The following is a 57,671-nucleotide window of genomic DNA, read 5'->3' on the forward strand; positions in this document are numbered from 1 at the left end:
GCACGTTTGCTGATGCAAGTATAATGTGGGCAAGTAAGTGGTACCTGGGCTAGTTGAAATACCGAATTAATAAAGCCTTGCAGCGCTCGCAGTGGCATAGCGAAAACACGTTTAACCATCAGCGCTGTGGTAATGGCTAAGTCGCTAAATACGCGAGGGCGACCTTTTCCAAGTTGCTCGGCCTTGGCTTTCCACTGGGCGATAGCGTCCTCATCAATCCAGAAGGTCAGCGAGCCACGATTGATTAGGGCTTGGTTGTATTGCTTCCAGTTAGTTATTTTATAGCGAAGTTTTGGCACGGTTAAGGGGTTAGTTGATAGGTTATGCCGATCAGATCAGCGGCTACCGTTTTAGTTCAACCGATTTAGGAAACAAAGCCGATTTTGCCCTTGGCTGTGCCCATGATGCGACCTGATTGTAAGCTTTCACGATCAGATCGCAGATGAACAAAATGGTTCAATTCGATTTAGGCAACAACGCCATTAGGTATCCTGAGGTAAAAAAATGATTATTTCGGATGAAAAAGAGACAGTAATTGTTGAAGATTTGTTAACGAAGATTAAAAATGAATACTTTCCAGAAGATGTTCATCCATTTCCTGAATTCCCATTAAAAGATGGAATGTGTGCGCTCATATGGCATGAAAATGAAGAATACGAATTTGGTAGGAATTCTTGGATAGATAAGAATACATTTTTAGCACTAAAAGAGGTCATCGAAAATTGGTCAAACACAAGTGATATATATATTGCTTGGGCTTTTAGAGAATTGAATGAACTTGGTCAACCCTTACCAAGGGTTGTTATTAAGCTTCCTCTTAATTGGCCGGAGCTATCCAATTATGAATCAAAAATTGATTATTCAATTAGCCAATTTTATGTCTTTGATGAATGCTTAGATTGGTTTATATATGTTGACGACTCAGTAATGTTAGCTGGCTGGAACAAACTAATATTGGAATTAGAAACCAGATTAGATGGTAGTAATACTGCCATTCAAATGTTTGATGAATATTTGAATGGCGTTAACTCTGAAGACACTAAAACTTGGGTCGCTCGAATCAAGAATCGATACGAGAAAGCAAAATTAAACCCGTAAAAGTGTATGGTCCGCCTCGTTGTTGCAAGAATAAAATTCAATAACGAGGTGGGTCTGAGCTAGTACAGCAGAGAGTGCTTACAACGCCGGAGGACTGGCTGCATAAACGATATGGTAAAAATTCCATTAAACGGCACCCAACGGAGCAATTTATTGAAAAGTTTTTGAGATGTTTACTTGAAGGATAAAAATGGAGGCGCGACCCGGAGTCGAACCGAGGTCCACGGATTTGCAATCCGCTGCATAGCCACTCTGCCATCGCGCCTTTTCTTACTGCCAATATCGTGCTGATGCAAGATATTGGAGCGACATACCGGGTTCGAACCGGTGACCTATACCTTGGCAAGGTATCGCTCTACCAACTGAGCTAATGTCGCCTTGATTTTGATGGAAGCCTTGCGTTTCCACGGGTTGGCATTCTACTGATTTACCCCGGGCTGTCAACGCAGAAATCAATGATAACAGCCTGCTTGCCCACTAATTAGGCTTGTTGGCGCTGTTTCGTGCAGCACCTCACATCAACCCGCAGTCAAATCACTCCAGGCAGCCTTGATGTAATTGATCATCGACCAAAATGTCAGCAAGGCGGCAATATATAACAGCACGTAAGCTGACATGATCATGATGGGGCCGGTTTGCCAAATCAAGCCAATGATGGCCACCATTTGAGCGGCGGTTTTGTATTTGCCAATCCATGACACGGCCACTATGCCGCGTTTACCGATTTCAGCCATCCATTCCCGCAGCGCGGAAATCACTATCTCACGGCCAATCATGAACAGTGCCGGCAATGTGAGCCAAGGGCTGTTATATTGCTCCACCAGTAACACCAGTGCGGTGGTTACCATTAATTTATCGGCTACCGGGTCAAGAAAAGCTCCAAATCGCGTTGATTGTTGTAGTTTTCTGGCGGCATAACCATCCAGTGCGTCCGTAATGGCCGCCAGCCAAAACACAAATGCCGCTAAAAAATGGGTCCAGCTATAAGGAAGATAAAAAACCAATACGAATACTGGTAACAGGAACAACCTGAACCAGGTCAAGGCGATGGGGAGATTGAAAGGCATGATAAAACCACGTTATTGTCTGCACCGACAATCTTGCCCTATTTTGTTTAGTCTCGCAACGCATCATGAATTGTTTGCGCCATTTCTGGGCTGATCCCCGGCACCTTGGCCAATTCACTGATACTGGCACCTTTCACTTCCTGCAAGCCCCCCAAATACTGCAATAATGCTTTACGGCGCTTGGGCCCGATGCCGGGAATGGCTTCCAGGGTTGAGGTATTGCGCGTTTTCTGCCGACGGTTTCTATGCCCGGTAATCGCAAAGCGGTGGGATTCATCACGAATATGCTGAATAAGGTGCAAAGCCTCTGAATCATCCGGCAGATTAAAACTGGTTTCCGAGTCTGCCAGGATCAGGGTTTCCAACCCCGGTTTACGGCTCTCCCCTTTTGCCACCCCAATCAATAAGGGCTTGTTGCCGCGGAGCTTGAATTTACGATTGACCACCGCTTGTGCCATGCGCAACTGCCCCAGCCCGCCATCAATAAACACGATATCCGGGATTTTGGCATCGTCGGTAATTTTATCAAAGCGCCGCGCCAGTGCCTGCTCCATGGCGGCATAATCATCCCCGGGGGTGATCCCTTTGATATTGAAATGACGATACTCGGATTTCTGTGGGCCTTCCCGGTTAAACACAACGCAGGATGCCACGGTGCTTTCGCCCATGGTGTGGCTGATATCAAAACATTCCATACGCTGTACCAGTGTGGATAGCGCCAGGGTTTCTTCCAGTAACAAAAAGCGTTGCTCCACCGTATTGCGGTGGCTCAATCTGGTCAGCACCGCATTATGGGCGTTGGTTTGTGCCAGCCGCAGATACCCGGCTCGCTCGCCCCGGACATTGGTCTTGATGGTGACTTTTTTGGCCAGGGCCTCAAACAATACGGTAGTGAGCTCTTCCAGCGCCTCAAAATGTTCACTGATAAGGATCTCCTGGGGCAGGATGCGGTGCACATCGGTATTCAAGTAAAACTGCAGCATGAAAGCCCGTAACACTTCGGTAAGCTCAGTGGCAGCAGGAACAGCGGGATAATAACTGCGGCTGCCAAAGATTTTGCCTTCGCGAATGAACAACAGGTGAAAGCAGGCAATACCAGAGGCGTAATGCACCCCTATCACATCCATGTTCCCCCGAGAGGAAGACACCTGCTGCTGCTCTGCCACCCGCCGTAACGCCATGATCTGATCGCGAAATTGTGCAGCCATCTCATAGTGTTGTGTGGCTGCGGCCTGTTCCATCTTGCCTACCAGGCTGGCAATCACCTGTTGATCTTTCCCTTTGAGGAACAATGTCGCCAGTTTTACCTGTTCCTGATAAGCCTCATCGGAAATTTTATTCACGCACGGCGCACTGCAACGCTTGAGTTGATATTGCAGGCACGGACGGGAGCGAGCCTTGTAGTACACGTCATCACATTGGCGGATGGGAAACAGCTTTTGCATCAGATGCAGGCTTTCCCTGACCGCACCGCCATTGGGATAAGGGCCGAAATATTGGCCTTTTTCCCGCTGAGGCCCCCGATGGTACGCCAGCCGGGGGTGTCGGTGCTGGCTCAGTAAAATGTAGGGGTAGGATTTATCATCCCGTAGCAGCACGTTATAACGTGGCTGATAGCGCTTGATATAGTCGTTTTCCAGGATCAGCGCTTCAGCTTCGCTGTGGGTTAACGTCACGTCAATTTGGGCAATATGGGATACCAGTGCCTGAGTCTTGATATTAGGTAAATGCTTACGGAAATAAGAGGAAACCCTTTTTTTGAGGTCTTTGGCCTTACCCACATAAATCACCGTGCCCTGGCTATCATACATGCGATAAACCCCTGGCTCGGAAGTCAGATTTTTCAAGAATGTTGCGGCATTAAACGACTGAGACATGACTAGGCTTTAGCGCACCACCTCGGCTGGATGAGGCTCGCCATTGGCGGCGACCCCATCGGAATATAACGGATGTGAGATTAAAACTGCCCCGCATCAAGCACTTTGTAACGAATGGCCAATTTGGTCAACTCCACGTCACCATTAATGCCCAATTTGGCAAACAGGCGGTAACGGTAAGAGTTGACGGTTTTGGGACTGAGACTCAACTGCTCTGAAATGTCATTGACCTTCTCCCCATTGGTAATCATCAGCATGATCTGCAGTTCACGCTCAGACAACGCCTTGAAGGGATTTTCATCGGTTTGGGTCACTTGGCTGAGCGCCATTTGCTGGGCAATCTCAGGAGATAAATAACGCTGCCCGGCGGCCACTTGACGAATGGCCTGCAACATTTCTGGCGGCCGGGCACTTTTGGTCAGGTACCCGCAAGCACCAGCCTGCATCACCTTTGTCGGGAACGGATCTTCAGAGTGAATGGTCAGCACAATGATCCGCGCTTGCGGCTGGTAGCGCAAAATCTTTTTGGTGGCTTCCAGTCCACCGATACCCGGCATATTCATGTCCATCAATATGACATCGGCTTCATTTTGTCGGCACCACTGCACGGCATTTTCGCCATCACTGGCCTCACCGACCACCCTGATCCCTTTTTCATCCTCCAAAATTCTGCGGATCCCGGTTCTAACCAGCTCATGGTCATCTACCAAGTACACTGAAATCAACGTTAACCCACCTTGTTGTTTTTGGCCGTGGGGGAATACCCGGCCGGATACAGTCAAGAGTAATTTAGCTGATATTGCAAACGAAAGAAAGTTAAAGTTAAGCTTATGATTAATAACGAATGTTAATCTTGTCCGCGCTGAAATATCTTTACCGCTACAACATAATATCTGTTGATGAGAGGGCAACGAAAAAGGATAAACTGGATAACTTGCAGAAAAACGGAATGAAAATGAGAAAAGCCCGCTGAATTATCAGCGGGCTCTCAAATATGGCGGAGGAGCAGGGATTTGAACCCTGGATGGGCTATAAACCCATGCCGGTTTTCAAGACCGGTGCATTCAACCACTCTGCCACCCCTCCGGAACGGAGCGAATATTATAAGCTCCCTATTCCCTTGTAAACCTTTATTTTTAGATATTATGTGTTCTCGCTCAAAAGCTGCGCAACTGCGGCAAAATTGCATGTTTTTCACCCCTAAATGAGCACCGGGGAACGGATTATCGCTGCTGCTAAAATTGACTCTGTGATAAAATTGCACCATTAATCATCCGTCCGGCCAACCGAAGTCCGACAATAATGAATCCAAGTTTGATCAACGCTAACCAATTAGCCCCGGTGTTTGAAAATCCCCAATTGCCCACCATTAGTGACGGTAGCGACCTGTTATTGCAGCAGCAACGCCTGCTTGATGCATTTACCCTGTTGCAGGATAAACACCACCAAGCCATGTATCTTGCCGATTTCCCTGGCATCCACCGTCCCGGCCTGCTTCAGGCCCTCACCCGGCAGAGCGGCTTGCCAAGCCATTACCTGCAAGGCCGCATTCTGCGGGCCCAGCTGTTCGGTCATGACAAACATCCCGGCGAATTGGCCAAGCCCCAATTGTTGTATCTATGCATTGAATCGCTGTTAAAACGCGATAATTTATGGGACTTGCTGCTGGATGCCTTGGCGCAGCGCGGGTTTAGCCATCAAGAACAATGGCAGCCGCTGCAGGCAAAAGTGGTGTTAATCGGCCCTGCCGCCTATTATGGCGACTTAATTAGCAGCGAGCGTTCCTTTGCCGACAATGTCCCTTTATATGGTGAAGTGGCCTTTGAGGTGGACCGGCAACAGGTGCCGTTAGCGGATTATCTTAAATGGTTACAACAAGTGGCCGCACTGTGCCAGCTGTCTTTACAACCGGACAGCCTGCAGCCACTGCTTACCTACGCCAGCAAACTGACAGAACACCAACAGCGGCTATCGCTGGCCTCCAAGGACATCAGCCAGCTGCTCACGGAAGCGGCCCATTATGCCGGTTCAGCGGCCATCAGCGGATGCAGTATTGCCCAGGCGTTACAGCAACGGAAATTACGCCATAACAGCCAGGAAGTGATGTCTTTCCAGAACGTGGATGACAAGTTCATTTACCTGCCCACCGACGGTGAAATGATAGGACAGATAAATGGCCTGACCGTTATCGACTCCGGTGACTATTGCTATGGCGAACCTGCACGCATTACCGCCTCCGTGCATTATGGCGATGGTGAGGTGGCCGATATTGAACGCAAATCGGAGCTGGGCGGCAACATCCACGCCAAAGGCATGATGATCCTCTCAGGATGCCTGTACCGGGTGTTCGGCCGGGATGAACCCTTGCACCTGAATGCCAATATCGTGTTTGAACAGTCCTACCAGGAAATTGATGGCGACAGTGCCTCACTGGCAGAGTATTGCAGCTTGATTTCCGCCATTGCCGAGCAGCCCATTGCCCAGGGACTGGCTGTCACCGGTGCGCTGGATCAATTCGGGAATGTGCAGGCCATTGGTGGCGTAAATGAAAAAATTGAAGGTTTTTTCAATCTTTGTGCCCGCCGCAAACTGACAGGTCACCAAGGTGTCATCATGCCGCGCTCTAATATACAGCAATTGAACCTGCCGTCAGAGATCATCGAGGCGGTGGCCGCCGGGCAGTTCCATCTTTATGAAATCACCCATGTGGATCAGGCCGTGACGTTGCTGATGGGAAAAACCGCCGGCAGTGCGGACAAGGAAGGTGATTTCCCCGCCGATACACTTTACGCCATGGTGCAGCAACGACTGGATCGTTTGGCCGGCAATACGGAAGATCGGCCAGGAATTTTCACCCGTTTGCTCGGCAAACTACTATTTATGCGGAATTAAGCGCTGATCGGAGTTGTTTAGCTTACAACTGTTCGCTAATCTGGCTGCACTTGTATGAGATGTGGTTACAACAATGACAAAATCGAACAGTTACAGCAAAGATGAACTCGTTTCCTGCGGTTATGGTGAAATCTTCGGGAAAGATGCCCCACGCCTTCCGGTAAATAACATGCTGATGGTTGATCGGGTGCTGACGATCAACGACGATGGTGGCCGTTACGGTAAAGGCGAAATTATCGCTGAACTGGATATCAACCCTGATTTATGGTTTTTCGGCTGCCACTTTGTCGATGATCCCGTCATGCCAGGTTGTCTGGGGCTGGATGCAATGTGGCAGTTGGTGGGCTTTTTCCTAGCTTGGCAGGGTTCCAAAGGTAAAGGCCGGGCACTGGGCGTGGGTGAAGTGAAATTTACCGGACAAATTTTGCCAAGTGCCAAAAAAGTCACTTATCACCTGCATTTGAAACGTACCATTAACCGCAAATTGGTCATGGGCATTGCCGATGCCTCACTGTTTGTGGATGGGCGTGAAATCTACGTGGCAAATGATCTGAAAGTGGGCGTGTTCAGCGATACCTCAACCTTCTGAAGCCCACTGACGGCATGATGTCCATGTGTCGCAACAACGCTTAATCTTGTCACCAACGGCTTGCAACACAAAACAGTTGTGAGCCGAGCTGTGTTCTAGCCTTCAACCATGTCGTTATGCGTTGTATGGTACAGCCTTTTCGCTGACCGGGTTATCCCCATAAAAATGCCCTCATCCGAGGGCAATTGGCTCATTATTTATTGAACAGACCCTTCAAGCGGCCATCAACTCCCTCACGCCAGCCTCCAAGCCACTGGGAACGGGAGTCAAGATTCGAGTACGGACAAACATCTTTGGAGCGACCCCCAACACCAGCTTGGAATCCTTTGGAAAAGGCGCGATCTAAGCGATCCCGTTTTTGTCTCTTCATGCAAGTATCCTCTGTTCTATTCCATACAAAAGCCAACGGCTCCTGTACATGAATAGAACTTTTCTGCTCACAAATCAATCAAAAAATTTTTGATTATAGCCTCTTAATTATTAAACAATTGAGAACATTTGAAAAAAAATGACACCCGAAGGTGCCATTTTTGCCATTCAATTCAACGCCTATTTACGCCGGCGCAACCACAGCAACGGCAGCAGGAATATCCAGCCCCACAGCGCAGCACCTTGGCGCGAGTAAGGTGCATTACTGCTGTCTGAATCATCCGTTGCATCACAGCTCACTCCAGAATTGGTGGGTTTCAGCACCACCATGCGCGGCAAATAACTGGTCACCGGATTACCGGCACCATCGAGCTTGAAGGTGGGATTACCGTTGTCATCCAGCAGCAAATTACCACTGGTGTCCGTTTGGTATACCGGTTTTCTCACAAATGCCGTGGCCGCAATGCTGCCTTCTTCATTAATCTTGTTAGCTTCCACAACCCGGATATCCGCAGTATAGGTAAGCGTGTTGCCGGTGGCATCGGTTACGGTAAATTGATGCTTTTTCCAGTTGCCATCAGTGTCTTTTTCATAACCTTTTGATGGGCATGTCAGCAAGTTGTTCAAATCATTAAACTCGCTGGTGTTGACATCATACAGGAAGGCATCTTTGGGCCGTGGCAACTGTTTCTCTTCCGACACTTCAATGTAACCTACAACCTGCCCTTGGTTGTTGATGTCTTTGGCACGGCTGGATAAATCCGATCTGTAAGCATAAAAATCATTAGGGGTTACCGGCTTGCTGTCCGGGGTATTGCTGTCATAAACAAAGAACTTGTCCCGCTGGTAGCCATCAATATATTTTTTGTAACTGCCCACAATAATCCCGGCGTTATTGACGCCATAAGCAATTGAGCTTAGTACGTCATTATCCACCACCGGCACCCAATGATATTCATAGGCACCATCTTCGTTGGCGCGCCAGAAGGCTGCATCGTAATAGAGATTGTCCGAATCCCCATAACGGTATACGTGGGAGCGCCCTACCACCACACCGGCGTCATTAATGCCCAATCCCTGAGCGGTAAAGGTATCACTGGAGTCTCCTGCATTCAGCCCCAGCGGTAGCTCGGTTGGCGTTACCGAGCCATCGGCATTGTACTGCCACACCATGGCCCGGGTTTTATATTGGATGTAACTGCTGCCGGTGCTGGTGCTTGGGAACTGATTGGCCTGAACGCAAATGTCCATTGGGCTGGTATCACTGTCATTGTTGATACAGCCACTGACCAAACTTTCACCATAAGAGCTCAGGGCAATGCTGCCATAACCGCTGATAAGGTTATTCTGGTTAATGGCAGTGGCCAGTGACATGCCACCCACATTGACCGTCTTGCCATCACTGTTGGTGTATTGGGTATAAACGGGCACCAATGCGATTTCCGTTGCATCCGCCCCCGCTTTCACAAACCCGCGTTGCTCATAATCCCGGTAATACCAGTAGTCGATGCCTGCAACACTGCCACCATAAGGCATGGTTTTTTGTGGCGCACTCATGGCACCGACACGAACGCCGTTATCGTTGATATCAAAAAAGTAGCTATCAATGCTGTTATGCTGATCGTCTGTGACATCCGCTGGGGCAATACTGCCATTGACACTTTCAAAGGTAGGCTGCCAAGGGGTGGATGCATCGTTTTCCAGTGCATGAAAACTGAAGCTGTTACCGGTGATTTCCGTGGTGGTTGAATAGGTAATGCTCTGATCGGTACCAATCGCGTCTTCCAGGTCAATCACGCTTTCATCACCGGTGATGTCGCCGGTATTGAGATTGGTTCGTCCGCGGGAAACGCCCACTAACGCGTTGTTGGCATTAATACTCTGACCATAACCATTAGCGGTACCGACTAAAGTGCCGTTCACATCCGCATCATCGATGTTAACGATTTCATAAACAGGGGCAGCAGAGGCAACCTGCAAAACACTGACAACGCTTAGTGCAACTAATGACAGCGTACTATTCAACTTCATGCAATTTATTCCCGTGTTGTTATTCTGGCTTATTTCATTGACTCGAGTTCTTCCCAGCGACCGAAGCACTGCTCCAACTGTTGTTCTTTATCTGCCAACAGTTGCAACTGCTCGGCAACCACACTCTGCGCCTGAGCATAAAAATCCGGCTCATTGGCCTGCTGCTGCAATGTGGTGATGTCCTGCTCCAGTTGTTCCATCAATCCGGGCAGTGCGTCCAGCTCCCGCTGCAGTTTGTAGGACAACTTTTTCACCTGGGGTTTTTCCTGGGCAGGCTTTACCGACGGCGTGTTTTGTTGGACAGGTGCCAAGGTGTCTGGTTCCGTCACTTCCCGATAGAATCTTGCGCCCTGAGCCACCGCATCCTGGTAGCCTCCCACATATTCGCTCCAGCGACCATTGCCTGCATACCACCAGGAGCTGGTGACTGTGTTATCAATAAAGGCACGGTCGTGACTGACCAGCAATAAGGTTCCCTGATACTCTATGAGCAGAGACTCTAACAATTCAAGTGTCTCAATATCAAGATCATTTGTGGGTTCGTCCAGAATGATGAGATTGGCCGGCCGCAGCAGCAAACGTGCCAGCAACAAACGGTTTTTCTCACCACCGCTCAATGCCTTAACGGGCGTTCTGGCTCGGGCGGGTGAAAATAAAAAGTCCTGCAGATAACTGAGGATATGCCGATCCTTACCGTTCACCGTGACGGTGCTTTTGCCCTCGCCCACGTTTTCTTCAACGGTTTTTTCTTCATCCAGGGCTTCGCGGTACTGATCAAAATAAGCGATTTCCAGCTTGGTTCCGACCCTCACGCTGCCGCTTTGCGGTGTGAGCTTATCAATCAGCAGTTTGATTAACGTGGACTTGCCGCAACCATTAGGGCCAATCAGGGCGATACGATCGCCACGCATCACCCGGGTACTGAAGTCCCTGACCAAATCCTTGTCGGCCCAACGGTAGTTGAGCTCGTTCACTTCAAAGACCAGTTTGCCGCTGCGATCTGCATCACTGACATTCATGCTGGCATTGCCCTGGCGCTCAATCCGCGCCCGCCGTTCCATGCGCAAGGCCTTCAGTGCCCGCACCCGCCCTTCATTACGGGTGCGGCGGGCTTTAATGCCCTGACGGATCCAGGTTTCCTCTTCCGCCAGTTTTTTATCAAATTGGGCGTTCTTTTCTTCCTCAACCCGTAACCATTCCTGTTTGCCCGCCAGATACTGCTGGTAATTGCCAGGCCAGGAGGTCACAACGCCCCTATCCAGATCCACAATCCGGGTGGCCATGCGCTGGATAAAGCCACGGTCATGGCTGATAAACGCAATGGCACCTTTAAAGCCCAGCAGAAAATTTTCGAGCCATTCAATGGTGTCAATATCCAGATGGTTGGTCGGTTCATCCAGCAGTAACAAATCTGGCTCACAGACCAAGGCCCGGGCCAGTGCCACCTTGCGTTGCCAGCCACCGGACAGTTCCGCCAAACGGGTCTTGTCATCCAGCCCCAGCATCTTGCAGGTTTGCAAAATGCGCGAGTCCAGGGTCCAGCCATCTTGCTGATCCAGCTGCTCTTGCAACCTTGCCAGGCGGCTAAGCCCCTGTTGCAATGCGTCCCCGGTCATTGAAGCGATGTTGACGGACAATTCATGGTATTGCTCTAACAACTCACCCACATCCGCCAAACCACCGGCAATGTAACGGTAAACCGTGCCATTTTCCGCTTTGGGAGGGTCTTGCTGCAGGCGGCTGACTTTTACATCAGCGGCAATATTGAATTCGCCATCATCCAGGATCACATCGCCACTAATCACTTTGAGCAGGCTGGATTTCCCGGCGCCATTACGACCCACAATACACACCCGCTCGCCGGGCTCAATGGTGAAATCCCCATGTTCCAGTAACGGAATATACCCATAGGCCAACGAGCCATTATTAATACGAACCAGACTCAAAACATACTCCTGTTTTACTGCTTGGCTTGTCCGGGCCAGGCGAAATCTTGCGATACTGGCGCGGCATTACTGTGCAGCAGCCAGGTATTGTGGATATGGGGATTACGGCGAAAATCCTGTGGCAACATGCGCTCATCCAGGTTTTCCACGCAAAGGCCCGCCGCTTGCAGCGCGTCCATATCCATCTTGAATTTGCGTTTGTTGTTGGAAAAGACAATCTCGCCGCCCGGATTGAGCAAACGGGATAACGACAGTAGCAACTGCACATGATCCCGCTGCACGTCAAAGGAATCTTCCATGCGCTTGGAGTTGGAAAAAGTGGGCGGGTCGATGAAAATCAGATCGTATTTCTGCCGGCAATCACGGATCCATTGCAGGCAGTCGCCCTGCTCAAAACGGTACTGGCGCCCGGTCAGCCCATTGAGGGTGAAATTGTCTTTTGCCCATCCCAGATAGGTGTTGGACATGTCCACGGTGGTCACGGACTTGGCGCCGCCCAGCCCGGCATGCACCGAGGCGGTGCCGGTATAGGCAAACAAATTCAGCACGTCCCGGTTTTTGGCTTTGCTGCCCACCAGTTTGCGGATCAAGCGGTGATCAAGAAACAGGCCGGTATCCAGATAATCCGTCAGGTTCAGCTTGAAACGGGCGCCATATTCGTTGCCAATCAGCTCCAGGCGTTCTCCATCCATTTTCTGATATTGATTGCTGCCCTTTTGCCGCTCACGGGTTTTGAGGATGATATTGTCCGCCGGGATCCCGGCAGCACCAGGCAGCGACAACAAAATATCCGTCAGGCGCCGCTTGCTTACCGCCTCCGGAATGGAGGCCGGGGCGGCATATTCCTGGATGACCAGATAATCCTGATATTTGTCCACCGCCACATTGTATTCGGGAATGTCCGCATCATAGAGGCGATAACAGTCAATGCCTTCTTTCTTGGCCCATTTTTCCAGCTGTTTCAGGTTTTTCTTGATGCGATTGGCAAACGATGCGGCAATGTCGCTCAGGGCCTCACCGGAATGCTGTGCCAACACGGCGGCCCGCTGTGGGGTTTTTACGTGCAAGGTATAAAGGTTGAACGCGCATTCCAGCGCACCATTGTACATTTTCAGCTGCTTGTCGGCTTTAAGCTTCAATGCCGACAACAGCTCGGGCTCGCTGCATAACAAGGCCACCTGCCAACCGCCAAAAGCCTGTTTGAGGTGTTCACCAAACTGGAAATACAGTTGCAGTAACGAGGTTACATTGCCAAGACGTTCGCCATAAGGGGGGTTGGCAATCAGCAAGCCTTGCGCAGCCGGCGGCGCCACATCCACCGCATTGGCCACATTAAGCTCAAGCAACTCGGCAACCCCGGCATTCTGGGCATTGCGCTTTGCCAGCGCCACCATGCGGGAATCAATATCCGAGCCATAAAAACGGACTTCACACCGCCGTTTGCCCAGGGCCGCACGGGCGTGGGCTTCATCCAGCACCTGTTGCCACAAGGCTTCATCGTGTTGCTGCCAGGCTTCAAAGCCAAAGCGTTGCCGCTGTAACCCCGGCGCCATGTCTGCCGCCATCATGGCCGATTCAATCAGCAAAGTGCCGCTGCCGCAAAAAGGGTCCACCACGGGAGTTTGCTTGTCCCATTGGGCCCGCATCAGCATATTGGCAGCCAGGTTTTCCTTGAGCGGCGCCTCGCCTGTCTGTTGCCGGTATCCCCGTTGGTGCAACGCCGGCCCCGACACATTCAAGGCGATGGTGATCTGGTTATTGCGGTAATGGGCATCAATCCGGATATCGGCCTGGTGCCGCTCCACATCCGGGCGATTAAGCCCCGCATTGCGGAAACGGTCGGCCACTGCATCCTTGACTTTCAGCGCCCCGAACTGGGTGTTGTTGATAAAGCCGCCCATGCCATGAAAATCGATACTGAAAGTATGGCGATTACTGAAATGAGACGGCCAGTCAATGGCATACGCTGCAGCATATAGTTGCTCAGCGGTTTCGCAACCGGTTTGCTGCAACAGCACCAGTACCCGGCTGGCAAGGCGGCTCCACAACACAATGCGGTACACCTGTTCCAATGAAGCAGAGAAATACACCCCTGCCTGGGACTCTTTAACATCGGTTGCACCAAGAGCCAGCATCTCTTGTGCCAGCGTATATTCAAACCCTTTAGGCGCGGCGGCAAAACAATTCAACATGCAATCAACCAAGCGATTTCGATAAGGGCGACATTATACCTTGTCAACGCCATAAAAGATAAGTGGATACCACTTGGATGCGCAGCTGCTCAGGATACAGGCAATCAGGAACACCCGGATAACATTTGCCTAAAAGACCAACGGCTTCGGTATCAAATTTGTACACTTGTACTTTTTTTCCCAAGCTGTCCTTGCAATGCCTGCATCAGAGGGATATAGTGCGCCCCACTTAGACGGACGCGGGATGGAGCAGTCTGGTAGCTCGTCGGGCTCATAACCCGAAGGTCGTTGGTTCAAATCCAGCTCCCGCAACCAAATATGTCTAAGCGTAATATCATTACAGTCGCGGGATGGAGCAGTCTGGTAGCTCGTCGGGCTCATAACCCGAAGGTCGTTGGTTCAAATCCAGCTCCCGCAACCAATGATATTACATTACCCAAGCAGTCGCGGGATGGAGCAGTCTGGTAGCTCGTCGGGCTCATAACCCGAAGGTCGTTGGTTCAAATCCAGCTCCCGCAACCACTTCACCTTATGTTGTAAATTCCCCATTTTCATTTTATTGGCATGATGCCAGCGTTCCATATTCAACATGCTTTCAGTAATGCAGCAAGTTGTGGCCTCACCGCCCTCCTCGGCATCTTCATCAATTCATCCAGTGCCCGTTACGATGACTTAGCCTTTCTCAGCAAAAGCACGCGGTTGTTGCCTAAAGAAATCGTGCATCTGCCGTTGGCAGCGTTGCTGCGGTGTTGGCTAACCCCCCATCATGGTTACCAAACCGCACCCATAAAAAAAGCCGACTTATTGTCGGCTTTTGGCATTCGTTCAAGGCACGTTTGCATGATCCAATACATGAGGCTAATACATGAGCCTGATACATGATGGTCGGCACTGCTGCTGTGCACATGGTCTTCACTGCATATTACAGGCCTGTTCCATGGCATTTCAGCGATTGGCATCACGCCGACGGCTGCTACCGCCGGCGGATGCGTTAATCACTTATTAGCAGCTTCTACACGACTTTTCAGTTTCTGGCCAGGACGGAAGGTGACCACTCGCCGGGCTGAAATCGGAATATCTTCACCGGTTTTAGGATTACGCCCAGGTCTTTGGTTTTTATCCCGCAGATCAAAATTGCCAAAGCCGGACAATTTCACCTGTTCGCCATTTTCAAGCGCTAACCGGATCTCCTCGAAAAACGCTTCGACCATGTCTTTGGCGACACGTTTATTGATTCCGAGAGTTTCGAAAAGATGCTCTGCCATTTCGGCCTTGGTAAGTGCCATACTTTAATCCCTCAACGATGCGTTGAACTCGGACTCAAGGACAGAAACCACAGACTCAACGGTCGCGTTGATCTCTTTTTCCTCAAGGGTACGAGCGTTATCTTGTAACGTAAGTGCTATCGCCAGACTTTTCTTGCCAGACTCAACACCTTTGCCTCGGTATACATCAAACAAGTTTATGCCAACCAACTGATTTCCGCCAACTTTTTTTATTGTTGACAGGATATCACCCACAGTGACCGCCTCATCCACAACCACGGCGATATCACGTCGGTTAGCCGGATATTTGGAAACGGCTTGTGCCTGAGGTACCGAGCCGGCCAACAAGGCATCCAGCTGCACTTCAAACACGATGGTTTTACCGTTTAATCCGAAGGTTTTTTCCAGCGCCGGATGCACAGCGCCGATAACCCCAATAACCTGATCATTTCTTAGAATTTCAGCACATTGCCCTGGATGCAGGGCTGAATGTGTTGCGCTTCTAAAGCTAAATTCCGCGTCCGATGCTGTCAAGCCGATAATAGCTTCCAAATCCCCTTTAAGATCAAAAAAGTCTACGGTTTTTGATTCTACTGACCAATGTTCGTCGCTTTGAGGCCCGGCAATCACCGCTGCCAGCACTTGTTGCTGCAAAACACCCATTTCGGCTGTTTGATCAGGCACAAAGCGCAAACCTGTTTCAAATAAACGCACCCGCCCCTGTTGCCGAGCCTGGTTGTAACCCACAGCGCCCAACAAACCAGTGAACAATGACAGGCGCATGGCTGACATTTCACTGGAAATCGGGTTAGGCAAAATCAGTGCTTGTTGTTGTGGATGCACCTGCTGTTGCAATTTGGGGTCCACAAAGCTGTAGGTAATGGCTTCTTGAAAACCGCGGGCAGTGAGCAAGTCACGCACTTTTCCCAGGGAGATGCTGGCTTCCCGGTGCTGGGTCATCTTCAGTCGTGCCAACGGCGCAACATCCGGAATGCTGTTATAGCCGTAGATACGGGCAACCTCTTCAATCAGGTCTTCTTCGATTGCCATATCAAAACGGTAAGTGGCGGTAGAAACCTGCCAGCCGGCATCCGTGATGTTCACGTTGAAGCCAAGGCGGGTGAGGATTTCGGCCACATCCGCATCCGGTACGTGGTGCCCCAACAATTTATCCAGTTTGCTGCGGCGCAAGCTGATATCGGCCGCTTTTGGCAGGAACGCTTCGCTTTTGGCTTCAATCACCGCACCGGCATCACCGCCACAGATATCCAAAATCAAGCGACTGGCCCGATCCATGACCTTGTGCTGCAACTGGGGATCAACGCCCCGCTCAAAACGGTGGCTGGCATCAGTATGCAGCCCCAGGTTACGGGCTTTCCCCATAATGGCCAAAGGCGCGAAGAAGGCGCATTCAAGCACAATATCGCAAGTGGCGCTCGACACCCCGGAGTGCTGGCCCCCAAAAATGCCGGCCAATGCCAGTGCTTTGCTGTTATCCGCAATCACCAAAGTGTCTGCCGGCACGGTAATTTCGTTGCCATCAAGCAGGGTCAGCCGCTCTTTGCCGTCGGCAAAGCGAACGGTTAGGCCGCCGTCTATCTGCGCCAAGTCAAACGCATGCATTGGCTGGCCATATTCCACCAACACATAGTTGGTAATGTCCACAATCGGGTCGATGGAGCGAATGCCGCTGCGACGCAGTTTTTCCACCATCCATGCAGGGGTTGTAGCGCCCACATTGACGTTTTTCACCACCCGGCTCAAATAGCGGGGGCAAGCTTCCTTGGCAACCACGTTTACCGCCACGCTGGCATCGGTAGTGGCCGTAACGGCTTGCCAGCTGGGCTCGGTAACCTCTTGGCGGTTAAGCACGCCAACTTCGCGGGCAATCCCCACCATGCCCAGGCAATCGGCACGGTTGGCGGTCAAATCCACATCGATTACCGCATCATCCAGATCCAGGTATTCCCGCACATTGGTGCCGATAGGCGCATCCAGCGGCAGTTCAATAATGCCGTCGCTTTCAATATCAATGCCCAGTTCACTATAAGAGCAAAGCATGCCGTGGGAAGGCTGTCCCCGGAGTTTGGCTTTTTTAATCTTGAAATTGCCGGGCAATACGGCGCCAACAGTGGCCACACACACTTTAAGGCCCAAGCGGCAGTTGGGGGCGCCACAGACAATATCCAACAGCTCTTCGCCACCCACATTCACCTGGGTCACACGCAATTTGTCCGCATCCGGATGCTGGGCACAGGCAACCACTTCCCCGACAACCACGCCGGTAAATTCGCCGGCAACCGGAGCGATTTCATCCACTTCCAACCCGGCCATGGTGATTTGCTGGGCTAACTGTTCACGGCTGATGGCGGGATTTACCCATTCCCGAAGCCAAGATTCACTGAATTTCATAATCGTTAAACTCCGTTATTTGAATTGCTTAAGAAAACGCAGGTCGTTTTCGAAGAAGGCACGCAAATCAGTTACGCCATAGCGCAACATGGTTAAGCGCTCAACGCCCATACCAAAAGCAAAACCGGAGTATTTTTCAGGGTCGATGCCTACGCCGCGCAGCACATTGGGATGCACCATGCCGCAGCCAAGCACTTCAAGCCAGCCATTTTTGCCTTTTACGTCCACTTCGGCTGAAGGTTCTGTAAAGGGGAAGTAGGATGGACGGAAACGGATCTCCAAATCCTCTTCAAAGAAGTTACGCAAAAAGTCGTGCAAAATGCCTTTCAACTGGGTGAAGCTGACATTCTCGTCCACCATCAGCCCTTCAACCTGATGGAACATCGGTGTGTGCGTCATATCGTAGTCGTTACGATAAACACGCCCCGGGGAGATGATGCGCAATGGCGGTTTTTCCACTTCCATGGTGCGAATTTGCACACCGGAGGTTTGGGTACGCAGCACCACTTCAGGGTTGAAGTAAAAGGTGTCGTGATCGGCACGTGCCGGGTGATGTGGCGGAATATTCAACGCATCAAAGTTATGATAACCGTCTTCCACCTCTGGCCCTTGCACCACGCTAAAGCCCAATTCACCGAAAAAGGCTTCGATACGTTCAATGGTACGCGTTACCGGATGCAAACCGCCGTTGCCCAGTGTGCGCCCTGGCAAGGTAACATCGATGGTTTCAGCACTCAGTTTGGCTTCCAGCTCGGCGGCCTTGAGCTTATCAAGACGGGCAGACAAATACTGTTGTACTTGTTGTTTGGCCTGGTTCACTTGTTGGCCAAATGCCGGTTTTTCTGCCGGACTCAATGTGGCCATCAATTTCATCATGTCGGTGATCTTGCCTTTTTTGCCAAGATAATCGACACGGATTTCATCAAGAATTTTCAGATCATCGGCCCCATCGATGGCGGCTAAGGCCTGCTGTACGATCTCTGTTAACTGCTGCATCTTTCCTTCCAGTGCATGCCAGCCTTTACAGGCTGTGTAAGGTATCTTCGTTAATCATATAAAAAAGAGGTAAATTTTACTTTAATCATATGGATTTCACCAGCAAAGTGGCCATTTTATCAAAGCAAAAAACTGTCGGAAGCAACTGAGTCATAAAAGTTTGTTAAATTTTGCCCGAAGAATCGGGAGACATCGGTCAGTTTGGGGCAATATGGTATGCTGTGATCATTTCTCAGTCATTTGAATGTCACATGTCCAAGGATGATTTCCTGCAGTTACGGGATTATCAACAACAAGCGGTGGATGCCGCTGTCAGTTACTTTCGTCACCAGCATTCCAGCGCCGTTATCGTCTTGCCCACCGGTGCGGGCAAAAGCATCGTGATTGCCGAACTGGCCCGCATTGCTCATGGCCGGGTATTGATTTTGACCCATGTCAAAGAGCTGGTGGCACAAAATGCCGATAAAGCAGCCCTATTGACCGACAACATCAGCATCTATTCTGCCGGGCTCAAGCAAAAACTCAGTACCGGCAAAACAGTGGTTGCGGGGATTCAGTCTGCCGCCCGTCACCCACAGGCGTTTGACCAGCCCTTCTCTTTGGTGATTATCGATGAATGCCACAGGATTGGCCTGGACAATCAAAGCCAGTACCAACAACTGTTGCAACATTTACAGCGGCGAAATCCCGCACTGCATGTGCTGGGGCTCACCGCCACCCCCTACCGGCTAGGCAGCGGCTGGATTTACAAACGTCACTACCACGGCAAAGTGGGAAATCCCGAAAAGGGCTTTTTTGATGATTGCATTTTCGAGTTACCCCTGCGGCCATTGATCAAGCAAGGCTATCTCACGCCGCCAAAATTGCTGGACGGCTTGTCTGCCCAGTACGATTTCAGTCAGTTGCAGGCCGATCCCCAAGGCAATTATCCTGAAGCGGCCGTGGATGCGCTGTTAGATCATTGCGGCCGCGCCACGGTTGCCATTGTGGGCCAGTTGCTGCAGTTGGCCAAAAGTCGCCAGGGCGTGATTATTTTTGCTGCCACCGTGCGCCATGCCCGCGAGATACAATCCTATCTGCCCGCCGAGGATGCAGCGCTGCTTACCGCTACCACGCCCGCCCAGGCGCGGGATGAGATCATTTTGAAATTCAAAAGCAGGCAGCTGAAATTTTTAGTGAATGTGGCGGTACTGACCACCGGATTTGATGCGCCCCATGTGGATCTGATAGCCATTATGCGGCCGACCGCATCCATCGCCCTGTTCCAGCAAATGGTGGGCCGGGGCTTGCGCCTCAGTGACGGTAAAAAAGAGTGCTTGATTATTGATTATGCCGCCAACGGTTTTGACATTTACAGCCCGCAAATTCCCCAGCCCCGCCCGGCAGCAGATACGGTGCCGGTACAGGTGGAGTGCCCTGCATGCGGTTTTGCCAATACCTTTTGGGGCAAAACCACAGAGGACGGTGACATACTGGAGCATTTTGGACGGCGCTGTCAGGGACTGGTGGGTGGCAACCCCCGCCCGCAACAGTGCAGTTACCGCTTTCGAGCCAGAATATGTCCCGATTGCGGCGCGGAAAATGACATTGCGGCTAAAGAGTGCTGTGAATGCCATTCACAGCTGCTTGATCCTGACAAACGCCTCAAGGAGGTATTGGCGCAACGCCATCATCACTTGTTCAGGGTGCAACAGATGCAATTACAGGCAGATGGCGCCAGGCTTGTCGTGACCTATTCCGATGTGGATGGCAACCTGTTTCATGAATATTTTCAACTGCAAACAACCGCGCAACGGCGGGCATTATTCGCCTTGTTGCTGCATCCCCATGATCGCACTCCCGGCATGAAATTTCCGCCGTTTGCCAATGTCGCCCAGTTGCTGCAATTTGCTGACAGACTGCGTGCACCAGACCTCCTGCTGCTAAGGAAGCAAGGCAAACAATGGCAATTGCAGGAGAAATTTTTTGATTATCAAGGGCGTTACCAGACAGAAAATCATCATAGTTAGCAGAAGTATCGCCCCAGCCCTTCTGCAACTTACGCCGCTGTGTTATAACGTCAGCATTGTTAAGAAAGGGAGTCATTATGCACGTTGTAATTTTTGGCCGTCCCGGCTGTCCATATTGTGTTCGCGCCAAACAATTGTCTGAACAATTAACTGAAAAACGGGATGATTTCAGCTTCAAGTACGTTGATATCCATGAAGAGGGCATCACCAAGGCCGATCTGGAAAAAACCGTTGGCAAACCGGTAGAAACCGTACCGCAGATTTTTATTGATAAGGCCCATGTCGGTGGTTGTACCGAATTTGAAGCCTATGTTCGTGAGCACGCCCTGCTCTGATCCAGCCAAGGTTTATTGACGAAAGCACCTGCGGGTGCTTTTTTATTCGGGCAGTGTAAACGCAAGAAAAGCCTCAACTACCGAGACATGGTAAATATGGGGGAATGCAAGGAAAAACGGGAAAGATAATGGTGGGTCGTATAGGATTCGAACCTATGACCAATTGGTTAAAAGCCAACTGCTCTACCGACTGAGCTAACGACCCATAGAGGGGTATGAAGTGGTGGGCCGTATAGGGCTCGAACCTATGACCAATTGATTAAGAGTCAACTGCTCTACCAACTGAGCTAACGGCCCACATTCATAGAATATGGTGGGTCGTATAGGATTCGAACCTATGACCAATTGGTTAAAAGCCAACTGCTCTACCGACTGAGCTAACGACCCATAATAAGCTGCATTGCAGTACATCGAACTATTCAATGGTGGGTCGTATAGGATTCGAACCTATGACCAATTGGTTAAAAGCCAACTGCTCTACCGACTGAGCTAACGACCCAATATCGAATGTTACGTGTATATGCTGATTTGATGGTGGGTCGTATAGGATTCGAACCTATGACCAATTGGTTAAAAGCCAACTGCTCTACCGACTGAGCTAACGACCCGCAAAATTCATTGCGATATCAAATCAGTGGTGGGTCGTATAGGGCTCGAACCTATGACCAATTGATTAAGAGTCAACTGCTCTACCAACTGAGCTAACGACCCACTGCTTTGCTATTTGGTTAACGAAAATGGTGGGTCGTATAGGATTCGAACCTATGACCAATTGGTTAAAAGCCAACTGCTCTACCGACTGAGCTAACGACCCGTTTTTTCGATTAACGCCACAACGCTAACAAGCAAAAACTGCTCCCCCGCGTTGTGGGCGCCTATAATACCGCTTTCCGTCTCTCATGCAAGCCAAAATTCCGCTTTTTTTCCTGTTTGCATGAAAAACCATCGTGGTGAATGTTTTTTAGTTAAATCATGGTTTAATTGCCGCCAGTTGCTGCTTGGCAATGCTTGCTGCAGCGCTGTTTGCATACTCTTTAACCACTTGGCGGTAATGGGTTGCCGCGGTGGCTTTATCATGGCTTTTTTCCGCAATCAGCCCCAGTTTAACCAGGCTGTCGGCACGTTTACCCGATGTCTTGAAGTTATTCACCACATTTTCAAAGGCCAGCTTTGCCTGAGTGTAATCCCCTTTGTTATAAAGGAGTTGCCCCAGCCAGTAATTGGCGTTGTCGGCAAAACCCGAATTGGGGTATTGGCTGATAAACGCCTTGAATGCCGGAATGGCATCATCATAGCGGCGCTCTTTCAAGACCAAATCCACAGCACGTTGATAGCTGTCGGTTTCAGACAGGGAGGCGCTGGCACTTTGTGCTGTCGGCGCACTTACCGCCGCCTCAGCATGCGGCTGCGTGCCCAACTTGCTTATCTCTTCGTATAACTGGCGCTGACGCTGCAACATCTGATTAATCTGGTAATTTTGCTGCTCGGCAATGCCACGCAAATCGAGGACTTCCTGCTGCAGCGCATCTAGGCGCTGCTGCATTTCAAACTCACCCTGTTGTTTGGCTTTAATGATCCGCTCCAGGCGCGCAATGCGCTCGCTATCGCTGGCGACCATACTGCCACCCAAATCCTGTACGGGTGCCGGGGTGGCCGCTGAAGCAGTCCATAACGGAAGCAACAACATTGCTGCAGCAATTAGTCGGGGGTTCATAGCGCGTTCCTTAGTAAACCAGCACTGCACGACGATTCATGGCCTGCCCTTCATCGGTATGGCTCAAATCGGCGGGTTTTTCTTCACCGTAACTGACAATGCTCATCTGGCTTGGCAACACACCCAGCCCCTGCAAATATTTAGCAACGGCTTTGGCACGGCGCTCGCCCAGGGCGATATTGTATTCCGGCGTGCCCCGATCATCGGTATGACCTTCAATCAGCACTTTCACAGACGGGTGGCTCACCAGGTATTCCCCGTGGGCCTGCAGGATTTCGGCCACTTCCTGACGGATTTCGCTGCGGTCAAAATCAAAGTAGATGACACTGTCTTTACGCAGCTCCTGAAATTTCAGGCGTTGCTGCTCTTCTGGGGTAAGCACCTGTGCGGCGCCGCCCATTTCCACTCCACCGGCAGTACCGTAAGCGCCACTACCAGACGTATTGCCGGCTCCGGCTGCGGTTTCCGACTCGGAAGTCGAGCTACATGCCCCCAATGCCAGCAGCGGCAGGGAAATGGCCATAGCTTTCAGCAACTTTTTGAGTTCCATTATTACATCCTTCTGTTATTAATTATAAAAACGGGGACCAGGCAGGGGATCGCACTTCGCCCTGTCCCACCGGCAATCTTGCCTTGAACCGACCATCCACCGACACTGCCGCCAACACTTGTTTATTACCATAGGTGGTACCGTAAATCACCATGGTGCCGTTAGGGGCCATGCTGGGTGACTCGTCCAGCCGGGTGGATGTCAGTACCTGCATAAAGCGGGTCTGCAGATCCATGCGGGCAATGTTGAATTTGCCGTTGGTACGGTTGACAAAAATCATGCTGCGGCCGTCCGGGGTGATTTCACCGCCCAAATTCCATTCGCCTTCGAAGGTCAAACGGGTGATTTTGCGGGTTGCCAGCTCCACCTTGTAAAGTTGTGGCCGTCCGCCGCGCTCGGAGGTAAACACCAGCGATTTGCCATCGGGAAACCAGGAAGGCTCGGTATCAATGGCGTAATGGTTGGTTATCCTTGTCAGTGCACCGCTGGCAATATCCACTACGTAGATTTCAGGCTGGCCGTCTTTTGACAGGGTGACCGCCAATTTGCGTCCATCGGGAGAAAAGCTCGGAGAGCCGTTAATCCGCGGATAACTGGTGACTTTCTGACGAGTGCGGTTATAGATGTCCTGAATGAAAATTTCCGCTTTTTTATTTTCAAAACTCACATAGGCCAGTTTGCGACCATCTGGTGACCAAGCGGGTGACATCAAGGGCTCTGGCGAGCGAAGCAGCATCTGCTCATTATGGCCGTCGTAATCGGCAATCATCAGTTGATAAGGGCTGGCCTGGGAGTGATCCACCACCACATATGCGATGCGGGTTAAAAAGGCGCCGCGAATGCCGGTGAGTTTTTCATAAACAATATCGCTTATGCGATGGCCGTACTGGCGAAACTGGGCAGCACTTATCACGGTTTGCCGGCTATCCAGCAAATATTCACTCTTGGGCTGAGGGCCTTTGGTTTGCATCTGGGCCTTTACCAAGTCCACCAAATCAAAGCTCACCAGATATTGGTCTTGCCCGTAAGGTTTTACCGACCCCATCAATACCGCCTCGGCAGATACGCCGCGCCAGTCATCCAGCGAAAACTCGCTTATCTGCCCGATGTTACGCTGACCAAGCCCGGTGTCATTCAAGGGTTTGAATGTACCGCTGCGGGTTAAATCCGAGGCAACCACATCGGAAATCACGCTGGGAGGCACGCCGGCACCCTGCCACACAAACGGCACCACGGCGATGGGCCGGGCGGCATCAACGCCTTCGGTAATCACAATATCCAGTGCGGCTTTTGCCGGTAATACCAGCAACGCCAGCAACACCACCAATCCACGGGCTAAATGTTTCATGGGACTCCTTTAGTTGAACTCTGGTCTTACAACCAGATTAATATCTTTCAATAACTGATAAACATCGGCTTCGGATGACACCGGCAAACGCCCTGCCTTATTGATGGCCGCCTTGGCTGCCCGGCACACTACCGGATCGCCACCAGAGGTTTGCACGCTGGTAACAAAACCATCGGGAGCCAATTTAATGCCCACTTTGCAACTCTTGCCGCGCATGGCTTCATCCAGCACCAGATTGCGTTGAATGGTGGAAGCGATCATCGCTTTGTATCTGTCCAGCTCACTTTGCAACTGTTTGTTGCGGGCCGCGGAAACGGCGGATTGCTCGGCAGCCATGGCGGCAGCCAGTTCCTGTTCCTGACGGCGCCGCTCAGCTTCGGCCCTAGCTTTGCGTTCGGCAGCTGCCTTGGCCTTGCGTTCGGCATCTTCCCGGGCTTTACGCTCAGCTTCCGCTTTCTGGGCGGCAGCCTCTTCGGCCTTGCGTTTTTCCTGGGCCTTGCGGGCGGCTTCTTCTGCCTGCTGTCGCTGCTGTTCCTTCAATTTGCGCTCGGCTTCGGCTTTTTGCGCCTTTTCCTTTTCTTGCCGGGCTTTAAGCTGCGCCGCTTTAGCTGCACTGGCAGCCTGCTTGGCTTCCAGCTCTTGCTGTTTGCGTTCAGCGGCTAGTTTCTCAATTCGCGCCTGCTCTTGCTCTCGCGCTTTTTTGGCCGCATCGGCCTGTCGTTCAAGTTCTGCTTGTCGTGCCCGTTCTTTCCGGTCTGCCTCGGCCTTGTCGGCTTTCAGCTTCTGTACATAGTCTTGCACTTTTTGCTGATCAACCACCACCGCCTGTACTGGCGGCGCTTTGGCCGCAGAGACGGCAACCGTCGTATGGCTGGGTTTATGGCTAAAATCCACATTCAGCGCCAGTGCGCCAATCACCCCCAGATGCAACGCGGCAGAAATCATCAGTGGTAATTTAAAATCCGCTTGCCCCGCCACTTATTTGCTCTCCTTATCCGGTGAGTCGGTCATCAAACCCACCGATGGCACTCCGGCGCCCTGCAGGGTCACCATCAGCTGGATCACGTTCTCATAAGGAATGGCGCGATCACCTTTGACCACTACCGGACGTTCGGGTTCCAGCTGAATGATGGCCGCCACCCGCGTGGCCACCTCATCAAGTGTCAAGGGCTGCTGGCTGGGCGCTCCGCCCACATCCAGGAAATACTCCCCTTGTGCATCTATGGAGGCAATCACTGGAGGCTTGCTGTCTGCTGGCAACGGTTCGGCATTTCCCTGGGGCAGTTCCACCTTTACCCCCTGGGTGACAATCGGCGCGGTCACCATGAAAATAATCAACAGCACCAACATGACGTCGATGTAGGGAACCACGTTGATTTCAGCCACCGGACGCCGGCGTTTACGCTGATACCCCTGATTCATGCGGATTCCTTCTCACTGTATGCCTGACGATGGAGAATGTTGGAAAACTCTTCCATAAAGTTGGCGTAGTGGGACTCCAGTTTTTCCACTTTGGTGGAAAAACGGTTATAGGCAATCACCGCCGGAATGGCCGCAAACAACCCCATGGCGGTGGCAATCAGCGCTTCGGCAATCCCGGGGGCAACCATGGCTAGGGTGGCGTTTTCAACGGCGCCCAGTGCAATGAAAGCGTTCATAATCCCCCACACGGTGCCAAACAACCCGATGTAAGGACTGGTGGAGCCGATGGTTGCCAGCATGGGAAGGTGGGTTTCCAGCGCATCAAGTTCTTTGGAAAGAGCAATGCGCATTGCCCGATAACTGCCATCCATCACCGCTTCCGGCGCCCGGCTGCTGATTTTGCTCAAACGGGCATATTCCTTGAAACCGGAAACAAACATGATTTCCAGTCCGGCATTGCTTTCCTGCTTGGCCGCCAATTCATGGTAAAGGCGATTAAGATCCACGCCGGACCAAAATTTTTCTTCAAATGCTTCGGCTTTCTGCTTGGCCACACTCAGCACTTTACGGCGCTGTAAAATCACCGCCCAAGACATGATGGATAACGACAACAAGGTGAGCATCACCAGCTTTACCAGCAAACTGGCCTGTAGAAACAGTCCCACAAATGAAATATCAGCGTTCACCTTTTTTAAACTCCTGCAAAATCGGTTCGGGAATGGCCTGTGGCTTCATACGGCTTAACGAAACGGCGGCAATCTTGACGGACGCACTGCAATAACAAACCCCCTTGTCATCCACGAGTTGCTGTTCAAATACCAGCGATGCCCGTTTCAGTTCGGTTATGCGGCTTTCCACCCATAATTGCTGTTCAAACCTGGCGGCACGGGAAAAGTCCAGTTCCGCCCGGCGTACCAGAAACGCCAGATCGGCTTGTAACAACGTGCTTTGACATACCCCCATGGCTCGCAGCCATTCACTTCTGGCGCGTTCAAAAAACTTCAGGTAATTGGCGTGATACACCACCCCGCCTGCATCGGTATCTTCGTAATAAACGGTGATTGGCCAGCGAAACATAAATCCTACTGATTTCCTGCCACAAATGCCCATTACTATACCTATCCCACCTGCGCTTGTGAATGGCCGCAAAAGCAAAGGGGGCCACAGCCCCCAATTTAATTTTTTTCAACTTAACCGCAGCTTAATCAGTGAATTTCACTGGGTAGTGTCAACCCGAAAGCCTGCCATAAAAATGTGACAATATCGGCAGCTTCGGCAATCTTCATGGCAGTGGGCTTACCCGCGCCATGCCCGGCATTATGTTCAATGCGCATAATGATGGGTGCTGGCCCCTGCTGCTTGGCCTGTAACATGGCCGCAAATTTGAAGCTGTGGGCGGGAACCACCCGGTCATCATGATCCGCAGTCATCACCATGGTGGCGGGATAAGCCTGTTTTTTCACGTTGTGATAAGGGGAATAGGCTAACAGTGCCGGGAATTGAGCCTTGTTGTCGGCACTGCCGTATTCACTTACCCAAGCCCAACCGATGGTGAATTTGTGAAAACGCAGCATATCCAGCACGCCGACCGCAGGCAGCACGGCGGCAAAAAGATCCGGCCGTTGGGTCAAGGCGGCTCCCATCAACAATCCGCCATTACTGCGACCATAAGCCCCCAGTTTTGCAGGATTGGTGTAACCAGCATCGATAAGGTATTGGGCAGCAGCGAAATAGTCGTCAAACACATTCTGTTTTTTGTCGAACATGCCCGCCTGATGCCAGCTTTCACCATATTCGGCCCCGCCACGCAAATTGGGTACGGCATAGATGCCCCCCAAATCCATCCAGGCAATATTGGCAGCACTGAAACGCGGGGTCATGGAAATGGCAAAACCGCCATATGCATATAACAGCGTAGGGTTACGGCCATTTTTCTCCAACCCCTTCTTGTAAGAGATCAGCATGGGAACCCGGGTGCCGTCCTTACTGGTATAAAACACCTGTTCCGACACATAATCCTGCGGATTAAAGGCAATTTTGGGTTGGGCATACAGGCTGGACTCGCCCCGCTTGAAGTCGAATTTGTAAATGGTCTGCGGCTGGATATAACTGTTGTAGGAATAATAGAAATAATCATCCTTGGCCTTGCCGTAAGGCCCTACAACGGTCCCTTGACCAGGCATGACCACATCCTGGCGTTTATCACCATTCATGGAGTAAATGGCCATTTTCCCCAGTACGTCATGCAGGCTGCTTACCACCAGGTGATCATTAATGATGGCCACGTTTTTAATGGGATCGGCAGACTCCGGAATAATGGTTTGCCAATGTTGCCGCTGCGGATGGCGGATATCAATGGCCACCACCTTGCCATTGGGAGCATCCAAGTCGGTTTTAAAGTAAAAAACCGTCTTATCATTACCAATGAAATTGTACTCCGCTTCCAGCTCCGATAATAACTCCACTACCGCCCCAGGTGTTTTCAAGGGCTTATAAAAGAAGCGATTACGGCTGTCTGTACCTTGGGAAACACTCAGCAGCAGATAGTCACCATCATCCGAAACCTCAAGGCCGAAACCCCAATCCTTGTTTTGCGGACGCTGGTAAATCAACACGTCTTCCGCCTGGGGGGTGCCCAGTTTGTGGAAATACACTTTCTGGTTGAAATTCACATCCGCCATAACGTTACCGCCAGCCGGGGCATCGTAACGGGCGTAATACACCCCTTGGTTATCATGGGCCCATTGCGCTGACGAGAATTTAATCCACTGCAGCTGGTCTGCCAGCGCGTTGCCGCTGTCCACAGACAGGAAATACCATTGTTGCCAGTCGGAGCCCGCCTGGGACACGCCGTAAGCCAGGGTTTTCCCATCATTGCTGACCGATACCCCGGATAGCGCCGCCGTACCATCCGCAGACAACTGGTTAGGATCCAGCAGTACGCGCGTCTGCCCTTGGGCGTTTTTCACATACAGCACGGACTGAGCCTGCAGCCCGTCATTGCGATAAAAAAAGGTGTTACTGCCGCGCTTGAACGGGGCGGATAGTTTTTCGTAGTTCCACAACGTGGTGATACGCTCGACCAGTGCCTGCTTATGGGGAATGGCATCCAGAAATTTTTGGCCATACTGGCGCTGCGCTGCCACCCATGCCCGGGTTTGTGCCGAGTCCTGCTCCAACTGCCGATAAGGGTCCGCCACCTGTACCCCGTGCAGCGTTTCCACCAAGGGTTGTGCCTGAATCAGCGGATACCCGGCGTGCATACTGGGAGTTGGCGACGCGGCCGCCTCGGCTGAGCTGGATTGACTCTGACAGGCACTGAGCATCCAGCCCATCGTCATCGCTACGGCAATGGGCCCCATTATTTTTCTATTAAATGCCATTTAATCTTCCTGTTATTGCGACAAAAAAAGCGATATGAATATATTTGCCCGCGGTAATTAGGTTGCAAATTTGTAACTTACTATACCGGCAATTAAAACCCCCATAAACAGGGCAATTGCAACGAGGTATGTTAACCAAAAAAGCCGGACTTGCTAATGTCATAAAAGATTAATTTATTTAAAGCGACAATATATGCAAGCAAACTGACTAATATTTCAAAATGGTTTTAAAATAGGCGGTTTGGTGACGCCAATCACCTTTTAATGATTAGTTTTTTTTATCTCAAACAGCAATTTTTCTCGCTTGCTGCCATAGGGGGTTGTTTCTAGAATAGCCCGCATGTTCAGGAGGGTTTGATTGATTCAAATCATCTGACCACAGGAATTGTCAAACTGCAGGGTTAATTGACAATGCAGTTTGGTTCTTATGCTTGACTTCCTTCCTTCAATTTGTTGATTGCAATAACGTATTTTTTGCGGCCCATTCTTTTGAATGGGCTTTTTTTTATGGCCATTTTATGCCCAAAAGAAAAACCGGGGAATAAACCCCGGCATGTGTGCGGTAAAGAGCGCTGCGGTTATTCCAGCGCCTTGCTCATCCTGATGACCACCCGCCGATTACGCTCCCGCTCACTGGCTGAGGTGTTCAATGCCACATGGCGCCGTTCTCCATGGCCGGCGGCATGAATGCGCGTCGAATCAATGCCACTGGCGACAAAAAGCGCTTTCAAGGCAACCGCCCGCGCTTGGGAGACCTTTTGATTGACACTGCGACCACCGTAACTGTCGGTATACCCGTCAATCAAGACCAGCTCCACATCTTTGTCGTACTGCAAATACCGCTCCACCCTTGCCAACTGGGCTTTGGCGGTACGGGTAAGCTCGGTGCCGCCGGACTCATAAGTGAGCACCGTAAAGGCAATGTCATCAAAGTTATAAGGCAGCAACTGGGCCAGGCACTGCCTGAAATCCGCGTATTCATCCCGAAAATTAACCGATGACAATCCCACAGCAACCGTGCTTTGCTGGTTATTCCAGTCCTGATAGTAAAATGTTGGTTCCATGCCGCGCTCCAGCTCATTGAGCATCACCCACGCGGCTTTTTTGGGCACTTCGCCATTAAAGTATTTCTGATAATTCAAGGTGGTGATGGTTTTGGACGCCCTGCCGGGTTGCCACACTGGCGCATTGCTGAGCAAGGTGGCTCGGGTCACCGCATCCGGTTTTTGCCACATGTCCAAGGTGAATTGCAGGTTAAGCTCTTTGCCCGCCGTACTGGTGAACAGGGCCCGGCCATAGGCGGGAATGTCGTGTTCCAAGGTGCAAGCGATGGGTGAATTATGCAGCAGCCGCCATTGGGACTGCTCCAAAGACGCCACATAATGGCGCAACTCGGCATATGAATGCTGGGGCCATACGGCTAACAATGACAGGAAAAACAAGTTACGCCACATTGAATCAACTCGTCAGTTTTGGCTCGTATTAGTATTATCGGTGCCCAATCGCAGATCTTTAGCTTATAAAAGCAGCTATCGGGCATGACACCGATTTCTCAATTTAGCATAATAGCCGCCTTGCATTTAGCCAGAGGTACATCATGAGTCAGCCCGCGCAGAGCAATCAGCTCAAATATCGGTTTCGCGGCTATTATCCGGTCGTTATTGACGTAGAAACCGCGGGGTTCAACTGCGCTACAGACGCGTTACTGGAAATTGCCGCCACACTTTTGAAAATGGATGCTGACGGGCAATTGGTTATCGATCAAACATTGCATTTTCATGTGGAGCCGTTTGAAGGCGCCAATCTGGAACCCGAGTCCCTGGCATTTAACGGTATCGACCCCAATAATCCGTTACGTGGCGCGGTACCGGAAGACGACGCACTGAAAGCCATTTTCAAAGCGGTGCGCAAAGGCCTTAAAGACAGCGGTTGCCATCGCGCCATTCTGGTGGGACACAATGCCACGTTTGACCATAGTTTTGTGAGCAAAGCCATTGAGCGATGCGCCATCAAACGCTCGCCATTTCACCCGTTTGCCACCTTTGACACCGCCACCTTGGCTGGTCTGGCATTGGGGCATACCGTGCTGGCAAAAGCCTGTTCGTTGGCGGGCATCGCCTTTGACAACAAAGAAGCCCATTCCGCCCTGTATGACACCGAGCGCACCGCTGAACTGTTTTGTTATATCGTCAATCGCTGGAAAGCGCTGGGCGGATGGCCGGTGGAAGACAATCTTGAGTCTCACGATGAAGCGGTAGCCTAAAGGGCCTGCATCCCCGGTTTAGCCTGATGCGCCACACCGGGGATGGACAGGATCAACACTTACCCTTACGACTTACCCTTGCTGTTGCCAGAATTTGTCATCGCTATAAAGCTGATAAAGGCTTTCCGCCCGGGAGGTCAGCAACGTGGCAAAATTTGCCTGAGTCTCATCCAGCTGGCTGCTTTGGCGCAAGTTCTCGGCTTTCATCTGCCATGTCAGTGAAAAATAGCGCATGGCTTCCCTGGCATCCTTGGCAGCGCTGGCGGCCACATAATCCGCCGGTAAATCACCACCGATAACCCAATAGCTCGTTTTATTGGGAATGCTGGATTCCAGTTTCCACAATGCCACCCATGGCGCCAGATAACGGCACTCCTCGGCAAAAACCTTGGCAGGAACAATGCCCTTTTCCGCCAAAAAGCGATTGGCTTTTTGAAATTGCTCACGCACCCATTGATTGCGCTGTGCTTCTTCATGGGCATGATTGGCTGGAGTTGACTCGCTCATGGTACTTCTTCCCTCAAAAATGTTGTGTTGCCGTGTTGTGGCCATATTTTTTGTGCGGATGGAAAGCTATATTTCCAAATGCTTATTTATCAATCCACTCGTCCGCTTTGTTACGTCCGGTCACTGATGCTATCGTTCTGATCACAATATCACAAGAAAAAGCCCGGATTTGCGGGATCCTCACTCACAATAATCACTTCGGAGACTCACAGTGGCCGTATTTAATCACCCGTCTTATGACGAGCACGAACAGGTTATGTTTTGTCGCGATGAAGCCAGCGGTTTAAGGGCAATTATTGCGGTACACAATACCCGTCTTGGCCCGGCGTTTGGTGGCTGTCGTATGTGGAATTACCACTCTGATGATGAAGCACTTACCGATGTACTGCGCTTATCAAAAGGAATGACCTACAAAAATGCCTTGGCAGGACTGGCCATGGGTGGCGGGAAAGCCGTTATTATTGCCGACCCGGCAAATACCCATAACCGCGAAGCACTCTTTCGCGCTTTTGGGCGTTTTGTGAACCAACTGGGGGGCAATTATTATTCAGCTGAAGATGTGGGCACCTCTCCTGCCGACATCAAGATTGCCAGCGAAGAGACACCGTATGTGGCAGGGCTTGAAGGGAAAAGTGGCGACCCCTCGCCGTTTACCGCATTGGGCACTTACCTGGGGATCAAGGCGGCCGTCAAACATAAACTGGGGCGAGATGATCTCAACGGATTAAAAATCGCCGTACAGGGGATTGGTCATGTGGGGTACCACCTGTGCCGTCATCTACATCAGGATGGTGCAGAACTGGTACTGACAGATATCCACCAGCAGTCACTGGCACAGGTGGCCAAAGCGTTTAATGCAGTGACGGTGGCCCCCCAGGACATCTACCGTCAGGAGGTGGACATTTATGCCCCTTGCGCCCTTGGCGCCACCTTGAATGACACGACCCTGCCCCTGTTAAAGGCTAGCATTGTGGCAGGTTGCGCCAACAACCAACTGGCCGAGGCGCGTCATGGTGAGCAACTCAAGCAGATGGGCATTCTTTATGCGCCAGATTATGTGATCAACGCTGGCGGCATTATCAATGTCTCTTATGAAAGCAACTACGATGCCGCCCAGGCAACGGCTCACGTTGAGCGGATTTACCATACCCTGCTGAGCATTTTCCAGCAGGCGGATGCACAACAAAAAACCACTGCGGAAATTGCCGACACCATGGCACGTCACATCATCAACGCCTAAGGGCAAGCAATCCATCGTTGTAGCGGTACTGATTAACCCAGGCTTAATCAGTACCCATGGTGAAGCTGAAAAATCCGATCCGGCCCAAGGTTTCACCCATGCAACAGAAAGTTCATCCTGGCCCAATGGCATCCCTGCATTTTTTCTGCTTCACTTAACGCTATCGTCCCCCTGAGGGAGCCAAGAGGATGGTACGTTTCAGCTACAATGTGGCCCAGCATTTGCTGGAGCTGCAAGCCAGCGACTGGACCGGCATGGAGCGGTTATACGTGGATGGGGAGCTGGTTTCCCGCAAGTTCAGTTTTTCACCGCAAAGTGAACACCGCGTGCGGTTGCATAATGGTGACAGCTGCCGCTGCCAGTTGCTTTATGATCCCAACCGGGCGCAGACCCTGTGTCGCATTTACCATCAGGGCAAATTACTCACTAGCCTCAAACACACAGAACCCAGCCGTTTTTACAACGGTTACCAATTATTGCTGTTGGCAGGGCTTTCCTGTTTGTTACTGGCTTATCTGTAATCACTAAAAAGACACCGTTCCCGTCACAACCTTGGTTAACGACGGTTAAGCTTGTTCAGCAATGCCAGCAGCTGTAAGCGTTCGCCTTCATCGAGCTTATCAAGAAAACTGTCATTAACCCGTTCGGCTTCGCGGATTAAATCCGGCTCCATGGCCTTGGCCTGGGTGGTGAGGTAAATCAGAAAAGTGCGCCGGTTGTCTTCCTCCTGGTGGCGCACAATCAGCCCCAATCCCTGTAACTGGTCCAGCAAGCGAGTCATGGTGTAATTGGCAACACCGCAGCGCCGGGACAACTCCGTTTGGCTAATCCCCTCTTCCTGCCACAAGGCAAACAATACCGGCCAGAGTTTCAAATCAATCCGGTAGTGCTTCAAACGGCTATCCAGCGCATTTTGCAGCTCCAGGTTCAGGTGCGACACCAGATAGGCCAGACTTTCATTGCCGTTCAAACAACACCTCCTGCACGTCATGTCGGTTATGTTTATTAATACTACCATTCGCTGCATATTTCACTAGCAGCATTAGGTAATTTACCTTTATGAATATAAGAGACTATTGTTTTTTAAGCGAAAAGATTTTTAAGGCGGGAAAAGTGCCGGGTGAAAGCGGCATGATTACCGCTCACCCGGTGCAATGGTCATTAACCGTTGGCTTGCAACCACAGTTCCAATAAGGCTTCCAATGGATGCTTGGCCCGGAAACCCGATAACCGCTTAACCTGGCTGCGACAGGAGTAACCGGAGATGAGGATCTGCTCATGGGGGATACGATTCACCGCATCTTCCCAGGACATTTCATACAGGGCTTTAGAGCGCTCAAGATTTTCAATCTCATGGCCATAAGTTCCCGCCATGCCGCAACACCCCAGATTGATGGTCTCAAGCTCGGCACCAAAATGGCCAAAAATCTTCTGCCAATCTTTGGGGGTACCCGGTTTGGCGCTGGACTCGGTGCAGTGACTGAACCAGGTAAAGCGCTTGCCGCTGACAGGCAGTTGGGGCAATTGCGCCTGGTGTTGCAACAGCCATTCATTGGGCAGTTGCACCTCAAAATCACCGCGACCGGCCCCTAAGGCGTCGTTGTATTCATCCCGGTAAACCAGCACCAAGGCGGGGTCCACCCCGACCATGGGAATATCCAGCGCGGCCAGCTGATTAAGAAAATCCGCCGCCGTTTTGGCCGTTTTGGCAAATTTATCCAAAAAGCCCTTGATATGCGCCGGTTTGCCGTTGGGTTTAAAGGGCAGCAAGACAGGCTTGAAGCCCAGTTTTTCCACCAGCCTGATAAAGTGAAATACCAGCTCAGCATCGTAGAAGCTGGTGAATGGGTCTTGTACCACCAGCACGTATTGCTGGCGCTGCGCTTTGGGAATGGCATTCAATGCCGGCAAGTCATAACCCCGGCAAGGATGGGCATCCAGCATCTCTTTCAGGGTGGGCACGGACAATGCAGGCGCATCCACATAGCCCAGCGCTTTTTTTATCACCCATTTACTGAGGGGGTTTTGCGCCGCCAGATTGGTCAGTTTGGGCGCTTTTGCCATCAGCTGTACGGAGTCTTCAATACTGCCCACCAGATAATCCTTGGCCGGGCGCATGTAGCGCTGATAGTAAATGTTGAAAAACTGCGCCCGGAATTTGGGCACGTCCACTTTTACCGGGCATTGCCCTGAACAGGCCTTACAGGCCAGGCAACCTTTCATGGACTCCATCACTTCATGGGAATAGTCGTATTCCCGCGCTTTGGTAAGGGTGTTTTGCAACCGCTGCCACACACTTTGGGGTTTGGCCTTCACCAATGCAGGAATATCCACCCCTTCTGCCTGCAACAACCTTAACCATTCACGCATCAGGCTTGAGCGGCCTTTGGGAGAATGGATCCGATCGCCGGTCACTTTGAATGAGGGACACATGGGGGAAAAACGGCTGTAGTTAAAACACAGGCCATTACCGTTACAGTCCATGACATCCGGGAAAGCATCGCGCACATTCACCGGAATTTGCCGATCAAAACTGCCGCGCTTGGCGCTGTCCACGTTGTAGTGCATGGGGCCGCTGTTTTTCGGGGCCACCAATTTGCCGGGGTTAAGGCGGTTATCCGGGTCAAACAGGGTCTTGATTTCCTGCAGCTCGCCATAAAGCTCGTCGCCAAACACGGCCGGGCCGTACTCACCGCGCACCCCTTTACCGTGCTCACCCCACATCAGGCCGCCGTACTTGCGGGTCAAGGCCGCCACTTCATCGGATACCTGGCGCAATAGCCGCTCATCCTTGGGATCGCACATGTCCAGCGCCGGACGCACGTGCAAAACCCCCGCATCCACATGGCCGAACATACCATAGCGTAACTGGTGGCTGTCCAGTAATGCCCGAAACTCCATAATGTAATCGGCGAGTTTTTCCGGTGGCACGGCGGTATCTTCAGCAAAAGCGATGGGTTTGCGTCGCCCTTTGGCAGCCCCCAGCAATCCCACCGCCTTTTTGCGCATGGCATACACTTTGTTTATCGAGGGCAAGTCCGTGGTAAGCTGAAAACCCACCACGCCTTTTTCGCCGGCATCAATTTGCTGCTGCAACACCAGTGTCAGTTGTGTGGCCCGCTGCTGCACCTGGGCTTCATCACCGGCAAATTCCACCATGTTCAGGCCATCAATCACTTTGCCGGGCACATCTTCAATCAGCGCCGACACGGAATGCCAGATGATGTCTTCACGGGCAAGGTTCAGCACTTTGGAGTCCACGGTTTCCACCACGGTGGCGTTGGCTTTGACCAAATCCGGCGCATGGCGCAAGGCCGACTGGAAACTATCGTATTTCACGTTCACCAGCAAACGGCTGGAAGGCAATGGGGTCACATCCAGCTTGGCCTCGGTCACAATGGCCAGTGTGCCTTCTGAGCCGGTCAGAATGCGAGACAGGTTGAATGTGCCAAGATCATCACTCCACACGTGTTTCAAATCATAACCGGTCAAAAAACGGTTGAGTTTGGGGAAACGGGCTGCAATCAGCGGACGCTTTTCCCTGCATCGCCGGGCCACTTCGGCAATGATTTTTTGCCCAAGCGGCAATTTTTCGTTCATGATTGGGAGGGTATCGGCGGCCATGGCACCGCTGTCCAGCACACTGCCATCCACCAACACGCTGGTCAGCGCCAGTACGTGATCAGAGGTCTTGCCATACACCAAAGAGCCGGCACCGGAGGCATCCGTATTGATCATCCCCCCCAAGGTGGCCCGGTTAGAAGTGGACAAATCCGGGCTGAAAAACAGGCCGTGTGGACGCAGGGCATCGTTAAGGGCATCTTTGATCACCCCGGCTTCCACTCGCACCCAGCCTTCTTCTACGTTCACTTCCAGAATCCGATTCATGTGGCGGGACAAATCCATCACGATGCCATGAGTCAGCGCCTGGCCGTTGGTACCTGTGCCACCGCCTCTGGCGCTGAACACCACGGTTTTGAATTCGGGTTTGGCCGCTACTTTCAATGCCAGCTGTACATCCGCAGTATGGCGCGGATAAATCACCGCCTGGGGCAGAAACTGGTAGATGGAATTGTCGGTGGCCTGCGCCAGACGGGCGCTGTAACGTTTATCAATATCGCCGGAAAAGCCGGCTTGTTCCAGTGCTGCCAGATAATCCAGATAAACTGGCTCCAGTGCCTGCTGGTGGGATAACAAGGGTAACATTCCTTCACTCACTTTTATTGTGTGTTTTCGGGCCATTATAAACAAAAAGAAGCCGCTAAAAAGCGGCTTCTTTGAAGGTGTTAAGAATTTGTGAACTGCTTAACCCTGGGCTTCCGCCAGGTACAACCAGGTGTCAATCACGGTATCCGGGTTAAGGGAAACCGTATCGATGCCCTGTTCCACCAACCAGGCAGCAAAGTCAGCATGGTCGGAAGGACCCTGACCGCAAATCCCCACGTAAGCACCTTTTTTCTTGGCCGCCTTGATGGCCATGGCCAGCAGCGCTTTCACCGCTTCGTTACGTTCATCAAACAGATGGCTGATGATGCCTGAGTCACGGTCCAGACCAAGTGTCAGCTGGGTCAGGTCGTTGGAGCCGATGGAGAAGCCATCGAAGATTTCCAGGAACTGATCGGCCAAAATGGCGTTGGATGGCACTTCACACATCATGATGACACGCAAACCGTCTTTACCGCGCTCAAGTCCCTGCTCTTTGAGCAGTTCGATAACCTTGCGGCCTTCATCCAGGGTACGCACAAACGGGATCATCACTTCCACGTTTTTCAGTCCCATGTCGTTGCGCACACGCTTGATGGCATCACATTCCAGTGCAAAACAATCCCGGAAAGATTCAGACACATAACGGCTGGCGCCACGGAAGCCCAACATTGGGTTTTCTTCATCGGGTTCGTAAATGTCACCACCGATCAGGTTAGCGTATTCGTTTGACTTGAAGTCAGACATACGCACAATCACTTTCTTCGGATGGAATGCTGCCGCAATGGAAGCAATACCTTCGGCCAGACGGGCCACATAATATTCAACAGGTGATGCATAACCGGCAATCATCTCTTCGATTTCTGCCTTGAGCGCATCGTCCTGCTGATCAAATTCCAGCAATGCTTTGGGGTGAATGCCAATCATGCGGTTGATGATGAATTCCAGACGGGCCAGACCCACACCAGCGCTTGGCAGACGGGCAAAGTCAAAGGCGCGGTCAGGGTTACCCACGTTCATCATGATCTTCATGGGCAGCTCTGGCATGGCATCCACGCGGCTGGAAATCATGTCAAATTCCAGTTTGCCCTTGTAGATGTAGCCGGTGTCGCCTTCGGCACATGAAACGGTGACTTCTTCGCCGTTCTTGATGCGGTCGGTCACATCGCCACAACCCACAACCGCCGGCACACCCAGTTCACGGGCAATAATGGCGGCATGACAAGTACGGCCACCACGGTTGGTGACAATGGCGCTTGCGCGCTTCATGATGGGTTCCCAGTCAGGGTCGGTCATGTCGGTAACCAATACATCCCCGGGCTGGATTTTGTCCATTTCGTCCAGAGAGTGCAGCACTTTAGCTACGCCGGCACCCACTTTATGACCAATGGCGCGGCCTTCACAAATCACGTCGCCACGGGTTTTCAAGTGGTAACGTTCAATGATCTGCACATCTTCGCGAGAACGCACGGTTTCAGGACGTGCCTGTACAATGTACAGTTTGCCGTCATTACCGTCTTTGGCCCATTCGATATCCATCGGACGGCCATAATGCTTTTCAATGATCAAGGCCTGCTTGGCCAAGGCCATGACTTCATCATCAGTGATAGAGAACTGACGACGTTTTTCCTGGGCAACATCTTCGATTTTAACCTGTTTACCATGAGACTGGTCATCAGAGTAAATCATCTGAATAAGCTTGCTGCCGATGTTGCGGCGAACCACGGCCTGATGGCCAGCGGTCAAGGTTGGTTTGTGAACGTAAAATTCATCCGGGTTAACTGCACCCTGTACCACCATTTCACCCAGACCGTATGCGGAAGTCACGAATACCACGTCATCGTTACCTGACTCGGTATCAATGGTAAACATAACGCCTGAGGCCGCTTTATCAGAGCGTACCATGCGCTGCACACCGGCTGACAGTGCCACGCCACGGTGGTCATAGCCCTGGTGTACACGGTAGGAGATGGCGCGGTCGTTAAACAGTGATGCATACACATGTTTAATGGCAACCAATACGGCATCAAAGCCTTTCACGTTCAGGAACGTTTCCTGCTGGCCGGCAAAAGACGCATCCGGCATGTCTTCTGCTGTCGCTGAAGAGCGCACGGCAAATGAAGCGTCGGTGGTTTCTGCTGCTAATTTTTCATAGGCATCCCGAATCGCCTGTTCCAGTTCCGGCTGGAAGGGTGTTTCTATGACCCATTGTCTTATCTGTGCACCAACTTTTGCCAATGCATTGACATCATCAACGTCCAATGTGTCCAGAATGTCATATATCTTTTGGTTGACTCCGCTTTGCTCGAGAAATTGATTAAAAGCATAGGAAGTGGTCGCAAAGCCGCCGGGTACCTGAACACCGGCGTTGGCCAGGTTACTGATCATTTCACCAAGGGAAGCGTTCTTACCGCCTACCTTGTTGACATCATCCATGCCTAATTCCTGATACCAGAGTACATATTGCTGCACAGTTCTATCTCCGCAAGTTTATTTAAGTGGCCCTTCAAACTGGGGCTCAAGCATTTTACACTTCACAGAAATGAGCGTAAATGTATAATTTTGTTTGTAATTTAATTACTACATGAGGTAGGTATGGCACCAAAAGTGTATTATATTTCTGACGGAACAGCGATCACGGCTGAGGTGTTCGGTCATGCAGTGCTTTCTCAATTTCCCCTTAAATTTGATTCAGTTACGATTCCATTTGTGGAAACTACGGCTAAAGCTGAGGCCGTAAAGAAGCTCATTAATGATAGTTTTATTACAACAGGACGGCGTCCTTTGGTATTTCATTCCATCGTAAAATCAGAGATCCGGGACATCATTTATTCCAGCGAAGGGCTGGATTATGATTTTCTTAACACCTTTGTTGCCCCTTTGGAACAACAACTGGGGGTTCAAGCCATGCCCAGCATGCACCGCACCCACAGCATGTTAAATGCCAGTTATGATGCCCGTATTGAAGCCATCAACTTTGCCATGGAAAACGATGACGGCCAAACCCTCAAGCACATGGATGAAGCCGACATCATTCTGGTGGGCGTGTCCCGTTGCGGCAAAACGCCCTCAAGCTTGTACCTGTCCATGCAATTTGGCGTGAAAGCCGCCAACTATCCGTTCATTCAGGAAGACATGGATAACCTGAAACTGCCAGAAGTGTTGAAACGCAACAAACACAAACTGTTCGGCTTGACCATAGACCCGGCGCGTTTGCACGAAATCCGCGAAAGTCGCTTGGAAAACAGCCGTTATGCGTCAATGCGCCAATGCCGCATTGAAGTAAAAGAAGTGGAGATGCTCTTCAAAAAAGAGAAAATCCCCTACATTGACACAACCCACAAATCGGTAGAGGAGATTGCCACCAAAGTGCTGGATACCATTGGATTGGAACGCCACATGTTTTAGTTGTCTGTGGCGATTTAGTCTCACTTCCCAGCAGAAAACCGCTAAATCGCCTATTTCTTCCCGTTATGGGGTTACAGCACACGATTTGTCTGTCATTATGCTTTGCCAAGATGCATGATGGGTTATAATTCCGTGCATATCAGCTTATTAGCATTACCTTTTTGTGTTCCGGTAGTATGAATGACCATTAAAACAGACGAATTACGTTCCTCATTATTATGTAAAGTAATCTCACCGGCCCAGCTTTCATCTGAGTACCCGCTGACGCAGGAAGCTGCCGACTACCTGGTGCAGCAACGGGACGAAGTGGCCGCCATTATCGAAGGCGAAGATCCCCGTTTGTTGGTGATTATCGGCCCCTGCTCCATTCATGATCCACAAGCGGCCATGGATTACGCCAAGCGCCTGGCAAAATTGCATCATGAGTTGAAAGATGACCTGTGCATTCTGATGCGGGTGTATTTTGAAAAACCCCGCACCATTGTGGGCTGGAAAGGCCTGATTTCCGATCCGGATCTGGATGGCAGTTTCAGCCCCAACAAGGGCCTGCGCATGGCGCGGCAACTGCTGCAACAGATAACAGAACTGAAACTGCCCATTGCCACTGAGTTCCTGGATATGGTCAACGGCCAGTATATTGCCGATCTCATCACCTGGGGCGCCATTGGTGCCCGTACCACCGAAAGCCAAATCCATCGGGAAATGGCATCGGCACTGTCGTGCCCGGTGGGCTTTAAAAACGGTACTGACGGTAATGTCAAAATCGCCGTGGATGCCGTGCGGGCGGCCCGGGTACAGCACATCTTTTATTCTCCGGACAAAGACGGCTTCATGTCGGTTTACCGCACCCATGGCAACCCCTTCGGTCATCTGATTTTGCGCGGCGGCACAAGCCCCAATTACAGTGAAGCCCACGTTGCACAAGCAAAAGCGCAACTGGAAGCCGTGGGGATCCGCTCAGGTGTTGTCATTGACTTCAGCCATGGCAACAGTCAAAAGCAACACCAGAAACAACTGCAGGTGGCAGATGACATCATGTCTCAGCTACGCGCCGGCTCCCGCGCCATTGCCGGCATCATGGCGGAGAGTTTCATTGAGGAAGGCAATCAGCAGGTGATCCCGGGACAAGCACTGGTATATGGCAAAAGCATTACCGATGCCTGCCTTAACTGGGAAGACTCGGAAAAACTGATTTTCGCACTGGCTGACGCGGCAAAGGCCCGACGCCTAAAGCTTAACGACTGAGCTAACATACTTTTAAGCCCGGTTTATCCGGGCTTTTTAATGCAAGCCATGCCGCTGGCATGCATCTGTGCCCGCCTGGCACACCATTCCCGTGCCAACACAAGGTTTGCCTCTGCAGCAAGCCTCATCCCTTCCCTCGTCTCCACGCCCTTGGTGACAGGGCTGAACCACACTTTCACACACAAAAAACAGTTAAAAGACTGATAATTCAACGTTTTAAACATATCTACTGATATTTATTAGACTTTAGTATAATGCTCCGCAAATTGTTAAGGAGTTTTATCATGCCAGACACGTCACCGGGTGCCCTGCAAACCAATTTGTCAGCAAGGGGCATCAACAATGCCCAACAACACATCATTTGCCAACGAATGCAACGTTCCGAATCCCGGGTCGTCAAAGTGGTATTCCCCAGCATCACCAATCACCACAACACCCTGTTTGGCGGTGAAGCCTTGGCCTGGATGGATGAAACCGCCTTTATTGCCGCCACCCGCTTTTGCCGGAAAACCATTGTCACCGTCAGCTCTGATCGTATTGATTTCAAAAAGCCCATTCCTGCCGGCACCATGGCAGAATTGATTGCGACAGTCATTCATGTGGGTAACACCTCGTTAAAGGTGGAAGTGAACATCTTTATTGAATCCATGGATAAGGATTTACGGGAACATGCAATTCGTGGCGTATTCACCATGGTGGCTGTTGATGAGGCACAAAAACCCACCCAAGTGCTCACCGATGATCTGTTTACACTGAGCCAGGATGACTTGAGCTGATATCCGGCTACCATGACAATTTTTTGTAGATGGGCGTCACATTATGGTGTACGCCCCATTGTGTTATAAAATCGTCACAACTTGATAAAGCAATAGGATCTAAGCCGCAATTTCTGTTACAGTGTATGCACTTACATGTGCGTACACTGAAGAAGAACGGCCATGAAGCCAGAAAATCTCAATATTATTATTGCCGATGATCACCCGCTGTTCCGTAATGCCTTGCGCCAGGCGCTGATGCCCTGCTTCAACAATACCCAATGGTTTGAAGCCGACAGTGCGGATGCCCTGCAACAGTTGCTGGATGCGCCTCAACCCAATTACGACTTGGTCTTGCTGGATTTGCAGATGCCGGGTTCCCACGGCTATTCCACACTGCTGCATCTGCGTGCCCACTATCCAGAGCTCCCGGTGATTATCATTTCAGCCCATGAAGATAACATGACAATCAGCCGGGCCCTGCATTATGGCAGTGCTGGATTCATTCCCAAATCCGCCTCAATGGAAACCTTTACCAACGCCATTGGCGATGTGATGAAAGGGGATGTTTGGTTACCTGACGGCGTGGAGTTGCAGGAAATCAATGACGAAGATAACACCGACAAAATGGCCGGGAAGTTGTCAGAACTGACGCCACAGCAGTATCGGGTATTACAGATGTTTGCCGAAGGCCTGCTCAACAAACAGATTGCTTATGATCTCGGTGTCTCGGAAGCCACCATCAAAGCACACGCCACGGCGATTTTCCGTAAACTTGGCGTACGTAACCGTACGCAAGCAGTGATTGCCTTGCAGCAACTGGGCATGGAAAAAAACGAGCTTTGATGGGCATCAGGCTATTAGCCAAATAAAAAGGCAGCTTGCGCTGCCTTTTTATTTGGCTTTAATTTACAGACGTAGCAAATTGCCCGTGGTAACACGTAGCGGCATCACCGGCCGCATTCACCAGCAAAGGCGCACGCAGTGTCTTGATTCATCTATGTTTTTCATCCATAAGCTGTAAATGCTTGGCGTGAAAACGCAGATGGGATTCAATAAAGCTGGCAATAAAATAATAGCTGTGGTCATAACCGGCATGCAGCTGGTAATCGAGCGCTACCGCTGCATTTTGCGCCGCCATCACCAGGGTTTCCGGCAACAGTTGCTCCGCCAGAAACGGATCGTCATCGCCCTGATCGACTTTCAATGGCAACGCCGGTGCTCCCGCGTTTAAAAGCTCAACCGCATCGTATTGTTTCCAACTGTCACGGTCATCGCCCAGATAAGCGGCAAACGCTTTTTGGCCCCATGGACATGCCATCGGGTGGCAAATGGGGGCAAAAGCACTGGCGCTGACGTAACGCCCAGGATGTTTCAGGGCAATGGTTAACGCGCCGTGTCCGCCCATGGAGTGCCCGGCAATGGCCCGTTGACCGTTAACGGGAAAATGCTGCTCCACCAATGCCGGCAACTCGGATGCCACATAATCATGCATTTGATAATGCTTGTGCCATGGTGCCTGGGTGGCATTAAGGTAAAACCCGGCGCCCAGCCCCAGGTCATACGCCCCATCCGGCGCATCGGCTACCCCATCGCCCCTTGGGCTGGTATCCGGGCAGACAATGGCCATGCCCAATACCGCGGCAATGCGCTGCGCTCCGGCCTTTTGCATGAAATTCTCATCACTGCAGGTTAGCCCCGATAACCAGTAAAGCACCGGCACACGGTTAACCACTGCCTGCGGTGGCAGGTAAATGGCAAAGCGCATGTTGCACTTGAGCACGGCAGAATAATGCTCATACTGTTTATGCCAACCGTCAAATACCTTATTGCTACTGATATGTTCCAGCATGAAGCCTCCGCTCAATAATGAATGACGCTGCGGATGCTCTTGCCTTCATGCATCAATGTAAAGGCATCATTAATCCGCTCCAGTGGCATGGTATGGGTAATAAAGTCATCCAGTTTGAACTCTCCGGCAAGATAACGCTCCACAATGCCCGGCAACTCGGAGCGGCCTTTCACGCCGCCAAAGGCCGAGCCGCGCCACACCCGGCCAGTGACCAACTGGAACGGACGAGTGGAGATTTCCTGTCCGGCCCCCGCCACACCAATAATCACCGATTCGCCCCACCCTTTATGGCAACATTCCAGCGCCGAGCGCATTACATTCACATTGCCAATGCACTCAAAGGAGTAGTCCACGCCGCCGTCGGTGAGATCCACAATCACCTGTTGTATGGGTTTGTCGTAATCCTTGGGGTTGATGCAATCAGTGGCCCCCAGCTTTTTGGCCAAGGCAAACTTGCTTTCGTTGATGTCAATGCCGATGATGCGCCCGGCATTGGCCATGGTGGCGCCGATAATGGCCGACAACCCAATGCCGCCAAGGCCAAAAATGGCAACGGTGGCACCGGCTTCCACTTTGGCGGTATTCATCACGGCACCCATGCCTGTGGTCACGCCACACCCCAGCAAACAGATCTCTTCCAACGGTGCGGTCTTGTTGACCTTGGCCAGTGAAATCTCGGGCAATACCGTGTATTCAGAAAAAGTGGAACACCCCATATAGTGGTAAATGGGCTGGCCATCTTTATAAAAACGGGTCGTGCCATCAGGCATCAGCCCTTTGCCTTGGGTTTCTCGTACCGCCTGGCACAGATTGGTTTTACCGGATTTACAGAATTTGCATTCACCGCATTCTGCGGTATAAAGCGGAATGACATGATCCCCCACCGCCACACTGGTTACGCCGTCGCCAATCATCTCCACAACGCCGCCGCCTTCATGCCCCAGAATCGCCGGGAACACCCCTTCAGGATCGTCACCGCTCAGGGTAAAGGCATCGGTATGACATACCCCGCTGGCCACAATGCGCACCAGCACCTCCCCGGCTTTGGGTAACATCACATCCACGTCTTCCATGGTCAGCGGCTGGCCTGGCCCCCAGGCAACAGCGGCTCTGGATTTGATAAATTGTGCGGTCATGGTTTGCTCCTTTGTGACATATGATTGCGCTTTTACTTAAGCTTTCCATTGTATTTATTTCGCATACAGGGATAATCTAGCCAGCAGACAAATGACTTTTACGAATATGTAATAATGAAGCAATGGGAAGGGATTTGTGAATTTATCGCTGTGGCCGAGAGCCAGAGCTTTACCCAAGCGGCAACACGGCTGAACATCTCTACAGCGCAGGTAAGCCGCCAGATCACCGCATTGGAAAAACGTCTTGCCACCAAATTGTTTTACCGCACCACCCGTAAAGTCACCCTCAGTGAAGAGGGATTACTTTATTACCGCCACTGCCGCGCCCTGCAGGATGGTATTGAAGAAGCCGAACGCGCCCTTGGGCGACTGAAACAGGAACCCCAGGGATTACTGCGGCTCACCGCCCCGGTCACCTATGGTGAACTGTTCGTGCTGCCGCTGCTCAATGATTTTTTGCAGCAGTATCGCCAGCTGCAACTGGAGCTGGAATTGACCAATAAAACCCTGGACTTAATTGAAGGCGGTTTTGATTTGGCCATTCGCCTAGGCAACCTGAATGACTCCACCTTGATGGCGCGCAAACTCACTTGTCGGCGTAATTATGTGTGTGCCAGCCCGCAATACTTGGCGCGCTATGGGGTGCCTCACAGTTTGTCTGAATTGCAACACCACCAATGCTTGGTGGGAAATCACCCTTACTGGCGCTTTAGCGAGCAGCGACAGGAGCGCACCTGGCGGGTATCTGGCCGTTTGCAATGCAACTCGGGGATTGGCCTGCGGGATGCAGCCCGCAAAGGACTGGGGCTCGTGCAATTGCCGGACTATTATGTGGCAGAAGACTTGCGCCAAGGCGCATTGGTGGCGGTACTGGAGCCCTATCGCGCGGCACCTGAAGGGGTGTGGGGAATTTACCCGCAAAACCGTCATCTATCCCCCAAGGTCAGCCTGTTACTTGACTGGTTACAACAACGGCTAAGCAGCAAACCTGCCGTGGCAAACCCCGACGCCACCGACTAGGGGCAATTGAATGGCGAGGTCAAGTCATCCATTGCCACCGCTTGTTTTCCCGTCATCCATCCCATTATTTGCTTAAAACCGCCTCTTTTTATGGGCCGGAAATTATTGAACTTAACTGTCCAGAGACGATGCAGGCGCGCTGCCTTTGGGCAAACGCAACACAAAGGTAGCACCATGCTGGCCGCTTGCCAGGTAAATCTGCCCCATCAGGCATTGGGTTACCCATTGATGCACCAGGTGCAACCCAAGGCCAGTATGCTGTTTGGCCCGATTGCTGGTCACGAAGGGATCAAAAATATGTTCCCGCAGTTCCGCCTTAACCCCCTTGCCGTTATCGGTCACCATCAGCTCCACGAAATCGCCCGTCTGTTGAGCCGAGATGGTCACGGAGCCGTTAAGGGTGCTCTCATCAAACGCATGCTCCACCGCATTGAGCAACAGGTTTTGTAGCACCTGAGATAAAATACCCGCCTGTGACCACAGGCGCAGCTGCGGGTCGATATTATTAATTAACCGAATGCCGCGCTTCTTGAACAGGGGCGTGAGCCCGTTGAACAGGTCTGTCACTATTTCACTGACGATGCATTGCTGGATCTCATCGGCAGCCCGGGCCAATGTCAAACGCCGGAAACTTTTAATGATGATATTTGCCTGGGTGAGGTTTTTCTCCGCCAGCTGCAGTCCGGTTGCGGAATGCTGTAAGAACTGTGTCATGGCCCCTTTGGTCAGTCCTTTGTCCATGGCCGACTGCAATTGCCCCAGTTGAGCGCTAACATCACTGACCGCCAGCTGGGCACCGCCGATGGGGGTATTGAGCTCATGGGATATGCCGGCCACCATCATACCAAGGGATGACAGACGCTTGGACTCCGCCAAATCATTTTTTAACATCTGTTGCTGCTTGAGGGTATTATCCAGCAAACGGTTCACCCGTTGTAATTCAGCCATTTCCTGTTGCAAACGCCCCGCCATTACCAGCAAGCTGGAACGAGACTGGTAATCCCGGATCACAAAAGCGCTGCCCAGCAGTACAATCACCATGGCCACTACGGCCGCGGGGATCACGGCATCGCGTTGTATGGCAGACATCATGGCTGCCGGTGTGGTGGCCAGCAAGGCAAACTCCCGGGCGGGCACCACACCACCGGACTGACTGATGGGAATATGTTGAAAACTGAACAGCTGCCCCTTGTGCATCTGCCCGACCAAACTGCGGTTATGCTGTAATAACGCCCACATGCCCGGTAATTGTTGTGCCAGATTCAACTGCGGTTGCTGCAGATCTTGCCCCCAACACATATCCTCATCCGGATGCACAATCCAGTAGCCGCCGGCATTGCTGAGTTGCAGTTGGGCATCCTCCTGGCTGAGCTGGCCTATTTTTTCCAGCACCGGCCCCAGGTTGTAATTGATGATCAGCAAGCCACTGCGTAGCCCATCCTGCCCGCCGGTACGCATGGAAATGCGGATGGTCGGTTCAAAGGGCACCACCACCCGCTGGTGCTCAATGTTAAGATCCAGCGGCGAAATGTATTGCTGGGGCGGTGCAACCTTCATGCCTTCCACAAAGTAGTAGCGATTAGCTTTGGGTTGCAGCTCTTCGGCCGGCACAATGAATGGACGCCCGGCCTGCACCTTCACCCTGACCCGCTCCATGCCGCTGTCATCCAGCCAGCGCAGCTGTAAAATGTCGTTAATCACCTTGCCGTATCGCACGAATACATCGGCAACCACAGCCGGATTAACCGGCGTGTCCTTGCGCAGACTGTCCATGAAAAGCCCGTTGCTACTGATAAGGCGCATCACGTCTTCCAGCTCCGCCAGCTCCTGATACAGCAGCAAACTGGCATGGTTCAGCACCTCACTATGGGCAGAAACCAGCGCGCGGTTTTTATCGGACATCTGCAGATGGTAAATGGTTATCCCCGAAAGGAGCGCCAACACCAGCACGATTGCACTGACAAATACGCTTTTAACACGTAACTTGGTTAGGGCTGCCGTACTGTTCATTTCTGGTGTCCATCAGTGCCTTTAGTGATATGAGTAAGATAGGTCAGTAATGCCGGTAACTCCATAGGTTTGGCAAACCAATATCCCTGGCCGAATTCACAGCCCAAGGCTTTCAGGGCTTGCACCTGACTGGCGTTTTCAATGCCCTCGGCAATGACGGCATAATGAAAGCGTTTGCCAAGCCGCACCACCAAATCCACAATGGGCTCGCCGCCCCACTCTTCAGCCAAGGCATCAATAAAGCTTTTATCGATTTTCAAATGGGTCGCCGACAATTTGGTCACGTGCTGCAACGATGAGTAGCCGGTGCCAAAATCATCAATGCTCACCTTAATCCCCTTGTTAATCAGGTTTTGCAGCAAGGGTTTTACATGTTGGTAATCCTGCATGGTTTGCGATTCGGTAATTTCGATTTCCAGCCACTGCAGCAGCTGCGGCTCCTTGCTGCAGATGCTATCCAGTTCATCCATGAAGAAAAGATCGTCCAAATCGCTGCTGGTCACATTAAAGGAGATGGGCATGGGGAATCCGGCCTTCAGCAACTGCTTGATAGCACTCACCGTCAGGTGCAGCACATGCAGGTCCAGTTTGTTGATAAGCCCTGACATCTCTGCCACCGGCACAAATTTAGCCGGGGAAATGTAACTGCCATCGGTTTCCCGCCAGCGGGCCAGCGCTTCCAATCCCACCACTTGGCCGTCACTGAGCCTCACCTTTGGCTGAAACATCAACACCAAACGCCCTTGCTCAATGGCGTTGTTCAACCCTTGCATCAGTTGATGGCGCTCCAGGATGCTACTGAGATATTGAGGGTGGTAGTGGGTCAGCAATTGGTGCTCCCGCTGCGATTGCAACAAGGTGGAGTCCATCATGTGCAACAACTCCCGGCCGCTGATGGCCGTGAGTTCGCATAACGGCATCAGCGCAACGTTAACCTCGGCATGCAGCTGGATGTTATCGGTGACTATCTTGAAATGGTTAAGCCGGGCCATCATGGACGTTGACGGCAAATCCGCACTGTCAAGCAACACAATGAAGCAGCTGCCACTGACTCTGGCAATCACCCGCTGCGACCTGAACCTTTGTTGCAATTTGCGATGAAATTGCTGCAAAAAACCATCAAGAAACGGACTTGCCACACTCAAGACCAACTCTTCGAACTCTTTGATGTTAAGCGCCACCAGCACGCTGTGATAGCGCTCACTGGCGGGCAGATTGTCCAGGTGGCGCGTCAGCCAGGCCCGGTTGGGAATATGCAACTGGGGATCAAAGTAAGCCAGCTCGGACAAACGATTGCACAACACGATGTTATTAAACCCGTTATGCACGTTTTCACTGAAGACCTGCAGCAGATTGATATGATATTGGCTTAAGGGCGCTTCCGACTCCACGATGATGATATAACGATGGGCCTTGTTCTTGTCGGTGTCGAAATACAGCACACTGAAACGATCCGAAAAATGGTGCTGCTTATCCGTAATGGCCCGGGTAAGTAATGGTTTTAGCAGTGTTTGCAGTTCATCTGGAAATTGCTTCAGCATGGGGGCGCCATCATGGTTATCCAGCGCAAACACCCCGGCACTGCTGACAATCTGCAAGTCGTCCAGTGATGCGTCATTGCCGCTACGAGCACAAATAATGCCGCCGCGGGTCATCCCAATCAACTGGCCGATTTCATTCAACAATATCCGGCAGAAATCTTCGATATTGGTAACGCGAGACAGTTGTTTGGAGGCTTCCACCAGCAGATTCAGCCCTCGGCGCGCCTTGTCCAGTTCGTTGTAGGCATTCCAGGTACGGATGTTGGATGCCACGACGGTTCGCAGTTTTTCAGAGGAGAGATCCGCCTTGTTCCAGTATTCGTCAATATCGTAACGTTTCATCACGTCATTAAACGGGGCCATTCCCGGCTGGCCGGTCAGCAAGACAATGCGTAACGCGTTATCACCCAGCACTTGGCGAATGGTGTCAATCAGGCGCAAACCGGCATCATCATCTTCCATCACCACATCCAGCAGCACCACGCTCAAATCATCTTCGGTGGCCAGCAATTCTGCCGCGGCGGTGGCACTGGGAGCGGTGAGCATTTCAATGGGACGGCTTTTCACCATGTAACCGTTCAAGGCATGGGACAGGCTCGCCTGATAGGTGGCGTCATCTTCCACACTCAAGACTTTCCAGGGGGGGAGTTGCCCATCACTTTTAGGGGGCGTTTCATCAGGGGCAAACAGAAACAGTTCTTCTTCCATGATAGGTTTCCTGAACATCCTTGCAGGCACATGGCAGTCAAAAAATGGTCCTGCCAGCCCCTGTGGGCAATTAATGGGGAGTTAAATTAACCATAGTCAAAAACCTGCCATCAGCCAGTATAAATATCGTTTTGTTACTCATTTCATTAAAAAAATTGTCGCATCTTGCCATGTTCCCGGGATGTGGCCACCGGTGATGTCCTTATCATTTTTTGGGGTTTTGCCTCCCTTAAGCGATTGTTAAGTTACAACCGCAATACTTTGCAGCGTCAAATGGTTAACTTGTATATCAATTATGCCTTCATACACGCTGTCTTTTCATCATTGGTTGTATCGGCATCTGTTACTACCGACGCTTGCCGGTTTACTGTTGTTGATGGTGTTGCATCTATTGAAGATAGACCTGCAACTGACACAGTGGATTTTTCAGTGGGAAAGTAACGCCACCACTTGGTCATTACGGCACAATTTCTTTTTTGAAGAGGTGCTGCACAATGGCGGTCGGCATCTGGTCACCCTGCTGGCGCTTATCTTGCTTTGTGCCATTATCGCCAGTTTCAGCAAGCCCTCGCTGGCACACTGGCGTAAGGATCTGTTACTGCTGTTTGTGAATGTGGCCCTGTCAATTTTGCTGGTGCGTTTTGCCAAGGAATATAGCAATGTCAGTTGCCCATGGGATCTGCTGCAGTTTGGCGGCAATAAACCTTGGGTGCCCTTCCCTGACAGCCTGTTTTCGCCGCTCTCCCTGGGCCAATGTTTCCCCGGGGGACATAGCAGTGGCGGTTTTGCCTGGGTGGCACTGTATTATTTTGCCCGTCAGCAACTGCCGCAACGGCGTTTTCAGTTGTTAGCCTTTGCCTTGGTGCTAGGGGGGGTATTTGCCTTTTGCCAAGAACTGCGCGGCGCGCATTTCCTGAGTCATGACTTGAGCAGCTTGCTGATCAGCTGGGTGGTGGCAACCTTGGGCTATGGCCTGGCATACCGCCCTTGGCAGCAAAAAGCGCTGGCAGCGCCATTGGCCGCCAGTCAGGCTATGCGCGTTTGACCAATCCCGATATCAACGCCCGCAACGCTGCGGGCTTGATCATTTTCGGCATGTAATGGTATCCCCGCCGCTCCACATCCTCTATCAGTGCCTTGTTGGTGTTGGCCGTGATCAGGATGCCTGGCAGTTTTTCGCCATATGAGGCACGAATTGCATCCATGGCATCCACACCATTGCAATCATTGTCCAGATGATAATCGGCCAATACGATATCCGGCGCCATGCCTTTTAGCCCCAGTTTGATGCGGGCATCGCTAATGTCACTGGCACACACCACCTCGCATTGCCAACGGGTCAACAGGCTCTCCAGCCCTGCCAGAATGCTTTCCTCGTTATCGATGCAAAGCACTTTTACCCCGGTCAGGGTGCGGAAGGTATTGGAAATGCTACGGGGCTTCACCACCGCGCGGCTGTTGCCCCTGGGCACCACGATGGAGAAGACAGAGCCTTTTCCTTGAATGGATGAAACCTTGATGTCATGCTGCAGCACTTTGCCGATGCGATCGGCAATCGCCAGCCCCAGCCCTAGGCCGTTCACGCTTCTGCTTTGAGGATTGTTCAGCCGTTTGAACTCGTGAAAAATCTCATTCAACTGGCTGCTCTCGATACCGCAGCCGGTATCCAGCACCTGAATTTCCAGCCCCGCAGGCCGGTGGCGACACCCCAGCAGCACCCGCCCACCTTTGGCATAACGAAAGGCATTGGTCAGAAAGTTCTGGATGATGCGCCGCAACAATGATGGGTCGGAATTGACCGTCATGTGACAGGCAACCGCCGAGAAGTGTATTTGGCTGTCTTTGGACATGGCGTCAAATTCCACCGCCAGCCCGCCCAGGATCTCGGAGATGGCAAAATCCCGCCGATTCACCTCCACCTTACCGGAATCCAGCCGGGAGATGTCCAGCAAGTCAGTCAGCAATTCCCCGGCGGTTTTCAGTGAGCTGTTGATATGCTCTAGCGTCATGCGCACATCCTGCTCAAGATTGGGATGCTGGCTCAACGACGCGGTAAACAAGCGGGCGGCATTCAAGGGTTGCATCAAGTCATGCCCCACTGCGGCCAAAAACCGGCTTTTGGAGGCGTTGGCCATCTCTTCATGGGCTTTGGCATCCAGCAACTGGCTGTTCAACTGCACCAATTCATAAGTGCGCTCCCGCACCCGGGCCTCCAGATTTTCATTGGACTCCTGCAATGCCTGCTGCTGCAACCGATACTGGGTGATGTCGGTAAAGGTCATGACAAAACCGCCATCGGGCATGGGGTTTCCCTGAATTTTAATGACCTTGCCATCTTTGCGCTGGCGCTCAGACATGTGGGCGGAGCCATTACGCATGTGCCGCATGCGTTTTTCCACATGCTCCTCAATGCTGCCGATGCCGCAATATCCCCTGGCCGCATTAAAACTTATCACTTTGGCAATGGACATTCCCGGCTGCAAAAAATCCTGCGGATAACGGTAAAGCTCCTCATAACGATAATTCCAGGCCACCAGGTTAAGATCCTTGTCCACCACGCTCATCCCTTCATTGGCATGTTCAATGGCCGCCCGCAACATGTCCTGGCTGAGCAGCACCTGCGATGAAGCGTCATCCACCAGACTGAACACCTCATCCAGCGCCAAATCCCGCCCTTCCAGTACCGAGTCCATCACCACCGCCGCACTGGAAGCGCCCAACACCCCGGCCAGCATATGCTCGGTATGGTTGATAAGCGCCGTTGAGGCCGACTTGTTCCAGCTGTCGCTGCGCACCGCTTCCGGCGAAAAACGTGAAAAACTCTCATACGCCCGGGTGGGGCTGACAAAACGGCTGGCGAGGATCAGCAAATCCTGCTGGCTTATCTGCACGCCGCGGCGATTGCCACTGCTGCGTAATTCACCCGGAGTGACAAAGGCGCTGGCCTGAATGCGCTCCACCACCCCGGCGCGAAACCAGAGAGAGCCCAGCATGTAACCGATGAAATTCACCACCAGGGCACTGAGAATATCCACCACCTGGGGGGACACATTGGTAAACACGTAAAGCCCGGACGTGAACAAGTCACCGCTCACGGCAGCATGCCCGAACAGCAAGATGCCCCACACCCCAAAGCCCATGGCCATCCCCAAAAACACCCCGGCCCGGTTACCCCGTTTCCAGTAAAGCCCGCCCAACAGTGCCGGCAACAGCTGGGCAAAGGCGCCAAAAGCCAGCATGCCCATGTGAGACAAGGATTCATTATCGGCAAAGCACAAAAAGGCGATGTAGCCAAAAGAGACAATCAAGATAATGGAGATGCGGCGCACATAGAGCAGCTGATTGGAAAACTGGCTGAAGTTACTGCGTTTTATCTGCCCGGTTCTGAGCAGCACCGGCACTAGCCATTCATTGGAAATCATCACGCTAATGGTGACAACCGCCACAATCACCATCCCGGTGGCCGCCGACAGGGTGCCCAGCATGGCAACCACCGCCAGCCAGTGGTTATTCATGGATAACGGCAGATTAATCACATAGGTGTCGGCGGGCACCGCATCCCCCAGCAGCAATGAGCCTGCCAGTGCCATCGGCCCCACAAACAAACCAAACAATGCCAGATACAGCGGGAACACCCAGCGGGCGCGCCTCAGGCTTTTATCACCATGGGCTTCCACCACCATCACGTGGAACTGCCGCGGCATACACAAAAATGCCGCCATGGTGACCAGTAATTCCGGCACCACATATTCCAGGCGCATATTGGGTTCGCGAAGAACGCCGGCATCACTGGCCTGCTGCCATAAGTCGCCAAAGCCACCAAACACCCCGAAAACCACCACCACGCCAATAATCAAAAAGGCGGAAAGCTTAATCAGGGATTCAAAGGCGATTGCCAGCATCATGCCGGGATTGTGTTCGGTAGCATCCAGTTTGCGGGTGCCAAACAATATGGCAAAAAACGCCAGCCAAACACTGATCAGCAACGCCAGCCAGGTGCCGTCAAAGGCCGCATCCTTGGCCTGAAACAAATTAAGCCCATATACCATGGCCTTAAGTTGTAACGCGATATAGGGCAATATGCCGAACAGGGCAATCAGGGTCACAATCACCGCCAGCGGCTGGGATTTGCCATAACGGGCCGCTATGAAATCCGCCACCGAGGTGATGTTTTGCTCCTTGGAGACAATGACCATTTTGCGCAGTAAGCTGAATCCCAGCAAAAACACCAGAATCGGCCCCAAAAAAATGGGCAAAAATGACCAGAAATCCTGCGCCGACTGGCCCACCATGCCAAGAAAACTCCAGGAAGAGCAGTAAACCGCCAAACTCAGGGCATAAATCCAGTTATGCAGTTTTTTGGTCAAATTACCGAACCAACGCTCAGCACCCCATGCCAGCAGGCATAACAAACACACATAACAGATGGCGATAATGGCCACGAACATTGTCAGATTCATTGGTAATTCTCTTACTGCCCTGCAGACCTCACTGTCCTCAGTCCGTACTAGCCTACCCCAGTCGTTCCAAAACACCAAGGCTGTAACAACCTGCTGTTTACTTTATGTTTACACGCACGGTTTCAGCCGCTGAACATGATCATTGTGCGGTATTTTCAGCAGCGATTACCCCCTGCCATTTTTGAATATAAGATTTTGATAATTAAGGTTAATTTTTATCTAGACCAATGTCTAATAGTGGCAAAACCTTGTTGCAACCCATACTTTGCCCCATGTCATAAAACAACGGGAAGTATCCATGAGCAACCAGAAAGACATTTATAAAGTGCCCGCAGCTATTGCTTCCGATGCGCTGATCAACGACGAGCAGTACAAAAAGATGTATCAGGAGTCTGTTGTCAATCCAGAAGGATTCTGGCGTGAACACGGTCAACGTATCGACTGGATAAAACCCTATACCCAGGTTAAACACACCTCTTTTGATGATCACAATCTGTCCATCAACTGGTTTTATGACGGCACACTCAACGCCTCGGTTAACTGTCTGGACCGGCACCTTGGGCAACATGCCAATCGCCCCGCCATCATTTGGGAAGGGGATGATGCCAAAGAGCAGCAAACCCTGACATATGGCGAGCTGCATACCGAAGTCTGCAAATTTGCCAATGCCCTGCGCAGCCAGGGAGTACGCCGCGGCGATGTGGTCACCATTTACATGCCCATGGTACCGGAAGTGGTAATTGCCATGCTGGCCTGTGCCCGTATCGGCGCCATCCATTCGGTGGTATTTGGCGGTTTCTCTCCCGACTCCATCGCTTCTCGCATCAAGGACGGCCGCTCCAAAGTGATCCTCACCGCCGATGAAGGGGTGAGGGCCGGACGCACCATTCCCCTCAAACACAATATTGATGAAGCGCTGGACAAGCCAGAAGTCACCACCGTGGAGAAAGTGATTGTATTAAAACGCACCGGTGGTGCCATTAACTGGCAAGCAGGCCGGGATGTCTGGTGGTCATCACTGACCGACACCGCATCCGAATTTTGTGACGCCGAAGAGATGGGGGCGGAAGACCCCCTGTTCCTGCTTTACACCTCAGGCTCTACCGGCAACCCCAAGGGCGTGCTGCACACCACCGGCGGTTATCTGGTTTATGCCGCCATGACCCATGAATACGTGTTTGACTACAAACCCGGCGAAATATACTGGTGCACGGCTGATGTGGGCTGGATCACCGGTCACAGCTACATGGTGTACGGGCCGCTGGCCAATGGGGCAACCGTGCTCATCCATGAAGGGGTGCCAAACTGGCCCACCCCCGCCAGAATGGGCGAAATCATTGACCGTCATCAAGTCAACATCCTGTATACCGCTCCAACGCTCATCCGGGCCCTGATGGCGGAAGGCAAAGAGCAGTACGACAACTACAAGGGCGACTCCCTGCGCATTATGGGCACCGTGGGGGAACCCATCAACCCGGAAGCCTGGCGCTGGTATCATGATGTTATCGGCCATGGCCATTGCCCCATTGTGGATACCTGGTGGCAAACCGAAACCGGCGGCATGTTGATAACGCCGTTACCCGGCGCCACGGATACCAAACCCGGCTCGGCCACCCGACCATTTTTTGGCGTACAACCGGCACTGGTGGACAACAATGGCACCATCCTTGAGGGAGCAACCGAAGGCAATCTGGTGATCTTGGATTCCTGGCCGGGACAGATGCGCACGGTTTATGGCGATCATGAACGCTTTATCCTGACCTACTTTAAAACATTCCGCGGCATGTACTTTACAGGTGATGGCGCCCGCAGGGATGAAGACGGTTAT

Annotated in this window: 44 protein-coding genes and 13 tRNA genes (1 of these 57 running past the window's edge); 18 read left to right on the top strand and 39 right to left on the bottom strand. The window is 51.7% G+C overall.

The window, feature by feature from the left end:
• A partial coding sequence (locus tag ACIDEJ_RS08325; RefSeq protein WP_411987625.1) for a transposase occupies positions 1 to 299 on the bottom strand: 299 nt, incomplete at its 3' end.
• Between the two features lie 205 nt (positions 300 to 504).
• On the opposite strand from ACIDEJ_RS08325, the gene ACIDEJ_RS08330 reads away from it, so the two are divergent.
• Entirely contained in the window at positions 505 to 1,098 is a 594-nt protein-coding gene (locus ACIDEJ_RS08330) for a hypothetical protein (RefSeq protein WP_411987626.1), read from the top strand.
• Positions 1,099 to 1,289: 191 nt separating this feature from the next.
• On the opposite strand, the gene ACIDEJ_RS08335 is transcribed toward ACIDEJ_RS08330, so the two are convergent.
• The 6 genes from ACIDEJ_RS08335 to ACIDEJ_RS08360 all read right to left on the bottom strand — a co-directional run bounded on the left by ACIDEJ_RS08335 (position 1,290) and on the right by ACIDEJ_RS08360 (position 5,128).
• Positions 1,290 to 1,363 (bottom strand) — tRNA-Cys (locus tag ACIDEJ_RS08335).
• A 36-nt stretch (positions 1,364 to 1,399) separates the two neighbouring features.
• Positions 1,400 to 1,475: transfer RNA gene (locus ACIDEJ_RS08340), tRNA-Gly, on the bottom strand.
• A gap of 141 nt (positions 1,476 to 1,616) precedes the next feature.
• Positions 1,617 to 2,165, bottom strand: a complete 549-nt coding sequence (gene pgsA / locus ACIDEJ_RS08345) for a CDP-diacylglycerol--glycerol-3-phosphate 3-phosphatidyltransferase (protein ID WP_411987627.1) — start codon at positions 2,163 to 2,165, stop codon at positions 1,617 to 1,619.
• A gap of 47 nt (positions 2,166 to 2,212) precedes the next feature.
• Positions 2,213 to 4,042 (bottom strand): excinuclease ABC subunit UvrC, encoded by a 1,830-nt coding sequence (gene uvrC, locus ACIDEJ_RS08350; RefSeq protein ID WP_411987628.1) that lies wholly within the window; start codon positions 4,040 to 4,042, stop codon positions 2,213 to 2,215.
• An 80-nt stretch (positions 4,043 to 4,122) separates the two neighbouring features.
• Positions 4,123 to 4,767: a UvrY/SirA/GacA family response regulator transcription factor gene (gene uvrY, locus ACIDEJ_RS08355; RefSeq protein ID WP_411987629.1), complete on the bottom strand. Its 645-nt coding sequence runs from the start codon at positions 4,765 to 4,767 to the stop codon at positions 4,123 to 4,125.
• A gap of 270 nt (positions 4,768 to 5,037) precedes the next feature.
• A tRNA-Ser gene (locus ACIDEJ_RS08360) sits at positions 5,038 to 5,128 on the bottom strand.
• A gap of 216 nt (positions 5,129 to 5,344) precedes the next feature.
• Here ACIDEJ_RS08360 and ACIDEJ_RS08365 point away from each other — a divergent pair.
• Together ACIDEJ_RS08365 and fabA are read left to right on the top strand one after the other, a co-directional pair.
• Positions 5,345 to 6,934, top strand: a complete 1,590-nt coding sequence (locus ACIDEJ_RS08365; RefSeq protein WP_411987630.1) for a Lon-insertion domain-containing protein — start codon at positions 5,345 to 5,347, stop codon at positions 6,932 to 6,934.
• Between the two features lie 73 nt (positions 6,935 to 7,007).
• Positions 7,008 to 7,523 carry a bifunctional 3-hydroxydecanoyl-ACP dehydratase/trans-2-decenoyl-ACP isomerase gene (gene fabA, locus ACIDEJ_RS08370; RefSeq protein ID WP_411987631.1) on the top strand — a complete coding sequence of 172 codons (516 nt, stop codon included), beginning with the start codon at positions 7,008 to 7,010 and terminating at the stop codon, positions 7,521 to 7,523.
• A 193-nt stretch (positions 7,524 to 7,716) separates the two neighbouring features.
• Here the strand turns inward: fabA and rmf are convergent, their stop codons facing one another.
• The 4 genes from rmf to rlmKL all read right to left on the bottom strand — a co-directional run bounded on the left by rmf (position 7,717) and on the right by rlmKL (position 14,061).
• Entirely contained in the window at positions 7,717 to 7,893 is a 177-nt protein-coding gene (rmf, locus tag ACIDEJ_RS08375) for a ribosome modulation factor (RefSeq protein WP_411987632.1), read from the bottom strand.
• Between the two features lie 179 nt (positions 7,894 to 8,072).
• Positions 8,073 to 9,923 carry a DUF3466 family protein gene (locus ACIDEJ_RS08380; RefSeq protein WP_411987633.1) on the bottom strand — a complete coding sequence of 617 codons (1,851 nt, stop codon included), beginning with the start codon at positions 9,921 to 9,923 and terminating at the stop codon, positions 8,073 to 8,075.
• Between the two features lie 29 nt (positions 9,924 to 9,952).
• Entirely contained in the window at positions 9,953 to 11,869 is a 1,917-nt protein-coding gene (locus ACIDEJ_RS08385) for an ABC transporter ATP-binding protein (protein ID WP_411987634.1), read from the bottom strand.
• A gap of 14 nt (positions 11,870 to 11,883) precedes the next feature.
• On the bottom strand, positions 11,884 to 14,061 hold the full coding sequence (gene rlmKL / locus ACIDEJ_RS08390; RefSeq protein ID WP_411987635.1) for a bifunctional 23S rRNA (guanine(2069)-N(7))-methyltransferase RlmK/23S rRNA (guanine(2445)-N(2))-methyltransferase RlmL: 2,178 nt from the start codon (positions 14,059 to 14,061) through the stop codon (positions 11,884 to 11,886).
• Positions 14,062 to 14,299: 238 nt separating this feature from the next.
• Between rlmKL and ACIDEJ_RS08395 the strand changes: the two genes are divergently transcribed.
• The 3 genes from ACIDEJ_RS08395 (at position 14,300) to ACIDEJ_RS08405 (ending at position 14,583) form a co-directional block, all read left to right on the top strand.
• Positions 14,300 to 14,376: transfer RNA gene (locus ACIDEJ_RS08395), tRNA-Met, on the top strand.
• A gap of 29 nt (positions 14,377 to 14,405) precedes the next feature.
• A tRNA-Met gene (locus ACIDEJ_RS08400) sits at positions 14,406 to 14,482 on the top strand.
• 24 nt (positions 14,483 to 14,506) lie between these two features.
• Positions 14,507 to 14,583 (top strand) — tRNA-Met (locus tag ACIDEJ_RS08405).
• 473 nt (positions 14,584 to 15,056) lie between these two features.
• On the opposite strand, the gene ihfA is transcribed toward ACIDEJ_RS08405, so the two are convergent.
• From ihfA to pheS, 3 genes are read right to left on the bottom strand one after another with little or no spacing between them, the layout of a single operon-like run.
• A complete protein-coding gene (gene ihfA, locus ACIDEJ_RS08410; protein ID WP_212596358.1) occupies positions 15,057 to 15,347 on the bottom strand; it encodes an integration host factor subunit alpha in 291 nt (96 codons plus the stop codon).
• Between the two features lie 3 nt (positions 15,348 to 15,350).
• Positions 15,351 to 17,738 (bottom strand): phenylalanine--tRNA ligase subunit beta, encoded by a 2,388-nt coding sequence (gene pheT / locus ACIDEJ_RS08415; protein ID WP_411987636.1) that lies wholly within the window; start codon positions 17,736 to 17,738, stop codon positions 15,351 to 15,353.
• Between the two features lie 15 nt (positions 17,739 to 17,753).
• A complete protein-coding gene (gene pheS / locus ACIDEJ_RS08420; protein ID WP_411987637.1) occupies positions 17,754 to 18,734 on the bottom strand; it encodes a phenylalanine--tRNA ligase subunit alpha in 981 nt (326 codons plus the stop codon).
• Between the two features lie 251 nt (positions 18,735 to 18,985).
• Here pheS and ACIDEJ_RS08425 point away from each other — a divergent pair, with 251 nt between their 5' ends.
• Positions 18,986 to 20,743, top strand: coding sequence for a DEAD/DEAH box helicase family protein (locus ACIDEJ_RS08425; RefSeq protein ID WP_411987638.1), 1,758 nt, complete (start codon positions 18,986 to 18,988; stop codon positions 20,741 to 20,743).
• A gap of 77 nt (positions 20,744 to 20,820) precedes the next feature.
• Complete coding sequence (locus tag ACIDEJ_RS08430; RefSeq protein ID WP_411987639.1) at positions 20,821 to 21,078, top strand: GrxA family glutaredoxin; 258 nt, start codon at positions 20,821 to 20,823, stop codon at positions 21,076 to 21,078.
• A 129-nt stretch (positions 21,079 to 21,207) separates the two neighbouring features.
• Here the strand turns inward: ACIDEJ_RS08430 and ACIDEJ_RS08435 are convergent.
• The 16 genes from ACIDEJ_RS08435 to ACIDEJ_RS08510 all read right to left on the bottom strand — a co-directional run bounded on the left by ACIDEJ_RS08435 (position 21,208) and on the right by ACIDEJ_RS08510 (position 30,949).
• Positions 21,208 to 21,283 (bottom strand) — tRNA-Lys (locus ACIDEJ_RS08435).
• Between the two features lie 16 nt (positions 21,284 to 21,299).
• Positions 21,300 to 21,375 (bottom strand) — tRNA-Lys (locus tag ACIDEJ_RS08440).
• A gap of 14 nt (positions 21,376 to 21,389) precedes the next feature.
• Positions 21,390 to 21,465, bottom strand: a tRNA-Lys gene (locus tag ACIDEJ_RS08445).
• A gap of 36 nt (positions 21,466 to 21,501) precedes the next feature.
• Positions 21,502 to 21,577 (bottom strand) — tRNA-Lys (locus tag ACIDEJ_RS08450).
• Between the two features lie 33 nt (positions 21,578 to 21,610).
• Positions 21,611 to 21,686: transfer RNA gene (locus ACIDEJ_RS08455), tRNA-Lys, on the bottom strand.
• Between the two features lie 27 nt (positions 21,687 to 21,713).
• Positions 21,714 to 21,789: transfer RNA gene (locus ACIDEJ_RS08460), tRNA-Lys, on the bottom strand.
• Positions 21,790 to 21,816: 27 nt separating this feature from the next.
• Positions 21,817 to 21,892 (bottom strand) — tRNA-Lys (locus ACIDEJ_RS08465).
• A 156-nt stretch (positions 21,893 to 22,048) separates the two neighbouring features.
• Positions 22,049 to 22,792, bottom strand: coding sequence for a tol-pal system protein YbgF (gene ybgF / locus ACIDEJ_RS08470; RefSeq protein WP_411987640.1), 744 nt, complete (start codon positions 22,790 to 22,792; stop codon positions 22,049 to 22,051).
• 10 nt (positions 22,793 to 22,802) lie between these two features.
• Positions 22,803 to 23,342: a peptidoglycan-associated lipoprotein Pal gene (gene pal, locus ACIDEJ_RS08475; protein ID WP_411987641.1), complete on the bottom strand. Its 540-nt coding sequence runs from the start codon at positions 23,340 to 23,342 to the stop codon at positions 22,803 to 22,805.
• Positions 23,343 to 23,364: 22 nt separating this feature from the next.
• Positions 23,365 to 24,690, bottom strand: a complete 1,326-nt coding sequence (gene tolB / locus ACIDEJ_RS08480; RefSeq protein ID WP_411987642.1) for a Tol-Pal system beta propeller repeat protein TolB — start codon at positions 24,688 to 24,690, stop codon at positions 23,365 to 23,367.
• A gap of 9 nt (positions 24,691 to 24,699) precedes the next feature.
• A complete protein-coding gene (gene tolA, locus ACIDEJ_RS08485) occupies positions 24,700 to 25,668 on the bottom strand; it encodes a cell envelope integrity protein TolA (RefSeq protein WP_411987643.1) in 969 nt (322 codons plus the stop codon).
• Complete coding sequence (gene tolR, locus ACIDEJ_RS08490) at positions 25,669 to 26,112, bottom strand: protein TolR (RefSeq protein ID WP_411987644.1); 444 nt, start codon at positions 26,110 to 26,112, stop codon at positions 25,669 to 25,671. It lies immediately after the preceding gene.
• Positions 26,109 to 26,798: a protein TolQ gene (gene tolQ, locus ACIDEJ_RS08495; protein WP_411987645.1), complete on the bottom strand. Its 690-nt coding sequence runs from the start codon at positions 26,796 to 26,798 to the stop codon at positions 26,109 to 26,111. Before tolQ ends, tolR begins: the two co-directional genes overlap by 4 nt.
• Positions 26,788 to 27,189, bottom strand: coding sequence for a tol-pal system-associated acyl-CoA thioesterase (ybgC, locus tag ACIDEJ_RS08500; RefSeq protein WP_411987646.1), 402 nt, complete (start codon positions 27,187 to 27,189; stop codon positions 26,788 to 26,790). The genes tolQ and ybgC overlap by 11 nt, the downstream gene beginning before the upstream one ends.
• Positions 27,190 to 27,317: 128 nt before the next feature.
• Positions 27,318 to 29,375, bottom strand: a complete 2,058-nt coding sequence (locus ACIDEJ_RS08505; RefSeq protein WP_411987757.1) for a prolyl oligopeptidase family serine peptidase — start codon at positions 29,373 to 29,375, stop codon at positions 27,318 to 27,320.
• A gap of 698 nt (positions 29,376 to 30,073) precedes the next feature.
• Complete coding sequence (locus ACIDEJ_RS08510; RefSeq protein WP_411987647.1) at positions 30,074 to 30,949, bottom strand: flagellar protein MotY; 876 nt, start codon at positions 30,947 to 30,949, stop codon at positions 30,074 to 30,076.
• 143 nt (positions 30,950 to 31,092) lie between these two features.
• Here ACIDEJ_RS08510 and rnt point away from each other — a divergent pair, with 143 nt between their 5' ends.
• Positions 31,093 to 31,758 carry a ribonuclease T gene (rnt, locus tag ACIDEJ_RS08515; protein ID WP_411987648.1) on the top strand — a complete coding sequence of 222 codons (666 nt, stop codon included), beginning with the start codon at positions 31,093 to 31,095 and terminating at the stop codon, positions 31,756 to 31,758.
• Positions 31,759 to 31,830: 72 nt separating this feature from the next.
• Here rnt and ACIDEJ_RS08520 read toward each other — a convergent pair whose 3' ends face one another.
• Positions 31,831 to 32,265 (bottom strand): DUF4826 family protein, encoded by a 435-nt coding sequence (locus ACIDEJ_RS08520; protein WP_411987649.1) that lies wholly within the window; start codon positions 32,263 to 32,265, stop codon positions 31,831 to 31,833.
• Positions 32,266 to 32,476: 211 nt separating this feature from the next.
• Between ACIDEJ_RS08520 and ACIDEJ_RS08525 the strand changes: the two genes are divergently transcribed.
• Both ACIDEJ_RS08525 and ACIDEJ_RS08530 read left to right on the top strand, forming a co-directional pair.
• Complete coding sequence (locus tag ACIDEJ_RS08525; protein ID WP_411987650.1) at positions 32,477 to 33,505, top strand: Leu/Phe/Val dehydrogenase; 1,029 nt, start codon at positions 32,477 to 32,479, stop codon at positions 33,503 to 33,505.
• A gap of 188 nt (positions 33,506 to 33,693) precedes the next feature.
• Positions 33,694 to 34,026 carry a hypothetical protein gene (locus ACIDEJ_RS08530; protein WP_411987651.1) on the top strand — a complete coding sequence of 111 codons (333 nt, stop codon included), beginning with the start codon at positions 33,694 to 33,696 and terminating at the stop codon, positions 34,024 to 34,026.
• 35 nt (positions 34,027 to 34,061) lie between these two features.
• On the opposite strand, the gene ACIDEJ_RS08535 is transcribed toward ACIDEJ_RS08530, so the two are convergent.
• The 3 genes from ACIDEJ_RS08535 to ppsA form a co-directional block, all read right to left on the bottom strand.
• Complete coding sequence (locus tag ACIDEJ_RS08535; protein WP_411987652.1) at positions 34,062 to 34,475, bottom strand: MarR family winged helix-turn-helix transcriptional regulator; 414 nt, start codon at positions 34,473 to 34,475, stop codon at positions 34,062 to 34,064.
• Positions 34,476 to 34,666: 191 nt separating this feature from the next.
• Positions 34,667 to 37,711 (bottom strand): D-2-hydroxyglutarate dehydrogenase YdiJ, encoded by a 3,045-nt coding sequence (ydiJ, locus tag ACIDEJ_RS08540; RefSeq protein WP_411987653.1) that lies wholly within the window; start codon positions 37,709 to 37,711, stop codon positions 34,667 to 34,669.
• Positions 37,712 to 37,810: 99 nt separating this feature from the next.
• Positions 37,811 to 40,180 carry a phosphoenolpyruvate synthase gene (ppsA, locus tag ACIDEJ_RS08545; RefSeq protein WP_411987654.1) on the bottom strand — a complete coding sequence of 790 codons (2,370 nt, stop codon included), beginning with the start codon at positions 40,178 to 40,180 and terminating at the stop codon, positions 37,811 to 37,813.
• A 123-nt stretch (positions 40,181 to 40,303) separates the two neighbouring features.
• On the opposite strand from ppsA, the gene ppsR reads away from it, so the two are divergent.
• The 4 genes from ppsR (at position 40,304) to ACIDEJ_RS08565 (ending at position 43,962) form a co-directional block, all read left to right on the top strand.
• The gene (gene ppsR, locus ACIDEJ_RS08550; RefSeq protein WP_411987655.1) at positions 40,304 to 41,116 is read left to right on the top strand and encodes a posphoenolpyruvate synthetase regulatory kinase/phosphorylase PpsR; all 813 of its coding nucleotides are present in this window, start codon (positions 40,304 to 40,306) and stop codon (positions 41,114 to 41,116) included.
• A gap of 180 nt (positions 41,117 to 41,296) precedes the next feature.
• On the top strand, positions 41,297 to 42,361 hold the full coding sequence (locus ACIDEJ_RS08555) for a 3-deoxy-7-phosphoheptulonate synthase (protein ID WP_411987656.1): 1,065 nt from the start codon (positions 41,297 to 41,299) through the stop codon (positions 42,359 to 42,361).
• Positions 42,362 to 42,732: 371 nt separating this feature from the next.
• Positions 42,733 to 43,137: an acyl-CoA thioesterase gene (locus ACIDEJ_RS08560; RefSeq protein ID WP_411987758.1), complete on the top strand. Its 405-nt coding sequence runs from the start codon at positions 42,733 to 42,735 to the stop codon at positions 43,135 to 43,137.
• 162 nt (positions 43,138 to 43,299) lie between these two features.
• Positions 43,300 to 43,962 (top strand): response regulator transcription factor, encoded by a 663-nt coding sequence (locus ACIDEJ_RS08565; protein WP_411987657.1) that lies wholly within the window; start codon positions 43,300 to 43,302, stop codon positions 43,960 to 43,962.
• 148 nt (positions 43,963 to 44,110) lie between these two features.
• Here ACIDEJ_RS08565 and fghA read toward each other — a convergent pair whose 3' ends face one another.
• Together fghA and ACIDEJ_RS08575 are read right to left on the bottom strand one after the other, a co-directional pair.
• On the bottom strand, positions 44,111 to 44,968 hold the full coding sequence (gene fghA / locus ACIDEJ_RS08570; protein WP_411987658.1) for an S-formylglutathione hydrolase: 858 nt from the start codon (positions 44,966 to 44,968) through the stop codon (positions 44,111 to 44,113).
• Between the two features lie 11 nt (positions 44,969 to 44,979).
• Complete coding sequence (locus ACIDEJ_RS08575; RefSeq protein WP_411987659.1) at positions 44,980 to 46,104, bottom strand: S-(hydroxymethyl)glutathione dehydrogenase/class III alcohol dehydrogenase; 1,125 nt, start codon at positions 46,102 to 46,104, stop codon at positions 44,980 to 44,982.
• A gap of 114 nt (positions 46,105 to 46,218) precedes the next feature.
• Between ACIDEJ_RS08575 and ACIDEJ_RS08580 the strand changes: the two genes are divergently transcribed.
• Complete coding sequence (locus tag ACIDEJ_RS08580; RefSeq protein ID WP_411987660.1) at positions 46,219 to 47,124, top strand: LysR substrate-binding domain-containing protein; 906 nt, start codon at positions 46,219 to 46,221, stop codon at positions 47,122 to 47,124.
• Positions 47,125 to 47,235: 111 nt separating this feature from the next.
• On the opposite strand, the gene ACIDEJ_RS08585 is transcribed toward ACIDEJ_RS08580, so the two are convergent.
• Together ACIDEJ_RS08585 and ACIDEJ_RS08590 are read right to left on the bottom strand one after the other, a co-directional pair.
• Positions 47,236 to 49,134, bottom strand: a complete 1,899-nt coding sequence (locus ACIDEJ_RS08585) for a sensor histidine kinase (protein WP_411987661.1) — start codon at positions 49,132 to 49,134, stop codon at positions 47,236 to 47,238.
• Positions 49,131 to 51,383, bottom strand: a complete 2,253-nt coding sequence (locus ACIDEJ_RS08590; RefSeq protein WP_411987662.1) for an EAL domain-containing protein — start codon at positions 51,381 to 51,383, stop codon at positions 49,131 to 49,133. The genes ACIDEJ_RS08585 and ACIDEJ_RS08590 overlap by 4 nt, the downstream gene beginning before the upstream one ends.
• A gap of 391 nt (positions 51,384 to 51,774) precedes the next feature.
• Here ACIDEJ_RS08590 and ACIDEJ_RS08595 point away from each other — a divergent pair, with 391 nt between their 5' ends.
• Positions 51,775 to 52,428: a phosphatase PAP2 family protein gene (locus tag ACIDEJ_RS08595; protein WP_411987663.1), complete on the top strand. Its 654-nt coding sequence runs from the start codon at positions 51,775 to 51,777 to the stop codon at positions 52,426 to 52,428.
• Here the strand turns inward: ACIDEJ_RS08595 and ACIDEJ_RS08600 are convergent.
• Positions 52,415 to 55,843: a hybrid sensor histidine kinase/response regulator gene (locus ACIDEJ_RS08600; RefSeq protein WP_411987664.1), complete on the bottom strand. Its 3,429-nt coding sequence runs from the start codon at positions 55,841 to 55,843 to the stop codon at positions 52,415 to 52,417. The genes ACIDEJ_RS08595 and ACIDEJ_RS08600 overlap by 14 nt on opposite strands.
• A gap of 298 nt (positions 55,844 to 56,141) precedes the next feature.
• On the opposite strand from ACIDEJ_RS08600, the gene acs reads away from it, so the two are divergent.
• Positions 56,142 to 57,671 carry the 5' portion of an acetate--CoA ligase gene (gene acs / locus ACIDEJ_RS08605; protein WP_411987665.1) on the top strand. Its footprint extends 426 nt past the window's final position, so 1,530 of the gene's 1,956 nt are visible here — the first part of the coding sequence; it begins with the start codon at positions 56,142 to 56,144; its stop codon lies beyond the right edge, outside the window.

Source organism: Shewanella mytili (genome assembly GCF_046765975.1).
Taxonomy (GTDB): Bacteria; Pseudomonadota; Gammaproteobacteria; order Enterobacterales; family Shewanellaceae; genus Shewanella; species Shewanella mytili.

What these genes read in the sequence shown, in the direction of transcription:
- ACIDEJ_RS08330 (WP_411987626.1), top strand. Translation starts at nt 505, where the DNA reads ATGATTATTTCGGATGAAAAAGAGACAGTAATTGTTGAAGATTTGTTA.
- pgsA (WP_411987627.1), bottom strand. Translation starts at nt 2,165, where the DNA reads ATGCCTTTCAATCTCCCCATCGCCTTGACCTGGTTCAGGTTGTTCCTG.
- uvrC (WP_411987628.1), bottom strand. Translation starts at nt 4,042, where the DNA reads ATGTCTCAGTCGTTTAATGCCGCAACATTCTTGAAAAATCTGACTTCC.
- ACIDEJ_RS08365 (WP_411987630.1), top strand. Translation starts at nt 5,345, where the DNA reads ATGAATCCAAGTTTGATCAACGCTAACCAATTAGCCCCGGTGTTTGAA.
- fabA (WP_411987631.1), top strand. Translation starts at nt 7,008, where the DNA reads ATGACAAAATCGAACAGTTACAGCAAAGATGAACTCGTTTCCTGCGGT.
- rmf (WP_411987632.1), bottom strand. Translation starts at nt 7,893, where the DNA reads ATGAAGAGACAAAAACGGGATCGCTTAGATCGCGCCTTTTCCAAAGGA.
- ACIDEJ_RS08380 (WP_411987633.1), bottom strand. Translation starts at nt 9,923, where the DNA reads ATGAAGTTGAATAGTACGCTGTCATTAGTTGCACTAAGCGTTGTCAGT.
- rlmKL (WP_411987635.1), bottom strand. Translation starts at nt 14,061, where the DNA reads ATGTTGAATTGTTTTGCCGCCGCGCCTAAAGGGTTTGAATATACGCTG.
- ihfA (WP_212596358.1), bottom strand. Translation starts at nt 15,347, where the DNA reads ATGGCACTTACCAAGGCCGAAATGGCAGAGCATCTTTTCGAAACTCTC.
- pheT (WP_411987636.1), bottom strand. Translation starts at nt 17,738, where the DNA reads ATGAAATTCAGTGAATCTTGGCTTCGGGAATGGGTAAATCCCGCCATC.
- pheS (WP_411987637.1), bottom strand. Translation starts at nt 18,734, where the DNA reads ATGCAGCAGTTAACAGAGATCGTACAGCAGGCCTTAGCCGCCATCGAT.
- ACIDEJ_RS08425 (WP_411987638.1), top strand. Translation starts at nt 18,986, where the DNA reads ATGTCCAAGGATGATTTCCTGCAGTTACGGGATTATCAACAACAAGCG.
- ACIDEJ_RS08430 (WP_411987639.1), top strand. Translation starts at nt 20,821, where the DNA reads ATGCACGTTGTAATTTTTGGCCGTCCCGGCTGTCCATATTGTGTTCGC.
- ybgF (WP_411987640.1), bottom strand. Translation starts at nt 22,792, where the DNA reads ATGAACCCCCGACTAATTGCTGCAGCAATGTTGTTGCTTCCGTTATGG.
- pal (WP_411987641.1), bottom strand. Translation starts at nt 23,342, where the DNA reads ATGGAACTCAAAAAGTTGCTGAAAGCTATGGCCATTTCCCTGCCGCTG.
- tolB (WP_411987642.1), bottom strand. Translation starts at nt 24,690, where the DNA reads ATGAAACATTTAGCCCGTGGATTGGTGGTGTTGCTGGCGTTGCTGGTA.
- tolR (WP_411987644.1), bottom strand. Translation starts at nt 26,112, where the DNA reads ATGAATCAGGGGTATCAGCGTAAACGCCGGCGTCCGGTGGCTGAAATC.
- ybgC (WP_411987646.1), bottom strand. Translation starts at nt 27,189, where the DNA reads ATGTTTCGCTGGCCAATCACCGTTTATTACGAAGATACCGATGCAGGC.
- ACIDEJ_RS08505 (WP_411987757.1), bottom strand. Translation starts at nt 29,375, where the DNA reads ATGCACGCCGGGTATCCGCTGATTCAGGCACAACCCTTGGTGGAAACG.
- ACIDEJ_RS08510 (WP_411987647.1), bottom strand. Translation starts at nt 30,949, where the DNA reads ATGTGGCGTAACTTGTTTTTCCTGTCATTGTTAGCCGTATGGCCCCAG.
- rnt (WP_411987648.1), top strand. Translation starts at nt 31,093, where the DNA reads ATGAGTCAGCCCGCGCAGAGCAATCAGCTCAAATATCGGTTTCGCGGC.
- ACIDEJ_RS08520 (WP_411987649.1), bottom strand. Translation starts at nt 32,265, where the DNA reads ATGAGCGAGTCAACTCCAGCCAATCATGCCCATGAAGAAGCACAGCGC.
- ACIDEJ_RS08530 (WP_411987651.1), top strand. Translation starts at nt 33,694, where the DNA reads ATGGTACGTTTCAGCTACAATGTGGCCCAGCATTTGCTGGAGCTGCAA.
- ydiJ (WP_411987653.1), bottom strand. Translation starts at nt 37,711, where the DNA reads ATGTTACCCTTGTTATCCCACCAGCAGGCACTGGAGCCAGTTTATCTG.
- ppsR (WP_411987655.1), top strand. Translation starts at nt 40,304, where the DNA reads ATGGCACCAAAAGTGTATTATATTTCTGACGGAACAGCGATCACGGCT.
- ACIDEJ_RS08555 (WP_411987656.1), top strand. Translation starts at nt 41,297, where the DNA reads ATGACCATTAAAACAGACGAATTACGTTCCTCATTATTATGTAAAGTA.
- ACIDEJ_RS08560 (WP_411987758.1), top strand. Translation starts at nt 42,733, where the DNA reads ATGCAACGTTCCGAATCCCGGGTCGTCAAAGTGGTATTCCCCAGCATC.
- ACIDEJ_RS08565 (WP_411987657.1), top strand. Translation starts at nt 43,300, where the DNA reads ATGAAGCCAGAAAATCTCAATATTATTATTGCCGATGATCACCCGCTG.
- fghA (WP_411987658.1), bottom strand. Translation starts at nt 44,968, where the DNA reads ATGCTGGAACATATCAGTAGCAATAAGGTATTTGACGGTTGGCATAAA.
- ACIDEJ_RS08575 (WP_411987659.1), bottom strand. Translation starts at nt 46,104, where the DNA reads ATGACCGCACAATTTATCAAATCCAGAGCCGCTGTTGCCTGGGGGCCA.
- ACIDEJ_RS08580 (WP_411987660.1), top strand. Translation starts at nt 46,219, where the DNA reads ATGAAGCAATGGGAAGGGATTTGTGAATTTATCGCTGTGGCCGAGAGC.
- ACIDEJ_RS08585 (WP_411987661.1), bottom strand. Translation starts at nt 49,134, where the DNA reads ATGAACAGTACGGCAGCCCTAACCAAGTTACGTGTTAAAAGCGTATTT.
- ACIDEJ_RS08590 (WP_411987662.1), bottom strand. Translation starts at nt 51,383, where the DNA reads ATGGAAGAAGAACTGTTTCTGTTTGCCCCTGATGAAACGCCCCCTAAA.
- ACIDEJ_RS08600 (WP_411987664.1), bottom strand. Translation starts at nt 55,843, where the DNA reads ATGAATCTGACAATGTTCGTGGCCATTATCGCCATCTGTTATGTGTGT.